Genomic DNA, 57,671 nt, shown 5'->3' with positions numbered 1-57,671 from the left:
CAAATAGGCGATACCCGCCTTGGTCACGCGCAGTTGGGTGTGCTCGTCATCACTGGCCGAAGCCAGCAACTGACGAACCGCGTCGAGGGTCAACCCGTCAGGAGCGTTCAAATCGATCTGCACGGCGGGGGCCTCTTCAGAAAGTCAAAAAGCAAGTGTCGCACAGCCCTTCCCTGATGCCTAAGTCGCAGTGCAAAACCCCAGGCAAAAATGGTTAACTCACCCTACAGACCTCCCAACTCGCGAGCCCGACCATGAGCACCGTCAGCATCGAAGCCACCATCAATGCCAAATGGTCGGAGGGCCACAGCTCCTACAGCCCTGGCAGCCCCGAAGAACTGGCAATCATCGGTATAGAACTGTTGGTCAAGGAGCTGGGAACGAAGGCGGCCCTGAACTTTATCCAGCAAGCGTTCGAACGATACCCCAGCAGCATTGAAGCAGTGGATTGAAACACACCCGCAGGCCTTGACCTGCGAGTGTTCGGCAAGACCGATTACTTCAGACGCGCCAAGCGCTCGGTCAGCAGGTCAAAAAAGCCCTGAGCGTCGCCATCCTGCACCCAGTAGGCATTTTTGGGTGCCTTCAGGCCGTCGTACCAGTCAACGATGGTCTGGCCAAAGGTCGGCCCTTCACGGCTGTCCACCACGACGTTGACCGAACGCCCGGTAAACAACTCTGGCTTGAGCAGGTAGGCAACCACCGTGGCATCGTGCACCGGCCCACCCGTCATGCCGTAGTGCTCCATATCACCTTTGACGTATTCGTTGAGAATGTCGCCGACGATCTTGCTGGCCTTGTTGTCCACGGCAGCGATCTGCTTCAGGCGTGCTTCGCTGGTGAGGATCTTGTGGGTCACATCCAGCGGCAGGTAAGTGAGCTTCACACCGCTCTTGAGCACCACTTCTGCGGCCTGTGGGTCAGCGTACAGGTTGAACTCGGCCACCGGGGTGATGTTGCCGCCATTGAAGTGCGCACCGCCCATGATCACCACTTCCTTGATGCCCTGGACAATTTCGGGCTCCTGTATCAATGCCAGGGCCAGGTTGGTCTGCGGGCCAAGCATGGCAATGGTGATGCTATGGGGCTTGGCAGCCTTGAGGGTGTCGATCAGGTAGTTGACGGCGTTGCCCTTGGCCAGACCCTTCTTCGGCTCATACACCTCGACACCCGACAGGCCTTCCTTGCCATGGATGTTTTCCGCGTAGATGGGCGTGCGCATCATCGGCTTCGGCGCGCCGGCATACACCGGCACGTCTTCGCGCCCCGCCCATTCCCGGGCCAGGCGAGCGTTGCGCGATGTCTTGTCCAGACGCACGTTGCCAGCGACGGTGGTCAACGCGCGGATATTCAGCTCTTCGGGGGAAGCCAGGGCAAACAACAGGGCAACCACATCGTCGGCCCCCGGATCAGTGTCGATGATCAGGTCGATTTTTTCCGCCGCCTGGGCGCTCGTAGCAGTGATCAGCGACAAAAGCAGCAGACTCCGGAACAGTTGACGCATTTTCTGAGCATAGCGGTGCATGGCGCATTCCTTGTGCAGGGTTGAGAAGGTTAGAACGTTACTCCGGCAATCAACACGATGTTGCAATACGGGGAGCATTCTCCCGTGCGAATAATCGCCCGAGCTTGCTTGCTGACCGCCTTGAATTGTTCATGGCTGACCAGCTCCCGCGCCCCCAGCGCGCCATCGGCATGCAGTGCCTCCAATGTCGCCAGGGCCGCAGGTTGTTTATCGAAAATCTCTTCAGCGAGTACGTGGCTTTCCACCTGCATTTCGCTGAGCAGCACTTTCAGGGTGCTGACAAAATCCGGGATGCCGTGGGTCAGGGCCAGGTCGATCAACTCGACCTGTGGAGGCACCGGCAAACCCGCATCACCGATGACCACCTTGTCGCCATGGCCAAGGGAAGCGATCAGTCGCGACAGCGCGATATTCAACAACGGCGTCTTTTTCATGATTTGAAAGCCTGTACTTCCAGCAAGGTGGGAATGGAGGGCTGCGCCCCCGCACGGGTGACCGACAACGCGGCGGCGACCTGACCAAAACGAATCGCCTCGACCTCGCTTTTGCCGTCAGCCAAGGCTGCGGCGAAGCCGCCGACAAAAGTGTCTCCGGCCGCCGTGGTGTCCACCGCCTTGACCAACGGCGCCGGGAAGTGCTGGAAACTCGCGCCGTTGGCGAACATCAGACCCTGGGCGCCCAGGGTCACGATCACCTTGCCGGCACCGGCGGCAAGCAATTGCGTCGCGGCCGCTTCGGCGGTTTCCAGAGAGTCCACCGCCAGCCCGCTCAGCACGGCAGCTTCGCTCTCATTGGGAATCAGATAGTCGATACAGGCGTACCAGTCGGCCGGCAAGGGTCGGGAGGCCGGCGCCGGGTTCAAGATGACGGTCTTGCCCAGTTCCCGGCCGCGCTTGAGTGCATGCCCGACGGTCGCGTCCGGCACCTCGAGCTGGCAGATAATGACGTCGGCGCCGCGCAGCACCTCATCGAACCGGTCCAGGACATCAGGGGTAAGCACGCCGTTGGCCCCGGCGACGATCACGATCGCATTCTGGCTGTTGTCGTCGACAACGATCAGCGCAACTCCACTGGAGCCGGCCACGACACTGACCGACTGGCAATCGATGCCCTCGGCCAGCAGCGCCCCGCGCAATTGCTGGCCATAGGCATCACTGCCCACGCAACCGACCATGGACACCTTCGCTCCCAGGCGCGCCGCGGCCACAGCCTGATTGGCGCCCTTCCCGCCCGGGATGGTGCAGAACGATTCACCAATCAGCGTTTCACCGCCCCTGGGCAGACGCGGTGCACGGGTCACCAGGTCCATGTTCAGGCTGCCTACTACCACTACTTTTGCTGGCATACGTCTTCACTCATCAATTCGGTTCAGCGGTATTGGGCGAATGTACCTGACAGCGGTGCAGTCGACTCTCGCAAGACAATGCTGGGTGTCACGATGCGCTGATCGGTGGCCAGCCCCGGCGTTGCGATCCGCCGCAACAGCACTTCAGCGGCCATCTCACCGAGCTGCAGGATCGACTGCCCCACCGTGGTCAGCGCCGGATAGACATAACGGCTCATCTGAATGTCATCGAAACCAATGACCGACAGTTCACTGGGCACGCGCACGTTGCGCTCGGCGGCGGCGCGCAGCACACCGATTCCGATCATGTCGTTGGCCGCAAAAATCGCACTGGGCGGCCGTTGTTCGAGCAGCCTGGCCGCCGCCTGATAACCACCGGTGCTGGTGAAATCGCTTTCGAGCATGCGTTCGACGGGCAGCTCGACCCCGGCTTCTTTCAGGGCGCGGCAGTAACCGGCCAGACGCATCTGCGCCACGCTGGTGTCCGCCGGGCCACCGATAAAGGCGATATCACGGTGGCCAAGCTCCAGCAGGTGCTGGGTGGCGAGGTAGGCGCCGTGCTCATGATCGATGCGCACCAGGTCCGCGTCGACACCGTCGAGCCCACGGTCGACGATGACCATGGGCGTACGCACGCTGGTCAGCCCCTGGGCGAGACCGGCATCGCCGCCGGCGGAAGCGACGATCAGACCGTCGATGCGTTTTTCCAGCAGCACCCGCAGATAACTGCGCTGCTTGTCCGGGTTGTCGTCGGAGTTGCACAGGATCACGCAGTAGCCGTTGCGCTCACAGTAATCCTCGATCCCCCGGGCCAGTTCGGCAAAGTAGGGATTGAGGCTGTTGGGCACCAGCAAGCCAATGGTTGCAGTGGTCTTGGCCTTGAGCGAGCGGGCCACCGCGCTGGGCACGTAGTCGAGCTGCTCGATGGCGGCCTCGACCTTGCGCCGCACCTCTTCGCTGACCGGTCGCGTCTTGTTCACTACGTGGGAGACGGTCGTGTAGGAAATTCCCGCGAGCGCCGCCACATCCTTGATCGTCGCCATGGTTCAGGCCCGCCGACTGGCGCGCTGACTGCGGTAAGTGTCGAGCACCACCGCAACCACAATCACCGCGCCGGTAATGATGCGCTTGGTCGGTTCGGTGGCGCCAATCTGCGCCAGGCCCGCGGCCAGCACGGAGATGATCAGCACGCCAAAGAAGGTGCTGATGACCGAACCGCGCCCGCCCATCAGGCTCGTGCCGCCGATGACCACAGCAGCGATGACCTGCAGCTCGAGCCCCGAACCGGCGTTCGGGTCGGCCGCTTCCAGACGGGAAATCTGGAACAGCGCGGCCAGACCGGCCAACAACCCCATCAGGCTGAACACCAGAATCTTGTAAGGTTTTGGATTGATACCCGCCAATCGCACGGCTTCTTCATTGGTGCCGATACCGATCAGATAACGGCCAAACACGGTGCGGGTCAGCACAGCCTGGGCGATGAAGATCACCAGCAAGGCAATGATGAATGACGGTGAAATACCGAAGGCGATCGGATTGGACAGCCAGGCGAAGGAATCCCCGATGTAGGCCGTCCGCGAGCCGGTCATCTGATACGCCAGGCCTCGGGCCATTTCCAGCACGCCGAGGGAAACGATGAACGACGGGATCCGCCACGCCACGGTAATCGAACCGGTAACGGTGCCGGCCAGGGCCGCCACGGCCATGCCCAGCAACGCCGCCGGCCCGACGCTCCAGCCCCAGCCCAGCACCGCCACGCTCACCGTCGATGCGGCCAGGGCCAGCACCGACCCGACCGACAGATCGATACCGCCGATGATCAGGATGAAGGTCATGCCGACCGCCAGCACCATGAGGTCTGGAATCTGGTTGGCCAGGGTGCTGAAGGTGTCATACGAAAGAAAATGGCTGCTCAGGACCGAGAACAACCCGATCATCGCCAACAAGGCCCCGGCCAGTCCCAGGTAGGTGCCCAGGCCATAGAAGTTGCCACTCGGTTTGCCGACGGCCGATACGGTTTTCATGAGAAGTCCCTAGGCGCTGCTTCGTTGAGCAACGCATCACGTTTCTGATAGCCGGCGAATGCGGCGGCAAGCAAGTCATCCTGGGTCCAGCTGTCGCGCTCGAAGGTGTCAATCAGGCGGCCGGCGGACAGCACGCCGATCCGGTCACAGATCAGCATCAATTCCCGCAGGTCGCTGGACACCACAACCAACGCCTTGCCCTGGCGCGTCAGCTCACCGAGCAGCGCATAGATGTCGAATTTGGCGCCGACGTCGATGCCTCGGGTCGGCTCGTCGAACAGCAATACCGAGCAATCGCGTTCCAGCCAGCGGCCGATCACCACCTTCTGTTGATTGCCGCCCGACAGTTCGGACACCAACTGTGTCGGACTGGAGCTGCGGATTCGCATGGCATCGATCTGTCGCTGCGCCAACGCGAACTCTTCGCTGCCATTGACGAAGCCGCCGCTGGAGATTTCCGGCATGTTGCCCAGGGCAATGTTGGCGGCGATGGATTGAGTCAGTAGCAGGCCTTCGCCCTTGCGGTCCTCGGTGATCAGCGCGATGCCGTGGGCCACCGCATCGGACGGCGAGCGAATGCTGACGACATTGGCCGGCGAACCCAGCGCCACCGTGCCGCTGTCGGCCGCATCGGCGCCGAAGATCAACCGCAGCAGCTCGGTGCGCCCTGCCCCGATCAACCCGGAAATACCGAATATCTCGCCGCTGCGCACCTCGAAGGACACATCGCGGACCTTGTCCGAACGGCTCAAGCCGTTGACGGTCAACGCCGGCGCGCCGATCTGGCGCGGGCCCAGGTCGATGTGCTCGCCCAGCTCCCGCCCGACCATCAGCGTCACCAACTGCTCGCTGTTGTAGTTGGCCATCGGCTCGACGCAGACCAGGTTGCCGTCGCGCAGTACCGCAATGCGCTGAGCCACCCGAGCCAGTTCTTCGAGGCGATGGGAAATATAAATGATCGACACGCCCCGCGCCTGCAGACGAGTGATCTGCTCGAAGAGCATCTCCACCTCACGAGCGGTCAGCATCGCAGTCGGCTCGTCGAGAATCAGCACATGGCAATCGCCGATCAGGTTGCGGGCGATTTCGACCATCTGTTGGTGACCGATGCCCAACTCACTGACCAGTGTGTCAGGGTCGATTGCATCGAGCCCCACCTGGGCCATGGCCTCGACCGCCGCTTTGCGCAGTTGCTTGCGACTGATCCAGCCGCCACGACTGGGCAGGTTGTGGAGGAACAGGTTTTCGGCCACGGAAAGTGTCGGCAGCAGGTTGAGCTCCTGCATGACCATGCGCACGCCCAGCTCTTCAGCCTGGGTACGACTGCCGGGACGATAATCCTGCCCCTGGAATTGCATCTGCCCGGTGGTCGGCGTCACCAGCCCGCCGATGATCTTGGACAGGGTGCTCTTGCCGGCGCCATTTTCGCCGGTCAGCGCCAGCACTTCGCCGCGCATCAACGTCAGGTCGATGTCGCTCAGTACCGGTTGGGCATAGGTCTTGCCGATGCCGCTGACCGAAAGGACAGCGTTCGGGTCGCGAACGGACATAAAAAACTCTCCAATACGCTCGCCAACAAGGGCGAGCGTCGTTGTGTCGCCAGGATAACTACTGGGTCACCAGCTCGACCGGAGTTTCGATAACGCCGTTAGTGCCGCTGTCGACGGCTTCGCCCTTGAGGATCTTCAGGGCCGTCTCGATGCCGAAAACAGCCTGTTTGGCGGCGAACTGGTCGGCAGTCGCCAGGACGCGACCGTCCTTGAGCATGGGCTTGATGGCGTTGATGTTGTCATAACCGACCACTTTTACCTTGCCCGCCTTGCCCGCAGCGCGGATGGCCGATACCGCGCCGACCGCCATGCTGTCGTTACCGGCCAGCAGTGCCTTGATGTTCGGGTATTCGCTGAGCATCGAGGCGGCAACCTGATTGCCCTTGTTGATTTCCCAGTCGCCCGATTGCAGGGAAACGACCTTGATCTGCGCCGCTTCCATTGCATCCTTGAAGCCGGCGGTGCGTGCCTGGGCATTGGTGGTGGTGGACACGCCTTCAATGATGCCGACCTCATCACCAGCCTTGAGCTGCTTGGCCAGGTACTCACCCACCAGGCGCGCGCCCTTGCGGTTGTCCGGGCCTACGAACGGCACAGTGATGTTTTTGCTTTTGACCACGTCCGGATCGAGCTGGTTGTCGATGTTGATCACGGTGATGCCGGCGTCGACGGCTTTCTTGATCACCGGCACCATGGCCTTGGAGTCGGCTGGTGCGATGATGAGGGCATCGACCTTGGACACGATCATCTGCTCGACAATGCGGATCTGGTTGGCGGTGTCGGTTTCATCCTTGATCCCGTTGGAGATCAGGTCGAAATCGGCGGAGTGTTCCTTCTGATAGGCCTTGGCGCCATCTTCCATGGTCAGGAAGAACTCGTTGGCCAGGGATTTCATGACCAGGGCAACCTTGGGTTTTTCCGGGGTCTGGGCAAATGCCGAAGAGAAAGGCAGCGCAGCGGATGCGGCCGCGAGCATGGCGACGGCGAGAAGGCGTCCAGCGAATGGCAACTTCATGGGTTCACTCCGATTTTATGATTATTTTGAGCAAAATCGTTGCACGGGAAGTCGTTCCACAGGCCGTCGCCAAGCATCAACGAAGGCTGCGCAAACGTTTGCGTGAAGGGAACTATGGTAAAGCTTCCGGGTTTTGTCAACGTGCGGATTTCACCGCAAGGCTGGGGATCAGACGGTCGTGTTGACCAGGGCACCCGAACCGGAGCCCTTGGCCAGCTCTGTGATCAGATGGCCAGTGACTTCCAGCAATGCACCGCTGGTGTCGGCAATCTGACCTTGTATCGCCATGACCGCAGTGGTTTTGGCTTCGGGTGTCGGATAGACCTGCTTCTGCGCAGCAGACAACTGCTGTTGCTGTTCTCTGAGCTGCTGTTGCAGCTCTTGCATGCGTTTGAGCAACACCTGCACGGCAATGCTCTGGGTGCTCCCGCTCTTTTCGGTCTTGCCTTCGGACGCAGGGCTCATGCTCGTACGAACCTGGCCTGGCGCCTGCGTTTGACCAAGGGTCTCATCGGCTGCCTCAGCGCTCGCTTGGCTCAAGGCCTTGAGCGTGGCCGCGGACTGGCCGCCGATGGTGACGGCAGCTGCATTTGGAAAGCCGACGGAAAACGACATAACAAAACTCCATGGATAAGATTCCTACGAAGGCCATCGACTGCTTGAGCGGCTTCTTTAGCTTAATTTTTCCTACACCAAAACGGAAAAAGCGTTGTCAGAGGATTTTCTTGAATTTTAAGCAGTTGCGTAAATGCCTACGGTTAAATACTGTACGCACGTACAGCTCAATAAGGATAATCCTGTGGCAACGCCGTCCGCTGCAACTACCCCCTTAGATTCCTATACTCGCCTCGGCCTGCGGGTCTCGAAAATCATCAACTCCCCCACCGCACAAAAAGCCAAGGCGGCCCTGCTCTTCCGGCTTCCCGAGGAGCCGGTGGATGAGTGGGAGCGCCTGCTGGAAGAAATCGACGAGAACGACAATGTGACCCTCGCCTATCGCGACGATGGCGGTGTGCAGGTGTTCTGGGTTGTGCCGAAGGAAGATTGAGCCTGATGAGTGTTCGTTGTTTTGCTTTATTGCTTGCGATTGTCGCCATGGGCGCGCAGGCCGATGCGCCCCGCACGTTCAGCGAGGCCAAGAAAGTCGCCTGGAAACTCTATGCCCCCCAATCCACCGAGTTCTACTGTGGCTGCAAATACTCAGGCAATCGCGTGAACCTGGCAGCCTGCGGTTATGTGCCGCGCAAAAACGCCAATCGCGCCGCGCGTATCGAGTGGGAGCATATCGTCCCGGCGTGGCAGATCGGTCATCAGCGTCAATGCTGGCAACAAGGCGGGCGGAAGAATTGCACCCGCCACGACCCGGTCTATCAACGGGCCGAGGCCGATCTTCATAACCTGGTGCCCAGCATCGGGGAAGTGAACGGCGACCGCAGCAACTTCAGCTTTGGCTGGCTGCCGGCGCAGACGGGCCAGTACGGCTCATGCCTGACCCAGGTGGATTTCAAGGCCAAGAAAGTCATGCCCCGCCCTTCCATCCGCGGAATGATCGCCCGGACGTATTTCTACATGAGCAAACAATACGGCCTGCGCCTTTCGAAACAGGACCGGCGCCTGTACGAAGCCTGGGACAAGACCTACCCGGTACAGAGCTGGGAGCGCCAGCGCAACCAGAGCGTGGCGTGCGTGATGGGGCGTGGCAACGAGTTCGTGGGCCCGGTGAATTTGAAGGCCTGCGGCTGATCTCGCATGGGTGAACAGCGCCAATCAACTGTGGGAGCTTGCTTGCTCGCGATAGGGGCATGCCCGTCAACGTCAACGTTGGCTGAGCCACTGCTATCGCGAGCAGGCTCGCTCCCACAGGTGTTGTGGCTTACCTGACTGTTCTGCTCTGCGGGGTTTATTGAGCGCTCGGGTAATCCACCACCAGCGACTCGATGTTGCGCTTTTTCGCTCGAACCAGGGCGGCGTTCAATTGCTCCTGCTTCGCCTCGGCTTCAGCCTTTGAATTGAAAGGCCCGACCAGGACCCGGTCCTTGCCATTGTCTTTCACCACACTCGATACAAAACTGTGCTCGATGAGCCAGGCGGTCAGGTCGCTGACCGCTTGCGGGATTTCGCCCCGGACCTCGACGCCCCATTGCGGCGCAGCGGCGGCGCTCGGTGCAGTGGTTGCCGCCACCTTTGGCTTCGGTGTGTCGACGTCACGCCCTTCACCGCATCCTGCCAGCGCCAATACCGCGATTACCCAAGCCAATTTGCGCACAACGTTTTACCCCGGAAGACATGGAGTGGGGATTTTAACACTCAAGCCCGTCAATAACGCCGTAAACAGCGCTCAAAACACGAGAAACCTGCACGGCGTCTCTGTATAGTCGCACCCTGGGAATTAATGCTGCGTCTGCGCGTCAGAAAGAGGCACCCACATTGTGACACTTGGCACTAATCTATAAGCAGTACCGACATCTGCACTGCCTGAATCAGGTGCCCTATAAAGCAATCAAGGAGAACACCATGCTGATACTCACCCGCAAAGTCGGTGAAAGCATAAACATTGGTGACGACATCACGATCACCATTCTGGGCGTTAGCGGCCAACAAGTCCGTATCGGCATCAACGCTCCGAAAAACGTTGCGGTGCATCGCGAAGAGATTTATCAGCGCATTCAGGCGGGCCTTACCGCCCCTGACAAGCCGCAAACGCCCTGAGCCCTGTAGCAGTCCGTAGCCAGCCCTTCTGCATCGTCGCAAGGCTGGCTAAAGATTCATGCCGACTGTCCCTCATCATCCCCGCTTCATCTCGCCTTTGATTTTTTCGTTCATCCCGTCAAACCGATACTAATGACATGGCTCATAGCATGGCTGTCAGACGTTTCGTTTTAATGGCGATGAAGCAGGTATTCGTGACGGCTCAACCCAGCCCCACGCCGCGAGCCATTCCTGTGGCAGCGACCACCATCAGCACCAGCAACAAAGCTTCAATGTGACTGATCCGCGCAAACCGGCCGGCTTTCGAAGGATCGATCGCACGCCCTTTGCCCTGTGCCATCCGCCATTTGATCAGCGCGATCATCGGCGCGATTTCAAGCAACAGGATCAGCACGAACAACGTCATCTTCAGGTGAAACAGCGGTTGGTGCAGGTAATAGTCCGTGCCTTTTTCAAACTCACCAAAAGCACGCATCCCGCCGGTCACCAGCAGGACCACCGCCGATAGCCCCCACAGGTTGTCCGCCATCAAGACATTTCGAACCGCGTCCGTCCCGCCCGCCAGACGTCGCAACGCCGTGCCCCGGGTAAGTACCGCCCAGAACCCCAGGGCGAAAGCCAGAAGATGAATTGCCGCAAGAGACCAATGAGCCAACATGGAAGATTCCTGTCAGAGGATGTCGAATCGACCTGACAGTACTAGCTCATAACAGGATGATTGCCAGGATAGGCATACAAAAAACTGTGGGAGCGAGCCTGCTCGCGATGGCGGTGTATCAGCCAACAACAATGTTGTCTGACACTCCGTCATCGCGAGCAGGCTCGCTCCCACAGGGGTATTGCGTAAGGACTCAGTCAGCCAAACGCCAGGTCGTCCCGCCCTTGCCGTCTTCCAGCACCACGCCCATGGCGGTGAGCTGGTCGCGGATGCGGTCGGATTCTGCCCAGTCCTTGTTGGCCCGCGCAGTCAGGCGCGCCTGGATCAACGCTTCGACCTCGGCGGCGTCCACGCGACCTTCGGCACCGGCCTGAAGGAAATCATCCGCCTCGAGCTGCAACACACCCAGGACGCCGGCCAGTTCTTTCAGACGCGCCGCCAGGCCCGCCGCCGCGTTGAGATCACTCTCCCGCAAACGATTGATCTCGCGCACCATCTCGAACAGCACCGCGCAGGCTTCCGGCGTGCCGAAGTCGTCGTTCATCACTTCAGTGAAACGCGCGACAAAGGCTTCGCCACCGGCGGCCGGGACCTTCGGCAGGCCCTTCAACGCATGGTAGAACCGCTCCAGGGCGCCCTTGGCGTCCTTGAGGTTGTCTTCCGAATAGTTGATGGCGCTGCGATAGTGACTGGACACCAGCAGGTAACGCACGACTTCCGGGTGGTACTTGTCGAGCACGTCGCGGATGGTGAAGAAGTTGTTCAAGGACTTGGACATCTTCTCGCCGTTGATCCGGATCATGCCGCAATGCATCCACGCATTGGCGTAGGTCTTGCCGGTGGCCGCTTCGCTCTGGGCGATTTCGTTTTCGTGGTGCGGGAATTCCAGGTCGCTGCCGCCGCCATGAATGTCGAAGGTCTCGCCCAGGCAGCAGGTCGACATCACCGAGCATTCGATGTGCCAGCCCGGACGCCCGGCGCCCCACGGCGACTCCCAGCTCGGCTCACCCGGCTTGGCGGCTTTCCACAGCACGAAGTCCAGCGGGTCCTGTTTCGACTCGTCGACTTCGATGCGCGCGCCGATGCGCAGGTCTTCGATTTTCTTGCGCGACAGCTTGCCGTAGCCCATGAACTTGGCGACGCGGTAGTACACGTCGCCATTGCCCGGTGCGTAGGCATAACCCTTGTCGATCAAGGTCTGGATCATCGCCAGCATGCCTGGGATGTGGTCCGTGGCACGGGGTTCCAGGTCGGGCTTGAGGATATTGAGGCGCGCCTCGTCCTCGTGCATGGCCTTGATCATGCGCTCGGTCAGCGCATCGTAAGGCTCGCCGTTTTCCCGGGCACGGTTGATGATCTTGTCTTCGATGTCGGTAATGTTGCGCACGTAGGTCAGGTCATAACCGCTGAAACGCAACCAGCGGGTCACCAGGTCGAACGCAACCATGCTGCGACCATGGCCGATGTGGCAGTAGTCGTACACGGTCATCCCGCAGACGTACATGCGGACCTTGTTACCGTCCAGCGGCTTGAAGACTTCTTTGCTCTTGGTGAGCGTGTTGTAGATCGTAAGCACAGGGTTTCCCTTAAGACTTGATCACTGACCCCAGGAATCGCGCAAGGTCACGGTACGGTTGAATACCGGAGCACCGGGTTTCGAGTCCTTGATATCCGCGCAGAAGTAACCTTCGCGCTCGAACTGGAAACGGTCTTCCGGCTGTGCGTTGCCCAACGAAGGCTCGGCACGACAACCAGTGAGTACTTGCAGGGAGTCAGGGTTGATGTTGTCCAGGAAGCTGGCGCTGTCCTCGGCCTTTTCAGGGTTCGGCGAACGGAACAGGCGATCGTACAAGCGCACTTCGCACTCGACGCTGGCAGCGGCCGGCACCCAGTGGATCACGCCCTTGACCTTGCGACCTTCCGGGTTCTTGCCCAGGGTCTCGGGATCGTACGAGCAATGCAGTTCGACGATGTTGCCGTCGGCGTCCTTGATCGCTTCGTCGGCGCGAATCACGTAGCTGCCGCGCAGGCGCACTTCACCGGCAGGCTCCAGACGCTTGTAGCCTTTTGGCGGCTCTTCCATGAAGTCTTCACGGTCGATGTAGATTTCCCGCGCGAACGGCAGGACGCGCACGCCCATGTCTTCTTTCGGGTGGCAAGGCAGTTCGAGGTTCTCGACTTTGTCTTGCGGGTAGTTGGTGATCACCACTTTCAACGGACGCAGCACGCACATGGCGCGTGGGGCGCTGTGGTCCAGGTCGTCGCGGATGCTGAATTCCAGCATGCCGAAGTCCACCACGCCGTCTGAACGGTTGGTGCCGACCATCTCGCAGAAGTTGCGGATCGATTTTGGCGTGTAGCCACGACGACGGAAGCCCGACAGCGTCGACATGCGCGGGTCATCCCAGCCGTTGACGTGCTTTTCGTCCACCAGTTGCTTGAGCTTGCGCTTGCTGGTGATGGTGTAGTTCAGGTTCAGGCGGCTGAATTCGTACTGGCGCGGCTGAGCCGGCACCGGCAGGTGCTCCAGGAACCACTCGTACAAAGGACGATGGCTTTCGAACTCCAGGGTGCAGATCGAGTGGGTGATGCCTTCGATGGCGTCCGACTGACCGTGGGTGAAGTCATAGTTGGGGTAGATGCACCATTTGTCGCCGGTCTGGTGGTGATGGGCGTGACGGATGCGGTACATGATCGGGTCGCGCAGGTTCATGTTCGGCGAGGCCATGTCGATCTTGGCACGCAGCACCCGTGCGCCGTCCGGGAACTCGCCGCCGCGCATGCGGGCGAACAGGTCCAGGTTCTCCTCGACGCTGCGATCACGGAACGGGCTGTTCTTGCCCGGCTCGGTCAGGCTGCCACGGTATTCCTTGGCCTGCTCGGGGGTCAGGTCGCACACGTAGGCCTTGCCGGCCTTGATCAGCTCCACCGCCCAGTCGTGCAACTGGTCGAAATACTGCGAGGCATAACGCACCTCACCGGCCCATTCAAAACCCAGCCATTTAACGTCGCTTTCGATCGCGTCGATGTACTCCTGGTCTTCCTTGGCCGGGTTGGTGTCGTCGAAACGCAAGTGCGTGACGCCGCCAAACTCCTGGGCCAGGCCGAAGTTCACGCAAATCGACTTGGCGTGACCGATGTGCAGGTAGCCGTTGGGCTCCGGCGGAAAACGGGTGACGATCTGCGTGTGCTTACCCGAATCCAGGTCCGCCTGGATGATCGGGCGCAGGAAATTGACCGGCACGGCCGGGCCGGTCTTGGAATTCGAGGTAGGGTCGACAGTGGGCTTGCTCATAGGATCCTTGAACGTACAAGTGCGCGGCCGGGTGCGGCCTGATAAATCAAAGCCCGTATCATAGCCGATGCTGTCAAGCACCTGACAGGCCAGGTCGGTAAACGATTGAATTTAATCGACGACCCGATGAAAAACAGCCTCGAAAAACCCGCTCGGCGCGCTAAACTGCCCAGCCTGGCCGATTACAGTCAGACCGGTTGCGGGCAGCAAAGCCCCGAAACCCACGAATTCCTTGAAAGAGTAGCGATCATGACTCAAGTCAAACTGACCACCAACCACGGCGACATCGTCCTGGAACTGAACGCCGAGAAGGCACCGATCACCGTTGCCAACTTCGTTGAATACGTCAAGGCCGGCCACTACGAAAACACCGTTTTCCACCGTGTCATCGGCAACTTCATGATCCAGGGCGGCGGTTTCGAGCCAGGCATGAAAGAAAAGAAAGACAAGCGCCCAAGCATCCAGAACGAAGCCGACAACGGTCTGGCGAACGAGAAGTACAGCGTCGCCATGGCCCGCACCATGGAACCGCATTCGGCTTCCGCGCAGTTCTTCATCAACGTGGCCGACAACAGCTTCCTGAACCACAGCAGCAAGACCACCCAGGGCTGGGGTTACGCGGTGTTCGGCAAAGTGGTTGAAGGCACCGACGTGGTCGACAAGATCAAAGGCGTTTCCACCACGTCCAAGGCCGGCCACCAGGACGTGCCAGCAGAAGACGTGATCATCGAGAAAGCCGAGATCATTGAGTGATACTGCTGATTTCAGATTTGCATCTGGAAGAGGAGCGCCCGGACATTACCCGGGCGTTTCTGGATTTGATCGCCACACGCGCCCGCTCGGCGCAAGCGTTGTACATCCTGGGCGACTTTTTTGAAGCCTGGATCGGCGACGACGCCATGACGCCGTTCCAGCGTTCCATCTGCCAGGCCCTGCGCGAATTGAGCGACAGCGGCACGGCCATTTTCCTGATGCACGGCAATCGTGACTTCATGCTCGGGCAAGCCTTCTGCAAAGCGGCCGGCTGCACCCTGCTCAAGGACCCCAGTGTCGTGCAGTTCAACGGCGAGCCGGTGCTGCTGATGCACGGCGACAGCCTCTGCACCCGCGACGAAGGCTACATGAAGTTGCGGCGCTGGCTGCGCAACCCGGTGACGCTGTTCATCCTGCGTCACCTGCCATTGGCCAGTCGCCAGAAACTGGCGCGCAAACTGCGCAGCGAAAGCCGCACGCAGACGCGGATGAAAGCCAATGACATCGTCGACGTCACGCCCGAAGAGATCCCGCGGATCATGCAGGAATACGGCGTGAAGACCCTGATCCACGGCCACACCCACCGCCCCGCCATCCACAAGCTGCAACTGGGCGAACACGCCGCCCGGCGCATTGTGCTGGGGGATTGGGACAAGCAAGGCTGGGCGTTGCAGGTGGATGAACAGGGATTTGCCTTGGCGCCGTTTGGTTTTGGCAATGCGCAGTTGGCGTTGCCAAGCAACTGAAGAACGCAGATATCCCTTGTGGGAGCAAAGCTTGCTCGCGATGCAGGCGACACGGTTCCACTGCAAGACCGTGTCATCGTTCATCGCGAGCAAGCTTTGCTCCCACAGGCTCGCTCCCACATTGGATTGCATTTCACCTCTGAATCAATGCCCCGCCGACGCAGGCCCCGCCTTCGCCGCAAACGGCGGTTTCGCCAGCCACACCAACACGATCAACCCCATGAACGCCCAACCCAGCAGCGTGAAGTAATCCACGGTGGAGAGCATGTACGCCTGGCTGTTGAGGATCTGGTCGAGCTGGGCATAAGCCGGTGTGCTCGCGCCACCGAGATGGTTAAGCGCCTCGCGGGTGGCCGGCTCATAAGTGCTGATGCTTTCGCTCAGGTAGGCATGGTGCTGGTCGGCCCGACGTATCCAGATCCAGGTGGTCAGCGATGCGGCAAAGCTGCCGCCCAGGGTGCGCAGGAACGTCGCCAGTCCCGCACCATCCGCGATCTGTTGTGGCGGCAGGTCCGACATCAGGATGCTCAAGGTCGGCATGAAGAACAGCGCCACGCCGATCCCCATGAACAACTGCACTAGGGCAATGTGCTGGAAATCCACTTCGTTGGTGAACCCGGCGCGCATGAAGCAGCTCAGGCCGATGGCCAGAAACGCCAGCCCGGCCAACAGGCGCAGGTCGAACTTGTGGGCGTATTTGCCAACGAAGGGCGACATCAATACCGGCAGGATGCCAATGGGCGCCACCGCCAGCCCGGCCCAGGTGGCGGTGTAGCCCATCTGGGTCTGCAACCACTGCGGCAGGATCAGGTTGATGCCGAAGAACCCGGCGTAGCCCCCCACCAGCACAATGGTGCCGATGCGAAAGTTGCGGTAGGCGAACAGCCGCAGATTGACCACCGGATGGCGGTCGGTCATTTCCCAGATCACAAACACGGCCAGGGCAATGACCGAGATCAGCGCTCCGATAATGATGAAGTTCGACTCGAACCAATCCAGGTCGTTGCCTTTGTCGAGGATCACCTGCAGCGCACCGACACCGATGATCAGCGTGATCAAGCCCACGTAATCCATTGGCTGGTGGCTGGTGACCACCGGCCGCGCCTTCAGTTGCTGGCGCACCACCATCACGGCAAAGATCCCGATGGGCACGTTGATGAAGAAGATCCACGGCCAGCTGTAGCTGTCGGTGATCCAGCCGCCGAGGATCGGCCCGGCAATCGGCGCCACCACCGTGACCATCGCCAGCAACGCCAGGGCCATGCCGCGCCTGGCCGGCGGATACACGGCAATCAGCAAGGTCTGGGTCATGGGGTACAAAGGCCCGGCCACCAGCCCCTGAAGGACACGAAAGCCAATCAGCTCCGGCATCGAAGTCGAGATACCGCACAGAAACGAGGCGAGCACGAACAGCAGGGTTGCCCACAAGAACAGCTTCACCTCACCAAACCGACGGCTGAGCCAGCCGGTCAGCGGCAGCGCGATGGCGTTGCTCACCGCGAACGAGGTGATGACCCAAGTGCCCTGCTCCGAACTGACACCCAGGTTGCCGGAAATGGTCGGCAAAGCGACGTTGGCAATGGTGGTGTCGAGCACTTGCATGAACGTCGCCAACGACAGCCCGATGGTGCTGAGCAACAGGCTGGGCGGCGTGAAGGACGCGTTATTGCTCATTGCGAAATCCTATGAAGCGAAACGGACATGACAAAGTCGCGCAAAAGTCCCGGTTGAAATGGGGGACAAAACTGTGGGAGCGAGCCTGCTCGCGATGGCGGTTTGTCAGTCGCCATCAACCCTGGCTGATCCACCGCTATCGCGAGCAGGCTCGCTCCCACAGGTTCAGGTCATTACCCAAGTCGCCAGGCATGGCTACCTCAGCGCTGCGCGGTCTTGCTGGCAGCGGCACTGTTTTCATGGATCAACCGGCTGATCATCGCGTCGGCGTCGACCAGTTGCCGGTCATAGACCTGGGTGCTGAAAGAGGCTTGTTTCGGTGGTTGCTGGGCCAGCACCGGACCACTCTGGTCGCGCAGGTTGACGTCGACCTGGGTCGACAGGCCGACCCGCAGCGGATGCTTGGCCAGTTCCTGGGCGTTGATATGAATACGCACCGGCACCCGCTGCACGATCTTGATCCAGTTGCCGGTGGCGTTCTGCGCTGGCAACAAGGCAAACGCGCTGCCGGTGCCCGCACCGAGGCTGTCGACGGTGCCGCTGTACTTCACGTCGCTGCCATAGAGGTCGGTTTCGATGTCCACCGGCTGGCCGATGCGCATGTCCCGCAGCTGGGTTTCCTTGAAGTTGGCGTCAATCCATAACTGATCCAGCGGAATCACCGCCATCAGCGCCGTGCCCGGCTGCACCCGCTGGCCCAACTGCACCGTGCGCTTGGCGACGTATCCGGTGACCGGCGCGATCAAGGTGCTGCGGGCGTTGGTCAGGTAGGCCTGACGCAATTGCGCGGCGGCCGATTGCACGTCTGGATGGGACGCCACCACGGTGTCATCCACCAAGGCACTGGAGGTCTTGAGTTGCTGTCTGGCGTTGGCCAACGCATTCTGCGCCGAGGTCAAATCGTCACGGGCGTGGGACAGTTCCTCCCGGGAAATCGCCCCGCCGGCCGCCAGGTTCTTGCGTCGGTTGTAGTTCTCCTGGGCCTTCTGTACTTCGGCCTCCTGGGCTTTGACCTGGGCGCGCATGCCATCGACGTTGCTGTACAAGCCACGCACCTGGCGCACGGTACGGGCCAGATTGGCCTGGGCACTTTGCAGCCCGACCTCGGCGTCGTTCGGGTCGAACTGCACCAGCACCTGGCCTTCACGCACCAGGTCACCGTCGTCGGCACCGATGCTCACCACGGTGCCGGTGACCTGCGGCGTGATTTCCACCACGTTGCCGTTCACATAGGCATCGTCGGTGCTCTCACTCCAGCGGCCATACAGTTCGTGCCAGGCCCAGACGCCCAGGCCACCCAGGACGACAATCAGTGCCAGCCCCAGCAGCATCAGCTTGCGCTTGCGCGGGTTGCTGCTGTCCTGGGCAGTTTCAGAGGGTTGGGTAGTTTCGGCAGTAGCCATGACAAGTACCTCGAATCAGTTGTGCGACGTGGTGGAGGCCGGCGCGGCCGAAGCCAGGGTGTCGGCCTCGAAGCCACCGCCCAGGGCCTGCATCAGTTGGATCGACAGGTCGATCTGCTCGGCATTCAGGTTCGCCAGTTGGCGCTGGGCCTGGAGCAATTGCTGCTCGATGCTCAGCACATCCAGGTAATTTCCGATGCCGGAGCCATAGCGCTGGACCACGGTGTCGTAAGAGTTCTGCGCGATATCGGTAGCGTGTTGCTGCGCGGCGATCTGCCGAGCGATGTCGCGCAACTGGTTGATGGTGTCGCTGACATCTCCAAGGGCCTTGACCAGGCTCTTGTTGTACTGCGCCACCGCCATGTCGTAATCGGCATCCCGGGCATCCAGGTCCGCCCGCAGTCGCCCACCGTCGAAGATCGGCAGCGACACCGTCGGCGCTACGTTGAAGAAGCGGCTGGCCGAACCGAACATCGCGTCTCCCAACAATGACTGCACCCCCGCCGCCGCGCTCAGGTTGAGGTTGGGGTAGAACTGAGTCTTGCCGGCTTCAATGTCCTTGCCCGCCGCCTCGACTCGCCAACGACCGGCGACCAGATCCGGACGACGGCCCAGCAATTCGGCTGGCAGGTTCGACGGCAGGGCAACGGCGCTGGCTTGCAGCACGTGAGGGCGAGCAATTTCATTGCCGCGGTCCGGCCCCTTGCCCAACAGCACCGCCAAGGCGATTTTTGCGCTTTGCAGGCGTTTTTCTGCGTCGATCCGGCTCGCATCGGCGCTGGCTTCCAGGCTTTCGGTCTGCTGGAACTGATATTCGCTGTCGATCCCGGCGCTGAGGCGGCGCTTGCCCAGATCGAGCATTTGCCGGGTGCGCTTGAGGTCCTCGGACGCCAGGTCATAAATGATATGGGCCTGCCCCAGATCGCTGTAGGCCCTCGCCACGTCAGCGGCGAGCGTCAGGCGGGCGGCCTGCCGGTCGATCTCGGCGGCACGGGCCTCGCCCAGGGCCGCTTCCCAGGCCGCACGCTGGCCGCCCCAGAGGTCGAAGTTGTAATTGAAATCCACGCCCAGCGAACGCAGGGTGCTGTACGCCCCGCCCTGCCCTTGCGGGTCCTGGTCACGGGCCAGGCGCGAACGGCTGACACTGGCGCTGGCGTCCAGGGTCGGCATGCGCGCCGCATTGGCGGCGTAGGCAGCGGCACTGGCCTGATGCACCCGGGCGCTGGCGATCTGCATGTCCGGGCTGTCGCGCAACGCTTCGTGGATCAGACCGTCGAGTTGTGGGTCGCCGAGGCTTTTCCACCAATCGCTTTTCGGCCAGGAAGCGGGCGACAGCGTGACGCCGTTGAGAGATTGCCCGGCCTTGAGGTTTTGAGCCTCAAGGCGGACGCCTTCGGTGTTCAGGCCGCTGTAACTGGCACAACCGGCCAGGCTCATGGCCAGCAACACCAGGCTGATGCGGGTACGCAAGGTTTTACGACTCATTTGTCCCCCAACCGCAACACGGTGATGGGATCACCGGCGGCAAGCAGAATTTTCTTGAGGATTTGTTCGAGGATTTGCAACTCCTCGCGGCTGATGGCGCCCGCCAACTGGTTCATGGCATCGGCGCCGATAACAGGCAGACGATCGGCCAGGGCCTGGCCGGCGTCGGTCAGCACCAGTCGCACCAGCCGCCGGTCATCCGCCGAGCGCTGGCGGATCAGAAAACCTTTCTGCTCCAGACGATCGACCATTCGCGTCATCGAGCCGCTGTCCAGGGACAGGTACCGACACAGCTCGACCGGCGTATCGATGCCGTGCTGGGCCATGATGATCAACACCTTGAACTGCGCGGCGGTGATGCCGACGGGTTCCATGTGGGTATCGATGATTCGGTCCTTGAGCAGCGCGGCACGACCGAGCAGCATGCCGAGGTGGCAATTGTGGAAATCGTCCGGGGTGAAGTGTTTCATCTGACCACCTTTTACTGCCTAGGCAGTGAATGTATGTCGAGATGTTACTGCCTAGGCAGCAAATGTCAAACAAATAGTTAGCTTGCTATGCACAACCCGACAAACGCAGATAAAAAATGTGGGAGCGAGCCTGCTCGCGATAGCGTCGTTACAGTCAACATTGAGTCGGCTGATACATCGCTATCGCGAGCAGGCTCGCTCCCACAGGGGTGGCGCGAAGGCTTAGAAATCGCGCTTGTAGAAGATATCCAGGGAGCTGGCGACGCCGCTGGCGGCTTCCAGGTACACCCGCTTGCTGAGTTTGTAGCGCAGGGCGATGGTGTTGGCCGGTTCGAACACGCCGACGCCGTAACGCAGGCTGAGTTTTTCCGTCAGATTGCCGCTGGCCACGACGCTGGTGGCATCGCCGCTGCCCTGGGTGTCGAGCTGGAAATCCTCGATCCCTAAATTGTTGGCAAGGCTGGTGGTCACCCCCGCACTGCCCATCAGCCCCAGGCCCAGTGCCGCCTGGGCGAGCATGTTGTTGTCCTCGCCCGTGGTGCTCAGCGGCCGGCCGAGTACCAGATAAGACAACGCCTGCTCCTGGCTCATGGCCGGTTCAGAGAAGATTTGCGTGGTCGGCTGTTCGGCGCTGCCGCTCAAACGAATGCCGGCGATCACGTCGTCGGTCTGGCGAATCGCTTCGATATCCAGGTAAGGCTGGTCGATGGGCCCGGCGAACAACAGCCGCGCCCGACGCACCGTCAGCCGTTGCCCATAGGCCCGGTAGCGACCGTCGTTGAGCCAGAGTTCACCGCGAGTGTCCATGTTGTCGCCGATGTGCACCTGGCCTTTTACGTTGGCCGTCAGGCCGAAGCCCGAAAACGCGAGCTTTTCCTGGCCCACGATCACATCGATGTCCATCGCCATGGCCATCGGTGTCTTGCCCTCCTCGGTCTGGTGGCCGACGATCACCGTATCATCCGACACCTTGACGGTAGACGGCGGCAGTTCGCGCACGGTGATTTCGCCTTTGGGCACCAGGACCTTGCCGGCGATGGAAAGCCGCTCGCCCTGCAACGTGATGGTCAGGTCCGGCGCCACCTCCAGCACCGCGTAAGGTTCGACGGTGACCGGCAATTGCGAACCCTTGAGCGCCAGGTCCATGCTCAGGGCTTCGCCCCAGCCGATGTCCCCGGTCAGGCTGCCTCGGCCGACTTTGCCACTTTTCCAGTCACCGTTGAGGCGCACCGTTTCACCGGCAATCGTTGCGCGCATCTGCAAGTCTTCGAGGCTGACCGGCAGTTCCGGGCCGGACACTTCGCCATCGCTGATCAACAGGTTGCCGTTGACCTGGGGCGCCAACAAACCGCCCGACAGCGTGCCGCTGCCATTCAAGTGACCGGTGAGGGTTTCCACCATTGGCAGGAATGGCCGCGCCACGGACAAGTCCAGGCCGCTCAGGCGGAACGAGCCGCTCAGCGGTTTGCTGGCCGGCAACGGGTTGATCTGTGCCTGGAGCATCAGTTCGCCCAGCTTGGCCCCAACGAAATTCAGGTTGGTTTCGATCCGCTTGGGCGTCAGGCGACTGTCGAGGGTCAAGGTCTGGTAGGGGAAGTCCAGCCATTGCTCATCGTCGCGGTCCTTGTCCCGGATCCGCAAAGTGCCGCCGCTGGCGTCCACCAGAATGCGCCCGTTCGGGCCGCTGGCCGGCAGGTCCAGTTGCAGGTCGGCGTTGAGTCGGCCCTGCCAGGCAAAATCCTTGGGCATCCACTGGGCCAGGCTTTCGATGGGGAATTGCTTGAGGTGATAGCGCAGCTTCGGCTCCGGCATCAGGCGCTGATCCTCACCACACAGGCTGGCCTCGCCGGAACGCCAACAGTGGGCCCCCAGGTTGAGCGTGCCATTGGCCAGGCGCTCCAGCTTGGCCGGGGCTTGCAGCCGCCAGGCCTGGCCGCCGGCCTGCACATTGCCAGTGCTGAGACGCCCGCGCCAGTTGCCTTGGTCGAGCACGCCATCGAGCGCCAGGGCCGTTTCCAGCTGTGGCCCTTGCAGGTCGAGGGTCAGTTTTTGCTGCCTGATGTCGCCCTGCCCGCTCACCATCAGGACACCGAGCGACGTATCGCCCGCCCGAATGCCGCTGGCCTTGAGGTCAACCTTGCCCCGCTGCGCGCTGTCGAGGGTCGCATCCAGGTTCAGGCTTTGCAGGCGGTTGTCCTGCACCGCCAGTTGCGTGCCTTGCAGGTCGAGCTTGCCTTGGGGGGCCTTGAGTGTCCCGGCCACGTTGAGGCGACCGACCAGTTGGCCGCGCAATTGCGGCCAGAGTTGGGCCAGGCGCGAGAGTTTGATATCGATCTGACCGCTGAGTTTTTCTTGCAGGCTGCCCGTGCCGTTGATGCGGTTGTCACCCAGGCGAATGTCCAGCGCGCTGAGGTTCCACTGCTCGCCAACACCGTTGGCCTTGGCTTGGAACAGCGCCGGTTGGCCGCGCAACTTGCCCTTGAGGTCCAGGTCCGCATCAAGCTCCAGGCGGTCATTTTTCATCGAACCTTTGCTGCGCAACGGCCCGGCCAGGGTGCCGGGCAGCTCCCCCAGCCAGTACGCCGGGTTGATGGCCGACAGTTCCAGCGCCGTGTCCCAGGCGATGCCGTCGGCAAACTCAAGGTTCAGATGGCCTTCGGCCTTGCCCTGCCCGGCGGCGAGTTTGAGTTCCGGCAAATGGATCGTCGTCAGGTCGCCGCTGAATGGGCTGTCCAGGCTGAACGCTCCGGCGGGGCCGTCCAGTGCGGCCTGGAAATTGCCCAGGTATTTGCCATCGGTGTACGACACTTCACCGTTGAAACTGCGCAGCGTCACTTGTGGCTCGTCAATCAGCGGATAGAGGCGATGCCAGGGGAAGTCCAGCCAGGCGATTTTCGCCTCGGCGCTCAGGCCTTCGCGCCAGTCCAGCTGGCCGGTGAGCTTGAGGTATTGCTGATCACTGGCGTTGAGGTCCAGGCCGGCGATCTGCGCACCGTTGGCGTCCACTTTGCCTTGCAGCAGCAAGGCCACCGGGCCTTTTCCGGCGGGCAACGTTGCCTTGCCAAGCAACTGGTAGCCGCTGTTCAGATCGCCTTCGCCCGTCAGCTCCAGTTGATTGAGCATCAGGGTATCCGGCAGATCGGCGCCGGCCCTGAAGCCGTCGGCGGTGATGCGTACCTTGGCCGGCAGGTTGTCCGCCAGCGGTTGCAGCTCACCGACCAACCGGCCTTGCAGATAACCACTGCTGTCGGCGTTGAGATTGAGGGTTTTGAGCAGATTGCCATCGATGTTCAGGTCCAGCGTCCAAGGCGTGGCGCCTGGCGCCGGCAAGGTCAACTGGCCCTGGGCCTTCAGCGGCCAGTCGCCGCCGGGTTGCAGCAAACCGGACAGCTTCAGGCTCAGCTCGTCGCGCTGCAGTTGCACCGAGTCGATCTGCAGACCCTGGGCGGTCCAATGCGCGGCCAGTTGCAAGCCCTTGAGCTGTTCGCTGCCATTGAACAACAGGCTGCCGACCTGCACGTCGCCCAGTTCGAGGGCAAGCGGCAGGTTCAGGTCCGGCAAGGTGATCGGACCGCTGCTCGGCTCGTCAGTGGACGGAGGAAATTGCAGGCTGACCTTGCCGGCCTTGAGCTGATCGATGCACAGGGTCATGCGCGCCAGGCATAGCGGCGACCAGGCGAAAATCACCTGATCGAGTTCCACTCGGCTGCTGTCCTGCTGCCACAACAGGTGGTCGGCACTCCACTGGCCGCCCAACCGTCCCTGAAAATTATCCGTGCTCAAACCCGGCACAACGCCAAGCGCCCAACGGCTGCCCCATTGCGTGCCGAGCACGATGCCCAGGGTCAGCAAGACCACCAGCAGCAACGTGCCGAGCGCCAGCAGCGCTATTTTCAAACCACGATTCACAACTCGGGCCCCATGGAAAAGTGCAAGCGAATGCCGCCATCGTCATCCAGCGCATGGGCGAGGTCGAGGCGGATCGGCCCCACCGGCGACACCCAGCGCACACCGACGCCGACACCCGTCTTGAGGCTCGGCAGCTCAAGGCTGTTAAAGGAGTTGCCTTGGTCGACGAAGGTCGCCACCCGCCATTTTTGCGCAATCGAATACTGATACTCGAGGCTGCCGGCGACCATGTAGCGACCACCGATGCGATCCCCTTCGGAGTTTTCCGGTGACAGGCTCTGATAATCGTAACCGCGCACGCTCTGGTCGCCACCGGCGAAGAAGCGCAGGGATGGCGGGATGGATTTGTAGCCATTGGTGGCACTGCCACCGACCTGGGCACGGGCCAGCAGACGATGCTTGTCGAACACAGTAGTCAGGCCCTTGACCATGGCCGTGCCATATAAAAGATTGTTGTCCGACCCAAGCCCTTCCTTGGCGACCTTGGTGTCGAACTGAATGCGATAGCCGTTGCGCGGATCGATGCGGTTGTCACTGCGCAGGTAGGAATAGCTCACGCCCGGCATCAGCAAGGTGCTCAGGCCCGAATCGTCGCCGAGCCGATACTCCTCACGCTGCCACTTGAGCGACACCACCCGTTGCCAGCCACTGGGCAACTTGCTGTGCCATTCGGGGCCCACGGTCAGCAGCTTGCTGAGGCTATCGGTGCCGGACAGCTCTTCATATTGATAGCCACCGGCGTAGCGCATCTTGTCGGTCAACGGCGGGTCCAGGGGTACGTCGTACCACAGGCCAACGTTCTGCCGGGGCGCCGACACTTCGGCTTCCCAGCCATAACTGTGGCCCTGGGGATTGACCCAGTGGCGCGTCCAATTGGCCTTGGCCCGCGGGCCGACGTCGGTGGAGAACCCCAGGCCCAGGCCCATGGTGCGCGGCTTGCGGGTCTCGAGCTTGACCGCCACCGGGATCACGTTATCCGTGGCGGCGGTAGGTGCCGCGTCCACCCGCACGCCTTCGAAATATCCGCTCGATTGCAGGGCCTGGTTGAGTTCTGCGATGAGTTCCGAGTCGTACGCCTCGCCCGCCTTGAACGGCACCATGCGCTGCAACAACTCTTCATCAAAGGGCGTGTCACCCTCGAAACTCACCGGGCCCAGGGCGTAGCGCGGGCCGCTGTCGTAGACCAGCTCGATGTCGGCCACGCCGGCCTGGGGGTCCACCAACAGCTTCTGGCTGACAAATCGCCCGCTGAAAAACCCATAGCGCGAGGCCTGGTTCTGGATGATCCGTTTGGCGTCTTCATAGCGCCCATGATTAAGCACCGCGCCAGGTTTGAGCGCGGCGTTGTCCGGTACACGAAAAGCCTTGAGGGAAGCGGCCGGGCCATCGATGCGCACGGTGACATTGCGCAGGTGCACGGGCTCGCCAGGGTCGATGGTCAGGATCAGGCGCGGGGTCTTGCCGCCCTCGACCTCGCTGTCGATCTGCGGCTGGTAGTAACCCAGCGCCTGGGCGGCTTTGCGCGCCTGTTCCTCGGCACCACGACTGAAGCGCAACAAAGCCTCTTCGTCACGATCGCCCACGCCGCCGATATAGCCTTCTACGTTAGCCTTGAGCTGGTCGTTGGACGGCTTGACCCGTACAGCCAATTCACTTTGTGCCAGTGCCGCGCAGCTGAGGGACAGCAAGAGCGCACCACTGGTCATTCGTCCTGGGAAATTCATGGCGCGGATGCTATCACGAGCTTGGAAGCCTGATAGAGCCGGACATGTCTCAAAAGTTTCCCCGGATTACGCCGTCGCGCTCTGCAATACCTGCGGGTTGGCGTGAAAGAAGACATGTTCGCGGACGGGTCCTACCGCAATCTCGCCGATTTCCTCATAACCCTGACGTTTATAGAACTCCAGGTAACGTGGGTTGCCGGTGTCCAGCACCACGCCTTGGGAGTTCTCGTCCACCGCACACCAGTTATGCACCGCCGTCAGTAACTGTTCGCCGAAGTGTTGGCCTTGGAACTGTGGATGCACCCCCAGCAGTGGCAATACATGGACAGAATCCGACGGCAGGCAAGCCGTCACTGCGGCATGGTAGTCCAGGTAACGCCGGGTGCAGCGAAAGCCGGTGCTCAACACCATACGCAGGCGCCAGGCCCAGCTTTCAGTGATACCCAGGCGGCGCTGCGGGGGAGCAATCAGTGCGATGCCGATCAGGCGGTCGTTGACCAGCAAGCCGATGGCCGGCAGATCCTGGAGAAAATGCTGTTTGACCAACTCACGCACCGTGGCCCGTACCCGATGTTCATAACCGGGCCGCTCGGATTCGAACAGGAAGCTGAAGGTCGGTTCATGACGATAGGCCTGGTAGAGCAATGAACGTGCCTCGCGGGAATAACCGCTGTCGAGCATATGGATGTCGGCGATGGCGGTGGCGGTTTCTGGCATGACGGTCAATCTCCTGGGCGAGGCTCGGTGAGGCCCCGCTCTTATTGAGTACGAACCCGATTAGGCTCTGATCGTTCCTACATGCACAGGACATTAGCAGCGCATTTGTCCTACTGCCACGCTGGCCGTGCTCCTACATGTCAGCTAGCATCGCAGTTTTGCCAGGACAGCCGACCATGAAGATCGTCTCCTTCAACATCAACGGGCTGCGCGCCCGCCCCCATCAGCTGGCGGCGCTGATCGAGAAGCACCAGCCAGACGTGATCGGCCTGCAGGAAACCAAGGTCCACGACGAGCAGTTCCCCCTGGCCGAGGTGCAGGCCCTGGGTTATCACGTGCATTACCATGGGCAGAAGGGCCACTACGGCGTCGCCCTGCTCTCCCGCCAGGCTCCACTGACGTTGCACAAAGGCTTCGAGAGCGACGAGGAAGACGCCCAGCGGCGTTTCATCTGGGGCACCTTCGCCGATGCCAACGGCGTGCCGGTGACCATCATGAACGGTTACTTCCCCCAAGGCGAAAGCCGCGACCACCCGACCAAGTTCCCGGCCAAGGAGCGTTTCTACAACGACCTGCAGCAACTTCTGGAAAGCCGTTTCAGCAACGACCAGCCCGTAGTGGTGATGGGCGACGTGAACATTTCCCCGGAAGACAGCGACATCGGCATCGGCCCGGACAACATGAAACGCTGGCTGAAAACCGGCAAATGCAGCTTCCTGCCGGAAGAGCGCGAGTGGATGGCACGCCTGAAGAACTGGGGCCTGGTGGACAGCTTCCGGCACCTGAACCCGGACGTCACCGACCGCTTCAGCTGGTTCGACTACCGCAGCCGCGGTTTCGAAGACGAGCCCAAGCGTGGCCTGCGCATCGACCTGATCCTCACCTCCCATGGGCTGCTGCCACGGGTCAAGGATGCCGGGGTGGATTATGAACTGCGCGGCATGGAGAAACCTTCGGACCATGCGCCGATCTGGCTGCAGTTGAGCTAAATCCAGGGCATACACAAACCTTGTGGGAGCGAGCCTGCTCGCGATAACGGCGGCACATTCAAAATCAATGTGGCAGTTGCACCGCTATCGCGAGCAGGCTCGCTCCCACAAGGGATCTTCGGCGAACTGCGGCTGACAAGTCGCACGCCTGTCACTTTTCAGTAACCTGACTGACTTAATCTTCCGGCACTTCCTCAGGTTCAGAAGGTGTCGGCATGCGGCTGCGCGTTGTTTTTTTCATGGGCCTCTGGCTGCCGCTCACGGCATGGGCCAGCGGCCTGCCGATTCCCGAACACGGCCCCGCGCTGCGCCTGCAAGGCTCGAACACCATCGGCGCTACGCTGGGGCCGGCGCTGGTCAAGGCGCTGATGGTGGATCAGGGGCTGCTCAAGGTCCGTACCGAAATCACCGACCGTGAGAACGAGCAGCGTATCGTCGGCCAGGCCGCCGATGGTCGGCGGGTGGAAATCGACATTGCCGCCCATGGCTCCAGCACTGGGTTTTCCGCCCTCAAGCACGCCAGCGCCGAACTGGCGGCCTCTTCGCGACCGATCAAGGACAGCGAGTTAAAGGAGCTGGCACATCTGGGGGACCTGAAAAACCCCAGCGCCGAACAGGTCATCGCCATCGATGGCCTGGCGATCATTCTTCATCCACAAAACCCGCTGCGCCAGCTCGACACCCGGCAACTGGCGAAGATATTCAGCGGCGAAGTAAACACCTGGGAATCGGTGGGCGGCGCCGGCGGCCCGATTCATCTCTACGCCCGGGATGAGCAGTCCGGCACCTACGACACCTTCAAGGAACTGGTGCTCAACCGACAAGGAAAACGCCTGGCCCCTTCTGCCCGGCGCTTCGAATCCAGCGAACAGCTTTCCGACGCTGTCAGCCAGGATCCGCAAGGCATCGGTTTCATCGGTTTGCCCTACGTGCGCCAGGCCAAGGCGCTGGCGATTGTCGACGGCGACTCCCAGCCCATGATGCCGCTGACCCACCTGATCGCCACCGAAGACTACCCATTGTCGCGCAGACTGTTCTTTTACCTGCCTCCGCAAGAAACCAACCCGTGGGCCGAGGCACTGGTTGAGTTCACCCAAAGCGAAAAGGGCCAGGCCATCGTCGCGGCCAACGGGTTCATCGCGCAAACCGTCCAGGCCATGGCCGTCACCCCCAATGCGCTGATGCCTGAGGGCTATCAGGCCCTGAGCCGCCATGCCCAACGGCTGTCGGTCAACTTCCGCTTCGAAGAAGGCAGCGCCAGCCTCGACAACAAGGCCCAGCAGGACCTGGGGCGTGTGCTCGCCTATATAAAGCAGCACGACAAGCTCGACCGCCGAGTGACGCTGGTTGGGTTTGGCGACGCCAAGGACGACCCGGCGCGCGCCGACCTTCTGTCCCGGTTGCGGGCCATGGCGGTGCGGCGCGAATTGGTCAAACACGGCGTGGCGCTGCGCGAAGTACGCGGCTTCGGCGCCCTGATGCCGGTGGCGGCCAACAGCGAGGATGAAGGCCGGGTCAGGAATCGGCGGGTGGAGGTTTGGGTTTACTGACACCGAAAAGCCAAATGTTTATCCCGCCAGCCACGGCGTAGGACCTGACCACCTCGCCTTGCGCCGTTGCCTACAACTACGCCAGAATCCGCCGGCTTGTGCGCTTTGGGGTCGGGCTTTATCGTTTTCCGGTCGCTGACGAATCAGCGATCGGGTTTGGTAGCCCGGTTAAAACTAAGGCGCACAGCTCCGGCAGACACACGCCGCCGATAACTTTCGTCGGCAGGTTTGTTATGGCGGCTGTGCGTGGGGCGCCCTTGTGGCGCGCTGGGTTTGCCTTGGTACCCGGTCTACCAACCTGCGTATAGCCGCCACCTAATGTTTGGTAGCAATAGGTGCGGCTCCATTAACCAAGGAGTTTCATCTATGTTCAAACCAACACCTAATCCGCCAGACACCGATCCAACCACGCTTAACGCCAAAGAATTCGGCAAAGCCGCCGACCGCGCCCTCGACTTCTACCTCAAGCCCAAACCCACCAAGCCCGAGCCTGCTCCAAGCCAAGTCTTCACCGTCGTCAACGGCATCGACACCGAAGCCCTGCTCGCCAACCTCAGCGAAACCCTGGCCTCGGCCAATGCCATGGTCAGCGACCTGGCCTTCGATCTGGAAGGTTCCCGGCGCCACGTCGCCCTGGGCATTCAGCAACTGATCGAACTGGGCGGCTTGCTGGCGAACCGAGCGCTGGATAACGTCGACCCACGCTAGCCGCTACCACACACTCCCACTATGGAAGCGAGCTTGCTCGCGAAGGCGGTGTGTCAGTCAGCACTTGGTTGGCAGGCTGATCGCCTTCGTGAGCAAACCCGCTCCAATTGCATCGCGAATTCATTTCCAACATAAGCAACTATTAAGTCCAGCAAGAGTTCTTCAGGCAGACCCGCTCCACGACAACACTTATCGCACTTGTTTACACATAACTTCTTGCCAACTTTTATTCCAGAATCCATAGTCCGGCGCCTCACACAAAACCAAGTACGAGCAGTTCGCCATGAAGTTCACCACTATCACCACCGCAGCCGCCATGCAAAAAATGAAGAACTTCATTATTGCCTGCCCTACGGAAAAACTGACTTACGCAAAAAAACGCTTTCAGCAGCTTGGATATCATTCCGCCTTGGAGATGGCTGACGAAGACATTCTCAGCGTATTAAAATCCAATGAAAACAACATGCAGGCTTTTATCCAACAATACGAGGCCGTTAAAGACACACCCCTTATCGATCCGCCCCTTGACACTCGACTTCTTAGCTTGAGCAACAGTTTTATCAACACTGCCGTGCCCCCGGCGATAGAGTTGATTCTCGCCACCCTTGACGACAAAACACCCTCACCAGCCTGCATCTCCCAGCACATCAGCACGCATATAGGTGAGCTATTCAACGACCGGGAGCATCTGCGAGAAAAGCTCCGCTTGATATTGTCACTGATCCAGCAACCAATGCTCCAATCAGAAATCATCTACACAGACCTGAACACTTTCCGTCATGTTTACCAGCCCATTACATCCCCTGACGCAACAGAGTCTGAAGAAACCTACGGCCTGGCCTTCCTGGATCTCATGGGAGTTGAATTATGCATCCTGATTAATCAGCCCTGCCTTGAGTTGAACGCACGGCATACACCTAAGATTGCAGGATTCCAGAACGAGTTTTATCTATACACCCTACTGCATGAGCTGACGCATTTACTGATTGGATCGAATGACGACTCCTACAATACGCCCACCGAGGAAACAGAAGACATCAACCTCTATTCCACTGCCAACCTCAAACCACACGAAATCGACAACGCGGATAACTATTGCACCTTAATATTCATCACACTCGCCCTTATGCATAAGCGGGGGTGCCTGGACCTCACTCAATTTTAAGAAAGTCACTCCACCACGCGGGTGCCACCGACCGAGCGAAGATGCCCTTGCGCCGATAGGAACCGATGTCAGCCGCGCTACCTCCAGCGTGAAACGCACCTGCGGCACGTTGCCGGAGTGGCGGTTGACGCAGTACTGACAGTCGTAAAAACGAAAATTAATCGGCAACAACAAATGGGGAAAAATTTATTCAACTCTGGCCCAACCGACTGGCGCATCCCCATCCTCGCCATCCCATTCCTGTTAAACTGCGCTCCCATCGCATTCGTCACCTCAGATCCTCATGCCCTCCCACACAGCATCACCCCAAGCCCTCTCCCGTCGGTTCAGCGTTGCGCCGATGATGGATTGGACATACATCTCTCCACAGCTCCAATAAGCACAGGGCATCCAACATATCGAATTGTGCTCTGTAGCAAATTTCAAGCAACTACCATCACCTGCCAGGCATTCCAACACTATTTATTAACTATTATTTTTGCAGCTCGGCTAAGACCTTTTCGAGTGTAGCCGGAATAAAATTCTCGCCTAATGAATATGCCATTTTTTCTGCAATCTCCCGCAGAAAGTCACCTTCCCTGCTATTAAACCTCTTCAGACACTCATAGTGGTAAACAATCTTATCTTTAAGCATGTGACCATTGCACAAGTAGTATTCGCTATCACCTTTAAACACTCGACCAGACACATACTCTACATCCACATCTCGTCTTGATTCGCGCCCCATCACCTTTAAAATAAATGCATCTATTGTTCGCTGCAAAAGTCCTACATTAGATTGCCACTCGTGCAAAACAACGCACTTACCACAAAACATCTCAAACTTATATCTTTTAGGCCAATTTGCGTGCAACAGATAGACAATACACAATGGATCCAGCATTACATTCTCTAATGTGTAGGCATAATCACTTGCGTGCACCGCAACATTTTCTGTTGGCTTGTTCCTCCTATCCCAGTCAACAATCCCTCTTACCGTCCTACTGCCTTTTGCACACAGACTATCAACTATGCCTTTAACCGGACCGTACCCTCCCCCGCCATTCACATACTCGTAAAACTCTGAAAATCTTCCGTCATCTTTCGTTATTTCTATATCGAAAAAAGTTCGCAAACCAGCACGCAACAAGTCTTCAGGAGCCTTGCCTCCCGCCGGTATAAAAGAAAGCGAGATTTTAGGATCAATCAGACTAGACCTCGTCTTTAAACTCGAGAAAATACTTTGATAGACATCGGCATCATTTTTATTCTCTACAAAAACCTCACGACGATTGTTGGGATCAATAGAAATCTGTGTCACACCATCTAGCAGCACCGATATAGCATGATCTTTATCTTCTAGATCCAGCTTATTGTCACCAACCACATATAGACTTTCATGAGGCGACAACGCTACTGTCGTTGGAGAGTGAGTAGTAAATATGATATACGAGCCAAACTTGTCAGCAATCGTTTCCAACACGGCATACATTTCTGACACCATGCTCGGATGAAGAAACGCATCAGGCTCATCAAGCAGTATTAGCTTTGGTGGAATGGCATTCACCTTATCCCTGAAGTGACTATTGTAAAGCGATAAAACCATCCACAAAATAGTCTTCTCACCCGAAGACAAATCACGTATCGAAACAGCTAACCCAGACGAAACCTCTATAAGACTTACAACATACTCATAGACACGCGCATTCTCATCTGGAAATTTAATTTTAAATTTACCTTTAAACAGCCTACCAATGATCTCATCAATAACTATCCAAGGCTTTTCACCACAAACTCTTAGATATTCTTCTGGAGTGTAACCAGCCACCCCCTCCCCAATCCCATGAAGATACACTTGAAATTTGTTAGCATTAATACCTCTCAAATAATTGTTACACACCTTAGAAAAATCGACACTCCCAAAGAGCTGTTTCTCCGACTCAAAAAAGAACAGTCGCAAATCGACAGATGTCAACGCGGACACTGGTTTCTCGAGCTTCTTGGAGAGCATTTCACAAAGCCACTCAATGTCATGATGGCTTGCACCACCAATTCGCCTCTGCCTCGTCACGGCAGTGATTGCGAGACTACTACCAGGCGCATTAAATTTCTCTCTATTACCTTCAAAGTAATCAATAGTTTTATTTATGTAGTCTTCATAGTTTTCAATCACATCCCCCGCCCCAAAAGTGGGCTGAAAGGAATTCAATCCAACAAGTAGAATATCAGCACGCGCAAGGCTTTCTCCTTCTAGAACCACCACCGTTGCACCGTCTTCAATACTTTCAAGCAACCTCGTTTTTCCCGATCCATTTTTGCCCGTCAAGACGGTTACCGGATTTTTAAGTTCGACGTCACCAGCCAAATAAAAACCTTTATGAGGGGCTCGCGCTTGCATACTTAACATCATTAACCCTCGCCTATTGAATCTTTTGATTAGTTCTTTATCGGGACTACTTGATCGAGACTAGACTACTTTCCTAAAAATGCTATAACACAAAAAAATTCTAATGACTGGTTTGACAAATCTGAACAGCGTTTGCTCCTACTTACACTCCACTGTCCATAGCTGATCAAGCTTAGTCGTATAGCTCTTGCTCATCATCTCGCGACGCATCCCCCAGTCTGGATTGACGGGTACGCTGGCTGGCCTCAGCGTCCCTCTGCCCCAACGCCCATTGATCTGGTCCAACACAGTCATCAACATCGTGGCGTTAGCAGCTTGAGAGGTTGCAAATAGATCGTCGGTGAACTCCCCTGTCTGGCAGAGATTCATCAGCAGCACCTCAGCCTTACTGTATTTGAAGCCCTGGCGGTACAGCCGGTCGAGTGCCGCTATCGCCGCCTTCGTCAGCAGTCGCACATCATCGGTGGGATACGGCAGATCAATCAACACGCCATTGGCGTACTTCGCCTCCTCCGGGTTGAACATGCCGGTGCGGATGCTGACGCGGATCGTCTTGCACAGCGACTTCTGCACCCGAAGCTTTTCCGAGGCTCGCATCATGTAGGTGGCCACCGCTTCCTTGATCGGTGCCAGCTCCGTCAGCCGTTTACCAAACATCCGGCTACAGCAAATTTCCTGCTTCGGCGGATCCGGCTCATCCAGCTCCAGGCACGGCGTGCCGGCAAGTTCGCGGGCCGTCTTTTCAATCACCACGCTGAATTTCTTGCGTAGCGTCCAAGGGTCGGCCTTCGCCAGATCCATCGCGGTCTTGATGCCCATGGCGTCCAGGTGAAGTTTCATCTTGCGACCGACTCCCCAGACTTCGGACACGTCGGTGTTGCGCAGCACCCAGTCGCGCTTGAACGGGTCGCAGATATCGACCACGCCGCCGGTTTGCACTTGGAGCCGCTTAGCCGTGTGATTCGCCAGCTTTGCCAGGGTTTTCGTGTGAGCGATCCCTACCCCAACCGGGATGCCGGTGCAGCGCAGCACCTGGCTGCGGATCTTCCGCCCGAGGGCATCCCGGCTGTCGATGCCGGTCAGATCCGCGAAGGCTTCGTCAATCTAAAGGAAAGAAGAACAGCCATGGACATGACTTCAGCTCAGACATTCCGCTACTCAATCTCTGATGTCGGATGTCCATAGAAAGAACCTCTTTTCCAGGAAATTGGGGCTTGAAGTCCATACCTGCGCAATTGCACCCATTTGACCAGTCAATTGCATTGGTACTGACCACCGCGTGCATCCGACTTGGCCAGTGGGCAGCAGAGACGCAACAGGCAGAAACCGGCCAGGAGCTGCCATTCGTCCAAGTTTCTCGTGCCCCGAAAAACGGGGACAGTGCTCGATAGGAGTACTTAACAGGGCCGCCTACTGTCGTCTCACCGGAAAGACGTCAGCCGAGCTTTCTGCAATAGCAGTAGAGGAACTTCTGCACCGTCCCAAACGGCGTATGGTGGTTTTCCTCAGCCTTCCCCAGCAGCTCAAACTGCGCGCCAAACTCATCGTACAGGGTGTCGGCGCTGTATCGTCTGACAGGCAAACCGCTGCACTGCTCCGGGCCGTCCTCGGCGAAGGTGCCCACGACCACAAAGCCGCCAGGCTTGACCGCACGCCCCACAGCGTTGAGATAACGCGCTCTGTCTGCGGCATCGGTTAGAAAATGGAACACAGCGCGGTCATGCCAGAGCGCGAAGCGGTGCTCGGGAAAGTCCACCTGGGTGATATCTGCCTCCAGCCAATGTACGGCGCTGGCGGCGCCTCCCAGTCGATGACGCGCCACATCGAGCGCGGCGGCCGAAATATCGAGCACGGTCAGGTCGCTGTAATGCGCTGCCAACAAGTCGTCCACCAAGGTCGAAGCACCGCCGCCGACATCGATGATCGCAGCATCCGCAGCGATACCTGTTTGACGAATCAGCGCGAGGGAGCTGTCTGCATGTGGCTGGTACCAGCTCACCGCGTCGGCTGCCTTGTGGGTGTACACGGACTCCCAGTGGGACTTGTCTTGCATCGCTTAGCCGTGGTGTCGCAACTCTTCGATGATGGCCAGCCCGAAAATGGGAGCCTCAGCGGCGTGGTGCAGGATGTGCAGGCGTATCAACCCGCCATAGAGGTCTTTGTCGGTCACTCGCCGCCTCTCACAGGGCAATGCTCAACAACCCGCCCAGGATACCGCTGCCGAGCACGACCAGCCACGGCGGCAGCTTCCAGAACATCAACGCCACCAGTGCCACGAGGGCCAGGCCAAAGTCTTTCGGGCCATGAATCGCACTGGTCCATACCGGCTGGTAGAGAGCGGCCAGCAGCAGGCCGACCACGGCCGCATTGATGCCCAGCAGTGCAGCCTGCGTGCGCAGGTTACGGCGCAGGTGTTCCCAGAACGGCAAGGCCCCCACCACAAGCAGGAAAGACGGCGCAAAGATCGCCAGAAGGCAGATCAGGCCGCCAAGCCAGCCAGTGGGTGCTTGGTTCATCGAGGCGCCGAGAAAGGCTGCGAAGGTGAACAGCGGACCCGGCACGGCCTGCGCCGCGCCATAGCCCGCAAGGAATGCGTCGTTGTCGACCCAGTCTGTTGGTACGACCTCAGCTTGCAACAGCGGCAGTACGACATGCCCGCCACCGAATACCAGCGAACCGGAGCGGTAGAAGGCATCCACCATCGCCAATGTCTGGTTCGGGAACACAGCTGTCAGCAACGGCAGCCCCAGCAGCAGGGCAAAGAACAGGGCCAGCCAGAACAAGCCAACGCGACGTCGCACGCTGATCGGTAGTGGATCATGGGCCTCGCCCTGCTGTGGTTTGAACAGCAGCAGGCCGACGATGGCGGCAAGGATGATGACACTCACTTGCCCCCAGGCAGAGGGTACGAGCAGCACGAAGCAGGTCGCCGCCGCCATGATGGAAATACGCGGTGCATCAGGACACAGATTGCGCGCCATGCCCCAGACCGCCTGGGCGACCACCGCCACGGCCACCACCTTCAAACCGTGCAGCACGCCAGCAGGCATGGCATCACCATAACTGGCGATGCCGAGTGCGAAGAAGATCAGGGCAATTGCGGAAGGCAAGGTGAAGCCCAGCCACGCGGCCAGCGCGCCGCGATAGCCAGAGCGCGACAGACCGAGCGCGATACCGACCTGGCTGCTGGCCGGCCCTGGCAGAAACTGGCAAAGGGCAACCAGATCCGCATAGCTGCGCTCGCTCAACCATTGTCGGCGCACCACGAACTCATCGCGGAAATAGCCCAGGTGAGCGATTGGGCCGCCGAAGGAGGTCAGCCCTAGGCGAAGGAATATCAGAAATACAGCCCAGGGGCGGCGGTCGGTCTTGAGGGGATCGGTCATGGTCGTTGGGTCAAGAGTGACAAGATGAGCCAACAATAATCGAAAATCGTTAACGAAATACGACCATTGAAATCAGTGCTGCCAACTGCGCATGGCCTGTACTCCTCCACCTACAAGACACAGAAATATTTCCAGCGGTTGCCCCCCATTTGTCTGCCGAGCCCTGAACAGTCGGAACCATTTTCTGTGGTTGAGAAGCAGTAAAAAGCCGTCACCAGCTGCCTGTCGGAACAGGCAGCAAATGAGGGAAATTGGCCCGCGCCTTCGGGCGCGCTCCCCGGCACCGACCTAGCGCAACAGAAGCAACGGAGTGGTAGTAGTGCGCAGCATGTGGGCAGTGGTGCTCCCCACCAGGAATTGCCGGATTCGAGAATGCCCGTAGGCGCCCATCACGAGCAGATCAACACCGTGCTCTTCTTGGTAGGCATGCAGTGCGGGCTCAACCTCCCCAGTTCGGATGGCCGTATGTACCTTGTGCCCTGCCGAGGCCAGTATTGAACAGGCCGCCTCCATCTGCGCCGAGTTCTCCATCGTCTCGGTTCCGACCATCACCAGATGGATAGGCAGTCCTTTCAGCAAAGGGCTTGCAGCCAGCATTTCTACTCCCTTGCGCGTGGTGGCGCCGCCATCGAAGGCCAGCATCGCGCTTTCCGGCTGCTTGAAGCGGGTCGGCGTCACCAGTAAAGGGCGGCGCATGATGCGAATGACACTTTCCAACTGGCTGCCGACGTGCAGTTCGGCACCGTCACTGGACTCGCCCTGGCGACCGATCACCAGCAGGCGGATGTCATTTCCAAGCTCGCGCAGGCTTTCCAGAAGATCGCCATGGCGCTGCCTGGTTTCTGGCGAACTCACGCCGTCGGCGATGGCCCGCTCCTTCGCGGCAGCGAGCATGACGAGGCCTTGTTCCAGAGCCAGCTTGTTGCGTTGCTCGTCCAACGCGGCGAGTTCATCCAGCAGATGCTCTCGACTGCCCAAACCGATGTTGCCGCTCAAATCGGCGGACACCGGATACTGGCGTTGATCCAATACGTGCAGGAAGGTGAGCGGGGCATTCAGGCGCTGGCTGGCCCAGGCCGCATAGTCGCAAACAGCAGGGGCGCAGGCGGAGCCGTCAATGCAAGCGGTAACGTAGGTCATCGTTGTTCTCCCTGTCAGTGGCCCATGAGTTGGTCGATGGCATCGGGTTTGTCGTGCACACCAAAACGGTCGACGATAGTGGCGCTGGCCTCATTCAGACCCAGCACCTCGACCTCGGTGCCTTCGCGGCGCAGCTTGACCACCACCTTGTCCAGAGCAGCGACGGCAGTGATATCCCAGAAGTGAGCGCGACTCAGGTCGATGGTCACCTTGCTAATCGCTTCCTTGAAATCGAACGCCGCAACGAACTTGTCGGCCGAGCTGAAGAACACTTGGCCAATCACCTTATAAATTCGATGATCAGCGGCTTCATTCAACTCTGAGCTGATCGCCATGTAATGACCGACCTTGTTGGCGAAGAACATCGCAGCCAGCAGAACCCCAACCAGAACGCCATAGGCGAGGTTGTGGGTGAAGACCACCACGACCACGGTTGCCACCATCACGATGTTGGTGGAAAGCGGGAATTTGCGCAGATTGCGCAGCGAGTCCCAGCTGAAGGTACCGATGGACACCATGATCATCACCGCCACCAGCGCGGCCATGGGAATCTGGCTGACCCAGTCGCTGAGAAACACCACCATCAATAGCAGCACGACGCCCGCGATCAAGGTGGACAGGCGGGTTCGGCCACCGGATTTCACGTTGATCACCGACTGTCCGATCATGGCGCAACCGGCCATGCCGCCCATGAGGCCCGAAGCGATGTTGGCCACGCCTTGGCCTTTGCACTCGCGGTTCTTGTCGCTGGTGGTATCGGTCAGGTCATCGACGATGGTCGCGGTCATCATCGACTCCAGCAGACCAACCACAGCCAGTGCTGCCGAGTAAGGGAAGATGATCGCCAGGGTCTCGAAGGTCAGTGGCACGTCAGGCCACAGGAAGATGGGGAGCGTATCCGGCAGTTGGCCCATGTCGCCGACGGTGCGGATATCCAGCCCGAGATAGATGGCAACTGCGGTCAAGACCAGGATGCACACCAACGGTGAGGGAATCACCTTGCCGAGCTTGGGTACATAGGGAAACAGGTAGATGATACCGAGGCCCGCAGCCGTCATGGCGTAAACGTGCCAGGTGACATTGGTCAGTTCAGGTAGCTGTGCCATGAAGATCAGAATCGCCAGCGCGTTGACAAATCCGGTCACCACCGAACGAGACACGAAGCGCATCAACGAGCCGAGCTTCAGGTACCCGGCGGCGATCTGAAGCACGCCACACAGCAGCGTGGCTGCCAGCAGGTACTCCAGGCCATGGTTCTTGACCAGGGTCACCATCAGCAGCGCCATTGCCCCGGTCGCCGCCGAAATCATGCCGGGTCGACCGCCAACGAAAGCGATCACAACGGCGATACAGAACGACGCATACAGGCCGACCTTGGGATCGACACCCGCGATGATGGAAAAGGCGATGGCCTCCGGAATCAGCGCAAGCGCTACGACGAGACCGGCGAGCACATCGCCTCTCAGGTTCGAAAACCAATTCTGTTTGATTGTCTGCAACATCAGTAAATCCAAGGCAATGGACGCGACAGCACGATGCCAGGACGGCGTGCAGGAAGCGTCAGGTTCAAGTTGTAGGAGTCACGTGGCGCCGTGTGGAACGGCAGATTTGCTACAGGCGCAGCAAGACGAATCAGTCGGTAAGCCGAGCTGACTCAGGGAGGGGGCTATGCGTTATGGCGGCGTAGGCAGCCAGGCAGAGATTTTCGAGACGATCATGCTGTCAGGTATTGAGCAGTCAGAGCAGGAAAGAGCGCAGACCATATCACGGTGAGCCCAGTCTTGCGACACTAGGGCAAAAGTTAGAGCCTGAAAATTGCGCTATGGCGATAACTGCTCTTGGCTGTTCTCTGACGGTCGTGACAGTGACACGCCCTGGTCAAGTTGAACGCAATCCGTGGTCAACGCCAACCCAAATTGGTGGTCAAGAGGAGTGCAATTTCGCACATACCTGAGGACTGCTCACCACATCGCTTGCGTCGGTAGTAGCTTCCGCACTTTCCCCGTCTCTCACCGCTAAACAGCGCTTTCCGGTAGCGGACTTTAGAGCGGCTTGATACTGGTCAGCATGCAGAAATTCTGCCCGTGTAGCGTCACGACCGGACAAGCCACTAGGGTGGCGGTCAGGGAAGGCAGGCAAACGGAACACGGCGAAGCACCTCGAAGGCGCTGGCCACTTGCCATCCAACTGGGCGCGGCCTTTAATCGGCGGATCTGGAAAGGAGACGGATATGCCATTGTTGGACGAGATTATTGGGTGGGCCGGCGGACTCAGACCCTGGCAGCAGGAAGCACTGCGCCGGATATTTGCCCGGGCCGAACTAACCCAAGATGACATCGAGACCATTCTGCGAATGGTTCGCGAGCAAGAACGGGAAGACGCAACCACGGGGGGAGCACGGCCATTCACGTTGGACGACGTACCAGGCGCCGGAAGTGGCGCAACCGTGCGGTTGGTGGGTGTCTCGGGGCTAGACCAGGTAAACGGCTTCCCGTCCGGTCGTGCCTTTGACCTCGCACCGGAGGGCATGACCATTTTCTTTGGTCATAACGGCGCCGGCAAATCCGGCTACGCCCGCGTCTTCAAGAATGCCTGCAACGCTCGGCATCGGGTGGAGGTCCTGCCCGACGCTTTTGGGGCGGCAACCCCAGCTAGACCGCCATCAGCAGATTTCGCCATTTTGGTGGATGGCACTCCGGAAACCGCACGTTGGGTCCAGAACGGGCCGGCCCATTTGCATTTGAGTTCGGTCTCGGTCTACGACGCGGCCTGTGCCAATGACTACATCGACGCGGAAGGGACCCCTGCATTTCAGCCCTACGGACTCACTCATCTGACGCGCCTGGTCCTACTTCAGCGTGATTTACAGGCACGGATTGGGACCGAACGCAATGCCTTGGCTCTGGATACCCGGCAATTCGAACCGCTGAAGGGTGACACCGAAGTCGGCCGCTACATCGCCAAATTAGGTGGGGACTCGGACCGCGCCGTGCTTGCTCGATTAGGGACGGTCGGTGACGATGAACTCCGGCGACTGGAGTTTCTGAAGCGGACATTACTGGAAAGCGATCCTGTGCCGCAGGCGCTGGCCTTGGAACGTTTGGCGACACGCTTGGACCAGGCGCAGCGTCGAGCCGAGGAAGTCCAGCGCTGGGTGAATGATCGTGCCATAGCACGGGCAAAGGAACTGATTACAACGGAAAAAACCGCGCATCTCGCCATGCAACTGGCGCAAGCGCGTCTTCAGGATCGAGACACACTGAACGCCATGGAGTTGCCGGTAACGTCCTCACCCACCGCCACGCTGCTGGAAGGCACAGGAGCTGAACTCTGGCAAACGATGTACCGAGCCGCTGAGGCTTTCTCTCAGCAGACGGCATACCCTGAACATCCCTTCCCGCACCTGGAACCGGACGCTTACTGCGTACTCTGCCAGCAACCTTATTCAACGGATGCCTCGGAGCGCATGCGGCGTTTCGCGGCATTTGTCGCCGACAGCGCCACGGCGGATGCGCAAGCCGCCACGCTTGCGCGCATGAACGCTCTAGGGAAGGTGCAGGCTGTCGATCTAAACGTTCTGGATGTGCCAACACGGGCTGACGTGGAGGAGCGACTGCCCGACCTACACGCTGCCATCACCGCAGCGGCATCGGTCTGGACCGCCCGGCATACTTGGGTTAGCCAAGCCCTGCAAACTGGAAACTGGTCCCCCGAGTCAGAACCGCTTCCTATCGAAGCAAACCTCGATAGTCTCTTCGCCGCCAAAGCTGCTTCGCTCCGAGTCGACGCCAATACCCTGCGGACCTCTGCCGATCCCGCTGTACGCTTGGCGCTGACCCAAGAACTGGCAGAGCTAGAAGCCCGACAACGCCTCGCCAACCAGCTTGGCGCGGTGGAGCGCTTTGTTCAGGACAGTCAGGTCCATGCCACATTGAGCCGCTGCCATGCCGCCCTCAACCCAGCGGCAGTGTCACGCAAACTGACGTCCCTGGCGGCGACGCATGTGACCGAGGCTCTGGCCGCTTCCATGAATGCTGAGTTGAAAGCCCTGGGCTATAAGCGACGGGTGCAACCCGACCTGAGCGGGCGCACAGAGCTGGGGGTGACCAAGGTCACGCTGCGCCTGCAGGAAATCACGGCGAAAGCCTCCAAGGTGCTGTCAGAGGGCGAGCAGCGCGCGTTGGGGATGGCTATGTTCCTCGCCGAGCTCGAATCCCTGCCACATACTTCGACCGTTATTTTCGACGATCCGTCTACGTCGCTGGATCACGTATATCGTCGGGCCATAGCTCGGCGTTTGGTAGCGCTGGCTGAGACCCGCCAAGTGCTGGTGTTCACCCATGATGCGGTGTTCCTGACCGAGCTCGCGATGGCGCTTCAGCGTGCTGATCGCTCGGCCAGCTACAAGACCATCGGTTGGGACGAGTCGCCGGGACTAGTGAGCGAGGGGCTGACGTGGGCGACGATGGACACCAAGGCCCGCCTGGCCGATCTCGAAAGTCGTGCGAAAGCGCTGAACGTTCCGGTCGGCAGCGACCCGGATGATGAGCTTGAGCGGCAAATTGCATCGGGATACTCAAGCCTCCGAGGCACTGTCGAGCGCGCCATCCGCGAGGTTTTTTTGAACAATACCGTCCAGCCGTTCAGCGATGTGGTGAGCGTAGAAGCATTTGGTGCTGTCATTGGCCACCCCGCAGAGGAGTGGGAGCAGTTGCTGGCAGTGTATGCGCGGGCCTGCGAAGCTACCGAGGCCCACGACACCCCAGGCGAGCGCCAACTACCGCTTCCCGCGCGCGAGGAGTTGCTCGGCGATATCGCCCAGGTCCTGGAATTAATCAAAAACGCGACTAAACGCCGAACTGCCTACGAGAATCTACGCCGGGAGCGGACCGCGCAACGCAAGAAGCTCTTCGGCGGCTAGCCCGACGTTTCATGCCGGGCTGGTCGGGCATGGCTGTGTTTCTTTCGAATATTGCGAGCTCTCCGTTTCAAAGTTTTTTGTGGCCTCGCGGATTAAGAGGAAGCACATTGGAGGCCGGCAGTTGGCGCTCCAAGTCCGCAATACGGTCGTACAGCTCAAGAATGGTGGCGTCGGCCTCACCGAGTAGGCTGGCTAGGTGGTCACGCTGCTGCGTGATTTCCTCGATCCGTTCTCGAAGTCCACGATTTTTTCTGCGGGCTAATAAGCTGACTTGGCGCACTGATGGCGGACGTTGCTCAGCGTGTCCTTCCACGTACTTTTGGATCTCAGCGATCAGTAGGGGGAAACGAGCTTTTTTCAGTGCAGAGGGGTCGCTGCCGGCTTCCTTGGCAACGTTGTTCTGACTTACGGGCGTCCCCTTCGGCAGTCGTTCGGGCTTGTTGCTCTTCAGCCGCTCGAACGCTGCGCGATACTGCTCGCCGGCACTCATTCGCTTAGCCGGGTCAGCGGATTCAGGTTTGCCGGATGACATGGCGATAATTCTCCACACTACGTTTCTGGGCTTCCAACGAAGTCCTTAGCGGACTATCTACCTCGGCAGCGGCCAGGCGCTCATCCAATACCGCCTCCAACACTTCGACTTCGTCGAGTTGCTCGGGGTCATAGAGAACGTCCGCACATGGTTTGGTTTCTCCGGGGGAATCGCCCCCTCCGCAGCGAGCGATATTGTCGATGCCCCCATAGGGACAGGGGGTACGGCTCGTGCAGATGCCCAGCAAAATCGGTCGATGAGTGACCGTCCCCTTCTTAGCCAGATTGATCGCTTTCTTAGCATCAGAGGCTGAGATCAGGCGGACAATCTCAGATTTTCGCTTCTCGCCGTGGGGGCTGACGAATCGATTGCTCGTCAGCTGTTGCAGCTGCCTACCCAAAGTTTCGTACATGGTGCGGACGTAGTAGGTATGGGCCTTCTCTTCCAGCCGTACCCTGGAATGGTTTTGCCCGTAGTAGAGACTCATCGCTCTGGCGACGTGCTTTAGCTGAAACTGCAATGAAGCGTCGCTGACCAGCCCGGATGCCTGCATATTCACTGCGCCGGTTCGTCGGAGTTGATGCCAGGCCAACGGCCAGATTTTGCCGACCGCAAACTCGTCGGTCAGCGTCGGCGTCACCAACCGAGCCAATGCGAAATCTTCCGGCGTAATGCGCAATTGCTCAGGGTCGAACAGCTTGTCGAACCACTGAAGCACATGGGCATAGCTCGGAATCGATGGCCGAATCGTGCGGTTGATCTTGGTGAACTTCGTTCCCCACGGTTCAAGGCAATAATCAAGCAGATAGCGCTTGGCCGGATCATCCGGCACCGAGGCCTCGCCGGGGGGAGAATCGCATTCTGCGCGGAGGTCTGCGACCACACGCATGGCTTCAACTGCCACCTGAGCTGACGGGGACGTCACCCAAAGTGCCTCAGAATCCGACATCGTCTTGGTCGTTCGTCCGCGCAATACATGGATGTCGCCAAACTGCGGATCACGTTCTATGTGCAAGCAATCGGCGCGCAGGTTCCAAGCCTCTTCGACTCGCATGAGGCTGAAATTCAGCAGATAGCACAGTCCAGATCGGCTCACGAGGTTGAGGTAGCGACTCAGAGTTTGAATGCGAATTTCGTCGTCGCTCACTCCCAGCCAGCGACGAAATAGTTCCACCATGCCAAACCGATGCGCTGTGTCGATGAATGGGCCGTAGTACTGCCGCCCAGTCCACTTTCCGTTTGATCCATCCGACGGCCACTGAAACGGATAGAACGATTGTGGCCTGCGTTGTCCTTGGAGACTGGCAGAGTTGTGCCGATAGGCAGCCAGACAGAAGCGGAAGCACTCCTCGACTTGGCCTCGATGCGCCAAAAAGTCATCCAGGCATTCACGCAAGCGTGTGATTTGATAGTGCCAAATGCGGGGCGGGATATAGGGGGTCTGGAGCTTCTGGTGGTCGGGCATGGCCGCTGCGAGGCGTGCCAACCCTGCGCGATCCAACAAGGTGAACCCCAGCGCATCCCGCCGCTCATACAGTTCGTGCAGCAATGCCAAAAACTCACCGGACCGGGAAGCCTGGAGCACCTCCGGGAGAAGGTCGGCAACGCGCGGAAAATGACTCAGTTCGGATGCGAGAATGCCTTCTTGAGTGCACAAGACGAACAGCCGACGCATCTGGTCGAAGCGCGTTTTCAGGCCTCGGTATCCACGGGCTCCATTGGGGCCGTATAGCCACCAGCCGATTACGGTCCGCAATAAATCGGCGTTCGCAGGATCGATCGCGGCGACATATTTCTTAGCTGGGCCATCGCCGAAATTGAGAGTGAGCCGTTTTCCCGCCCACGCGTCGAGCCGCCAAATGGCATCGCCCCAACGGCTCACCACCTGGCCAGCGGCATCTATGATGACCGGCCAATCACGCTGCGGTGGCCAGCACGGCGGACGGTAGTTCGGCGCATCAGGAATCGCTAGGGGCGAGTCGATGCCGAGGCCAAGTTCGGAAAGAATATTTTTCGTCATGCTGATCTTTGTCGCAGTTCTGCCAATTGGATGAAGCCATCCCAGGCCGGGTGGTAGTCACCTTCACTTATGCGCGCTCTGGCTTCTTCGACCCAAAGCCTGCGGACCTCGCTACTTTCTTCGAAGAAGCGCAGTTTGGCCGTCAGCCGATCGATCACCAGCAGGGCCGGATGCTCTGTCGTCAGGTGCTTACCCGAACTGGGTGGGCGGTAGCGTGCCAGTTCAAGCGATTTGAGGTGGCGCAAGCTACCGAGAGACCACACATGATCCTCACTTTCGATATCCCGGTGCTGGGTACAGAACAGGCAACCGGCAGCATTGATGCAGTCGGGTCGCGGACCATTCTTCGGCATCGTGCCCACTGGTTCAGGTGTGGCCGATACACATCTACCAGGAGCAGGAGGTGAAAGGGACGGATCGGTTTGCTGATGGAAGCGCGTAATTTCCACCATAGCGATCTGCGGGTGCGGGTCGGCATATACGCGTATCAGCGTTTGCACCGTATGCTGGGCCAACTCCGCAACCTGTTGGGGATTCTGGGACTCCCGAAGCAACCAGTTGATGCGCGTCCCGCGCAGTTTTCGCGGTCTCACAAGCGGTATGCCAAGCTCGCGGCAGATGCGCGTAACGTTCGTGAACTGCGTCGCCTCTTCTAGGATTCGTCCCCCGCTACGTATAAGCGGAAAGAGCAAACCATCCGGCTCATTGGGAAACCATTCGGAACGCCATTCGAGATAGCGCTCGAACCACTCTCGATAACTGGCAAAAATCTCGAATAGCACTTCTCCTTCCCGTCGATTTTTGTAGGTACGTATCTGGTAGCCGTCTAAGTGGCTGGTGTAATGAAACTGCTCAACCCGCAGGGTATGTGCTTGCTGGAGGTTCAGACCGGTCTGGGCGATGAACATCAGCAATTCACTCTCGATCCGTAAATTGACGATGGGGAAACGGGTCCGCAGTGTCCGATCTGCATCGTGGGCGGCACGCGCCGCCAGGGATGCTTCGATTTGCGCTTGGTTTTGCGGCCTGGTACGGCGGGCCGCTACTTTCTCGGGGCTCTGCAATCCCGACCATAGTTCCAGCACTTGGCCGGTGCGTAACGAAATACACACTGGGAGGGGGGCCATTGTCCCCCTCCAGGTCAATGCCTCGCATACGTCAGCTAGAAGGTGTCCGAATGCGAAGGTGTTTTGCAGACTCTGCTTGTCCGCTTTGCTCGTATGTACCTTGCCTTTGCCGCGCGGCTTGCGAATACGTGTGCTCTTGCTCAGGCTTGCTTGGCGGTCCAGTGCTCGGTCCAGCATCGTCGCCGTGAGCCTGGTGAGATCGTACAGGGACCCATCGCTGAAATTACGTTCGACTCGATGACGCTGGAGCAAGTGATCGGTCCAACGAATGAACGTGTCGGCCGCCGTCTCGAGACTGAGATTCACGTTTTCTGAATCGATCCAGGCAAAGAATCGACGCAATGCACTGATCTTGTTCTGCACCGAGAAGCGACTTCCGCCACCAGCAAGGTCGTCAGTCATGTGCTCATGCAGCCGCGTCACCAGCTCGAAACGTTCCGGCAAGGGACTGCCGAGTTCGCTCTGCGCGATCTGGCGGCCCACATGCTTCACCTTTGCTGCTGCACCTCCGCGAAACAGCAGCGGCCGGAGGTCCCAGGGCGTTTCAGTGGCCCCATACTCAAGCATCGGGAAAGTGAGGTCGAATTCGGAACTATCCATCGTACCGCGCCCCAGCGCCGATCCCGCTAAATGCCGCCATGAAGCTATTTGAGAGGGCTTGTTTGATCGGCAGTGCCTGTACGAATCGGATGTATTTGAAGGTGGTGGCTTCAGAGTTAGGCCCGTGAAGCAACGCGTCGCTGACCGTCGCAATTACAATAGCGACATCGGCACAAGCCGATAGCGCCAGACGTGCCAATTCGGTACCGAAGGTGCAGCGCGACTGATGGAAGCGGAATTTACGGAGCACCTGTAGTTCTGCTTTGACGCCCCGTTTTCGAAACTCGGACATCTCAACATTCACAGCAGATGACTGATCGGTGCCGCGCCTGCCATAGGCGTTACCAAAGCGGGTCAAGAACAGCAAGTCACGATTCTCGGGCGAGGCTTTCGCCTCTCGTTCCATCCTCCGCCAGCCTTTGGCATATTCCAGCAATTCATCACGCAACGCTTCGGGTATCCAGACCTGGCCAGTCACACCGAATTTCGTGTGCACTGGCGGAGCTGCGCCTGGACCAACTGCAAGGCGTAGAAGCCCTTCAGCGGAAGGGTCGGGGGCGGCGCGCTCCAGAGATTGAATCTTGAGATCACAGATGCTGCCGAGCCGCATCCCGGTAAAAAATCCAAGGGCCAACATGAGGTAGAGCTCGGGCGTGGCGTTCTCTGCGGCGAAATCCAGAATTGCATCGCGATCGGTCTCCGAGACTGGCAACAGCCCATCTTCAAGCGTTTGGCCTGGGCGCTTACGGTTCGGGATGCTGAGGTCGGTGGTGGTTCCGCTGATCGTTCGCTCGAACCCCACCCGGTCGAAGTATTTAACGACGTAGGGCTTTTCCCGCCACAGCTGGACGTGTGGAGAAAGAAGCTCCCTATGCCTTACCCACCGATAGAACATGATGCAATTGCGCATGTACTCAGACGCCGTGGATGGGCTGATCTGGCCGGCATCGCGCATCTTGATCAACGCCCCTCGGTATAGCACCAGGCAGCGGTCAGCTTTGCGAGCGGGAAACTCGAACCACTGCAAATCACGAGATTCAAGAAATTTAGCGTAATTGAGAAGGCCATTCATGTTACTGGCAACGGTCTTAAGAGAAGCGTCACCAGTCGTTGCTCGCTCCACTGCCCACAGGTTTGCCTCCCTCCAAGGTGCATAGTCTGCCCAAAAGATTTGGGGCAAGCCCTCAATGGATGGCCGGCTGCTACTGGGGGAGTATGCGACGGCGTTCTCTCTGCGCACGAGGTAATGGGGCACGAAATGAATGCGCTCTAGCGTCGCCATTCAACGCCCCTGGGACGCTTAACAATGTCCATAGATAGAACTCAATAGCTTAGGCGTCCGCACTATACAACATACTCTTATCGATGCTGTAGACCTCGACGGCAGGCACCATTGATTCAATGAGGGTCATCACGCGCTCGCTCATATCTCCATAGAGCGCGTAGTTCGACGAGAACGGGACGATGCCGTGCTTATGCAGCTTATGCTTGATTTGGAAATACGGCTCGCCCATCTTCACATAGGGCTTGGCGTCGTAGCTGCGGGCGATCACGCAGCCGTCGTTGTTGCTCAGCACCACGATGGGCACGCGGGCCAGGTCGGGTCGAAACACGCGCTCGCAACTGGCATAGAAGCTGTTGCAGTCGATCAGGGCGAAAACTGGTTGGGGTTTAGACATGGCTGCGCACGCTGCATGTGATGACGCCCCAGATCACCAGCTCGTCGCCCTCAAGCACGTACCTCGGTGGATACTTTGGGTTCTCCGAAAGGAGAATCACCTCCCTACCGCGAATGCAAAGCCGCTTGCATATGGGCTCGTTGTTCAGCAGCGCTACGACGATGTGACCGTGCGCAGGCTCCAAAGCGCGGTCCACCACCGCGAGATCACCTTCAAAAATACCGGCGCCTTGCATGCTCTCCCCAGCGATTGAGACCAGGTAGACATGCGGGGCGCGAATGTTCAGAACCTCATCCAATGAGATGTGCGCTTCGATGTGGTCCGCCGCCGGAGATGGAAACCCGGCGGGCACTCGAAACGAACATAAGGGCAGCTTCAAGCCACCCTCGGCAACAGGGCCTAGAATTGAAAAGCTCATGACGCACGTTCCAAAATACTGTACGAACATACAGTTAACTTTGTACAAGATTGGCGGTCAATTTGTATAGGAAAAATCTGACAGGCGGGACAACCCATGTGTGGGAGATTCGTGCAGTACGAGGGGATGGCGGTGTTTATGGAGGAGCTAGGGCCACAGCTCCCGCTATTCAGCTGTTTCGATGCAGTGCCGATCGACCGGTACAACATCGCCCCGATGACTAGCGTACAAATTCTCCACACCAGCGACGCCGCCGTTCACATCACCTATCAAGTGTGCTGGCCGCCAGCCTGGGCGAAGGAGAATGCCCAGATTCCATCAATGCGAGGGCCGAAACGGTCGCGAGGTGAAATCAGAGACCCAATCTAATGCTTCCTATCACCGAGCCCCCGATTGCTCTGACAACCATTGAAACTTAACCCCTCCTAGGCATCCCGCATCGTTCAGTAAATAATTCCACCCGGGCCTCAAAAACTGGGCTATGTTTGCAACAAGGCGTCAGGCATTAAAAGAAGAGTCTCATACCATAATATAATTCCCGCAAACCAAACGACCTGGAAATTTGAAGCATGAAAAAATCCACTGCAATTAGCCGTAGAGTCAAATCTTGCTGGGAACATATTTCAAAAGAAGAATATGAAGAAGCTCTTATAGATTTTTTCCCTGCACTGGATAAAACCTCTCAATTAAGATATCCGAAAATCAAAACCGTCGGCGCAAGGATCGAAGCTTTTTTGTCGGATGAAGAAGGTCTCATATCGGCACTCGCCACAGAAAACTTTATTATTAACTGTAAATTCGGCGAATACACATTCCCCAAAGCGATTTATAAACTAGGCAGAAACCCTATATCTCATGAAGGTGAGTTAGACGCCAGACTAACATTTGACAATATGGACGGCATACGGATCAGCGGCGACACTTGGAACTTGCCTCCCACTTATATTTCGGCACTCGCAATAAGTGTAATGATAGCACCAGAAAACCTAAATGAATCTATCAATACACCTACATCAATTAGTCTTTACGGAAACACCTTTCCAATCAATACGCTATGGGGAGCTAGACATTTGGTAAGGGATCTAATATGCACTCACTTCAGAAACCCTGACTTATTCAACCATCGAAAATAAAGATAGCATTAGAAGAAACCAAGCAACTATAGCGAAACAGTTGATATTCCTCGGCTTAGCTCAGGCAGCGGCTATCCAGCTATGTAGAAGTTTTTGACGTTCCACCAATCTCATAGCGCTGGAAACGCACGACCTCCTCTCCAAGCCAATGATTTAGCTGTGTCATCCGCGTCTGAATTGGCTCAAGTTCGTTGGCCGCATAAATCTCAGCCGCCTCCCTGATTGATCCAAACCCACCCGCGTTCTGCGGCACGATGCCCATCAACTGTGGCGGAATGCGCAGGCTCGCCAGCACGTCATCACGGGTCTGATTCTTGATCGAGTTGAATTCGTCTTTGGCCGCTACCTCGCTGACAGGGATTAGCTGAATCCCATCCTTCTTGCCCGTGGGCGAGTAGACAAACAGGTTTCGAAAATTCCCCGGCCCCTTCGAATCCTTCAATGCCTTGCGCAATGCATCGATGTCCGCCTCGGTCTGGGCCGCGTCGGTCATGTACAGGATGAAACCGGCATGACTGCCGTTCTCGTAATACTTGCGCCGGAACAGCGTCGCCGACTCGTTGAGAAGCGCCGATTGCAACGCACTGATCCACTCCGGCAGCCCATAAATCTCCTGGTGCAAATCCGCTTCGCGCAGATGAAAAATGCTCCCCGGCTCAAACGCGTGCTCGTTCTTCCAGCCCTGCACCTGGTAGAACTGCCCCTCCGGCCCAACCCGCATGTACTTCGCCAACGACGGCACCAGTTGCCTGGTGTTGCCCAGCACCGAACGGCGCTTTTCCAGATAGCCATTGCCCAGGCACAGAAAATCCAGGGCGAACTGTTCAAAAGCCGCCCGGGACAACATCGGATGCGGGATAAAAGTCTTGCTCAACAGGTTGCGCTTGAACATCAACCCCGAATGCAAATGCACGCTCGCGCCCACTGACCGGGCCAGGCCGTTGAGCGACAAAGGCGGCTCATACCACCGCCCGTTGAACCAGCACTCCAGATAGTCGAACACCTCCCGACCACCCAACACCGGCGTCGGATCACCGAAGCTGAACACCTGGGTACCCGCACTGGCGGCGTCGAGGGTAGCCGGCAGTAGCTCTTGGCTGGCAAGTTGTTCGGTCATGTGAAAATCTCCATTCGCCCGGTATTGGCAGCGGTCTGCCCTTCGAGCGGTTCGTTCTGCAATGCATGGAAGAGCGCCCAGGCCAAGTCGGCATGGCCGGTGTTGTCGTTGCGGCCGGCGGTGTAGGTGAACTGGCGACCGCCTGCGGTGATGGTTTTGCGAATAGCCATGAGCGACTGGGCCATGTCGGTCCAGCCGGCGTCGAACTCCAGCCGGCCCTTGTGGATCACGTCGTAGGCCTTCAGCACTAGGCGGGTTTTCACCTCGGGCGAGTAGCTAAAGGTGGTCACAGCCGGGAAGAACTGGCGCACCAGCTGCGCAACGCCACTGCCCAGGCCGGTGACATCGATACCGATGTAGGTGACCCAGTAGCGGTCGCACACGCCCTTGATGGCGGCGGCCTGGGCGGCGAAGTCCATGCCGCGAAATTGGTGGCGCTCGAGCACGCGGAACTTGCCACCCGGCACCAGGGGCGGCGCGACCACCACCAGGCCGGAACAATCGCCCGTCTCGGCCGGGTCATAGCCGACCCATACCTGACGGTCGCCGAACGGCCGCATGGCGAACGGTTTGTAGTCCTCGGCCCACTCTACCCAGCTATCGACCATGCAGGACTGCAACACCGACAGCGGGAAGATGCTCGCGCCGTCATCGACGAACTCGCACATCAGCAGATTGGCAAAGGCCTCCGGGCTGTATTCACGGCGCAACTCTTCAATGTCGAACAAATCGCAGCCGCCGCGCTCGGCGTCGAGGATCGTGACGATCTGTCGCCACAGCCGATCCTCACAGAACCGGCCCTGCTGGAGTGCGCCGTGGGTCACGTCCACTTTGGTGTGCTGCGCGGCCGGCTTGCCCTTGTTGAATCGTTCCCCCGTCCAGAAGGTGTACGCCTCGTGAGCCATGCTCGACGGCGTGGAGAAATAGGTTTTGCGCCACTTCTTGTGCATCGCCATGCCCGAGGCGACCTTGTTCAACTCCTCGAACTTGAACGTCCAGAAGAATTCGTCGAAGTAGAAATTGCCGTGGTAGCCCTGGGCGGTGCGGGCGTTGGTCCCGAGGAAAAACAGCTCGGCGCCGTTGGGCAGCACAATCGGGTCACCGGTCAGTTCGACGCCGATGACTTCCCGGGCGAAGGCCTGAATGTAGCCACGGAACAGGTAGGCCTGGTTCTTCGAAGCCGACAGGAAAATCTGGTTGCGACCGGTGTCTAGGGCGTCGATAAACGCCTCGCGGGCGAAATAGTACGTGGCGCCGATCTGCCGACTCTTGAGAATGACGCGGGTGCGCTGGTTGCCGGCCCGGTACCAGTCTTTTTGGTAGTCGAAACAGCCGTCGATGAACGCCTCGCGCAGCAGCTCGATCTGGTCTTCGCTGATGTCGTTCTTCGGTGACTTTTTCTTCGGCCCCTCGTTGCGCTTGGCGAGGTTCGGGTTGAGGTCGGTTTCGGTACCACCGCTCTGGAATCGCTGAATGCGGGCCTGGCGCTCAAGCTGCCGATGCAGCAGATCGATCTCCTTGAAATCGCCGCCGGTCTTGTTGTCCTTGAGGATCAACTGCACCAAACGCGCTTCTAGGGCGCCGCCGATGCGCTCCACGTTGTCGGCCCGGTCCCACTCGTCGCGGGCCTTCCAGCTGTGTAGCGTTTTTTCTTTTTCGCCCGTAGCCTCGGCAATCTCGCAGATGCGCCAACCCATCCAGTACAGGAACTTGGATTGGCGTCGCGGATCGATAGGCAGCAGGGTGGTCGTCGTCATGGCCGAGATGCTGCCGCCCATGGCGACGACTCAATAGCGCCGCCCCTTGTACCCTCCCCGTCTACAGTCCCGTCTCGTTGCCGCCGCTCGCGCCCGTGACGACCATGCCCCTCATTGCAACGCACTGCTCAACCCAGCAGGCGCCCCACGCATTGAGGATTCCCGGCATGAAGAAGTTTCGCAGCAACTGGTTCCGCGTCGCCGTCGAGGGCGCCACTTCGGACAAGCGCACCATCAAACGCAGCTGGCTGGAACAGGCCGCCAAGAACTTCAACCCGTCCACCTACGGCGCCCGTATCTGGCTGGAACATTTCCGCAGCCTGCTGCCCGACAGCCCGTTCAAAGCCTATGGCGACGTGCTGGCAGTGAAAACCGAAGAGGTAGACATCAACGGCCAGAAAAAACTGGCCCTGTTCGCCCAGGTTGAGCCCACCCCCGAGCTGATCGCCATGAACAAGGCGAAACAGAAGATATACACCTCCATCGAAATCGACGACAGCTTTGCCGATACCGGCGAGGCCTACATCGTCGGCCTGGCCGTGACCGACTCGCCTGCCAGCTTGGGTACCGACGTCCTGGCGTTCTCGGCCCAAAAACCCGACGCCAGTCCGTTCAAGGACCGCCACTACTCGGCGACCTCGATGTTTACCGAGGCGCTGGAAACCGAGTTGAAGTTCGAGGAAATCGAAGAGAAGCCAAGCATCGGTGCCCAGCTGTTCAGCAAGGTGCAAGCGCTGCTGACCGGCAAACAGGCCAAGGACGACACCGAGTTTGCCCAGATTGGCGAAGCGGTCGAAGCCATCGCCGAACACGTTAAGGATCTGCCCGACCAACTGGCTGCTGAAAAGCAATTTTCGGCGGGGCTGAAAACCCGGCTCGACCAGGTCAGCACGGAACTAACAGAGCTGAAAACCAAGCTCTCCACCACCCAGGACCACAGTCAGAAACCACGTCCGCCTGTAACCGGCGGCAATGACCTGGTCGTGACCGACTGCTGACAGTCAGCCCAACCACAGCCCCCGAATCATGAAGGACGATCAACATGCGTAACGACACCCGAGTACTGTTCAACGCCTACCTGCAACAACTGGCGCAATTGCATGGGGTGACTGACGTCACCACCAAATTCACCGCCGACCCAAGTGTCGCCCAGACCTTGGAAACCCGTATTCAGGAATCCAGCACCTTCCTCAGCGCCATCAACGTCTATGGCGTACAGGAACAATCGGGTGAAAAAATTGGCATCGGCATCGACGGCACCATTGCCAGCACCACCGACACCACCGTCAAAGACCGCGAGCCCCGTGACCCGAGCGGCCTGGACGACCGTGGGTACACCTGCACCCAAACTAACTTCGACACCGGCCTGCGCTATCAGAAGCTGGACCAGTGGGCCAAGTTCAAGGACTTCCAAGCACGCATCCGCGACGCCATCATCAAAGCCCAGGCCCTCAACAGGATCATGATTGGCTGGAACGGCATCAGCCGTGCCGCGACATCCAACCCGGTCACCAACCCGTTGTTGCAGGACGTCAACATCGGCTGGCTTCAGAAAATGCGCCTGGAGAACCCTGCCCGGGTTCTGGATGAGGTGGTGGACGGTAGCGGCAAAATCGAAATCGGCGCCGGCAAGGATTTCGAAAACATCGACGCCCTGGTCGTCAGCATGGTCAACGAGTTCATCGAGCCTTGGTATCAGGAGGACACCGAACTGGTAGTCATCTGCGGTCGCCAACTGCTGGCCGACAAGTACTTCCCGATCATCAACAAGGTCCAGGCGCCGACCGAAATGCTGGCGGCTGACATCGTCACCAGTCAAAAACGGCTCGGCAACCTGCCGGCGGTTCGCGTGCCGCACTTCCCGGCCAACGGCCTGCTGGTGACCCGCCTGGATAACCTGTCGCTGTACTGGCAGGCAGGTACCCGCCGCCGCACCGTTGTGGACAACGCCAAGCGCGACCGCATCGAGAACTACGAATCGGTGAACGAAAGCTACGTCATCGAAGACCTGGGCTGCGCGGCCATGGCCGAAAACATCACCCTGAACTGAGGCGGCGATCATGATCAACCCCTGCCGCCGCCACTTTGAACGTGTCACTGCCGCTATTGAGGCGGCAGCGACCGAACCCACCCAAACCATGGCCGGCGCTACAGCCTACGAACACCAGCTCAACCAACTGCTGCAAGACCGCCTGCGCCTGAAACAGGTCCAGTCCAACCAGGGCAAGGCCGAACTCAAGCGCCAGTTGCTGCCAAGCTATGAACCCTACGTGCAAGGTGTGCTGGAAGGCGGCCAGGGCGCGCAGGACGAGGTACTGACCACCGTCATGGTCTGGCGTTTCGATGCCGGCGACTTCACCGGTGGGCTCGACATCGCGACCTACGTACTGGAACACAAGATGGTCATGCCCGACCGCTTCGCCCGCACCTTGGGCTGCCTGGTCGCCGAGGAAGTCGCCACGGCAGCATTCAAGGCTCAGAAGGTTGGCGAACCGTTCGACCTGGCAATCCTGCACCGCACCGCCGAGCTTACCGACGCCGAAGACATGCCCGACCAGGCCCGCGCCAAGCTGTTTCTCGCCATGGGCCGCGCCACGCTGGAAGGCATCACCGAAGAGGCCCCAGGACAACCCGGCCAGCTCCAGGCAGGTGTGGATCTACTGAAAAAAGCCATCGCCCTGCATAACGCCTGCGGTGGCAAGAAAGATCTGGAGCGGGCCGAACGCCTGCTCAACAAACTTGCCGGCCCTGCCGGCTAACCGAGCGTCCCCACGCACCCCGCCGGCTCGGGGCGGATCGGCCAGGCCGCTCCTCCTGAACGTGAAGCCCCGACCACCGGCGACCTAATTCTGAGTGCTGTTCCATGAGCGGATTCGTAGCCAGCGGCCCCGTCGCCAGCGGCCACATCAACACCGACGTCTTCTGGCCCTCGATTGATCTCGACGAGCTGCGAGCCACCCTGCGGATCGATGCCAGCGTCACCGCGCCACGTTTGGAAACCGCCGCCGTTGCCGCCGCCATCAGCGTCAACCGCGAGCTGAGCGGATGGCGCGCCATCCAGCAGGCCGCAGGCCATGCCGAACTGGTAGACGTTCCCGGCGAAAAAATCAACGACGTATCTGTCCTGGTGCACCTCTACCGCCGCGCCATCGAAGCCGCCACCGGCGCCGAAGTGTGTGAGCGCTACCGCTCCTACGACACCACCAACAGCGGCAACCAGAACGCCGAAGATCTCACGCCAAACATTGACGACTACCGCCGGGACTTGCGCTGGACTGTGCGTGACTTCCTTGGCATCAACCGCACCACCGTGGAGCTGATCTGATGCCCGTCACCGTCCGTGCCTTTCAAAACGACACCGTTGACGCCCTGTGCTGGCGTCACTACGGCCGCACGGCCGGCGTAACCGAAGCGGTACTCGAAGCCAACCCCGGCCTGGCCGACTTCGGGCCGATCCTGCCCCAAGGCTTGGCCGTGCAGATGCCCGAAGCCCAGACGACCGCGCCACAGCGGCAAATGGTGAACCTATGGGACTGATCAACCTGCAACGAGCCCACGAACCCACCAACCCTGGATTACGGAATGAAGCGCATGCCTGAACGTCCCGACACCTGGGCCTGGCTCGCCGCCTGGCTCGAACAAAACTGGCCTGCCCTTTACGCGGGGATCCTGGCTCTGACCATCGCCGCCCTACGGATCATGTATGGCGGTGGCACCTTGCGGCGGATGGCAGTCGAGGCCCCCCTTTGTGGTGCCCTGGCACTGGCCGCCAGTCATGGCCTGGCGCTGCTCGGCATCCCCGTCTCAACCGCACCGTTCTTCGGTGGGGTAATCGGTTTGCTTGGGGTTGAGGGGACTCGCGCCGCTGCCAAGAAATTTTTCACTCGCAAGGTAGAACAGCTATGACGACGCTTCGCCACGGCGACCGCTCGCAAGCGGTGCGCATCCTGCAAAAGAACCTGAACGACCACGGCGCCGGGCTGGTGGTGGACGGCGACTATGGTGACTCCACTGAAGCGGCCGTAAGGACATATCAGTTGA

At 59.2% G+C, this 57,671-nt stretch carries 51 protein-coding genes and 3 pseudogenes (2 of these 54 cut by a window edge); 19 read left to right on the top strand and 35 right to left on the bottom strand.

All coding sequences use genetic code 11. The features are described 5' to 3' along the window. Positions 1–123 carry the start of a hypothetical protein gene (locus MKS85_RS18475; protein ID WP_139050680.1) on the bottom strand. 183 nt of this gene lie to the left of the window's left edge, so the window shows 123 of its 306 coding nt (coding positions 1–123); the start codon lies at positions 121–123; the stop codon falls past the left edge of the window. Between the two features lie 131 nt (positions 124–254). Between MKS85_RS18475 and MKS85_RS18470 the strand changes: the two genes are divergently transcribed. Next, positions 255–452 carry a hypothetical protein gene (locus MKS85_RS18470; protein WP_047229327.1) on the top strand — a complete coding sequence of 66 codons (198 nt, stop codon included), beginning with the start codon at positions 255–257 and terminating at the stop codon, positions 450–452. 44 nt (positions 453–496) lie between these two features. Here MKS85_RS18470 and MKS85_RS18465 read toward each other — a convergent pair whose 3' ends face one another. The 8 genes from MKS85_RS18465 to MKS85_RS18430 form a co-directional block, all read right to left on the bottom strand. After that, a complete protein-coding gene (locus MKS85_RS18465) occupies positions 497–1,525 on the bottom strand; it encodes a nucleoside hydrolase (RefSeq protein ID WP_076385524.1) in 1,029 nt (342 codons plus the stop codon). A 29-nt stretch (positions 1,526–1,554) separates the two neighbouring features. After that, positions 1,555–1,959, bottom strand: a complete 405-nt coding sequence (gene rbsD / locus MKS85_RS18460; protein WP_281459385.1) for a D-ribose pyranase — start codon at positions 1,957–1,959, stop codon at positions 1,555–1,557. Then, positions 1,956–2,870 (bottom strand): ribokinase, encoded by a 915-nt coding sequence (gene rbsK, locus MKS85_RS18455; RefSeq protein ID WP_281459386.1) that lies wholly within the window; start codon positions 2,868–2,870, stop codon positions 1,956–1,958. Before rbsK ends, rbsD begins: the two co-directional genes overlap by 4 nt. 23 nt (positions 2,871–2,893) lie before the next feature. Then, on the bottom strand, positions 2,894–3,913 hold the full coding sequence (locus MKS85_RS18450) for a LacI family DNA-binding transcriptional regulator (RefSeq protein WP_047229323.1): 1,020 nt from the start codon (positions 3,911–3,913) through the stop codon (positions 2,894–2,896). 3 nt (positions 3,914–3,916) lie between these two features. Then, a complete protein-coding gene (locus MKS85_RS18445) occupies positions 3,917–4,894 on the bottom strand; it encodes an ABC transporter permease (protein ID WP_310663091.1) in 978 nt (325 codons plus the stop codon). Next, positions 4,891–6,444 carry a sugar ABC transporter ATP-binding protein gene (locus MKS85_RS18440; protein ID WP_139050683.1) on the bottom strand — a complete coding sequence of 518 codons (1,554 nt, stop codon included), beginning with the start codon at positions 6,442–6,444 and terminating at the stop codon, positions 4,891–4,893. The genes MKS85_RS18445 and MKS85_RS18440 overlap by 4 nt, the downstream gene beginning before the upstream one ends. 58 nt (positions 6,445–6,502) lie before the next feature. Continuing rightward, positions 6,503–7,459, bottom strand: coding sequence for a sugar ABC transporter substrate-binding protein (locus MKS85_RS18435; RefSeq protein WP_047229320.1), 957 nt, complete (start codon positions 7,457–7,459; stop codon positions 6,503–6,505). A gap of 168 nt (positions 7,460–7,627) precedes the next feature. After that, complete coding sequence (locus MKS85_RS18430; protein WP_047229319.1) at positions 7,628–8,074, bottom strand: hypothetical protein; 447 nt, start codon at positions 8,072–8,074, stop codon at positions 7,628–7,630. A gap of 133 nt (positions 8,075–8,207) precedes the next feature. Between MKS85_RS18430 and MKS85_RS18425 the strand changes: the two genes are divergently transcribed. Together MKS85_RS18425 and MKS85_RS18420 are read left to right on the top strand one after the other, a co-directional pair. Further along, positions 8,208–8,507, top strand: a complete 300-nt coding sequence (locus MKS85_RS18425; RefSeq protein ID WP_047229318.1) for a DUF1654 domain-containing protein — start codon at positions 8,208–8,210, stop codon at positions 8,505–8,507. 5 nt (positions 8,508–8,512) lie between these two features. Further along, complete coding sequence (locus MKS85_RS18420) at positions 8,513–9,202, top strand: endonuclease (RefSeq protein ID WP_047229317.1); 690 nt, start codon at positions 8,513–8,515, stop codon at positions 9,200–9,202. A gap of 157 nt (positions 9,203–9,359) precedes the next feature. Here the strand turns inward: MKS85_RS18420 and MKS85_RS18415 are convergent, their stop codons facing one another. Next, entirely contained in the window at positions 9,360–9,725 is a 366-nt protein-coding gene (locus tag MKS85_RS18415; RefSeq protein WP_047229316.1) for an SPOR domain-containing protein, read from the bottom strand. Positions 9,726–9,973: 248 nt separating this feature from the next. Between MKS85_RS18415 and csrA the strand changes: the two genes are divergently transcribed. Continuing rightward, a complete protein-coding gene (gene csrA / locus MKS85_RS18410; protein ID WP_003179932.1) occupies positions 9,974–10,168 on the top strand; it encodes a carbon storage regulator CsrA in 195 nt (64 codons plus the stop codon). A gap of 202 nt (positions 10,169–10,370) precedes the next feature. On the opposite strand, the gene MKS85_RS18405 is transcribed toward csrA, so the two are convergent. From MKS85_RS18405 to MKS85_RS18395, 3 genes are all read right to left on the bottom strand, one after another. Next, positions 10,371–10,826, bottom strand: coding sequence for a DUF2214 family protein (locus MKS85_RS18405; RefSeq protein ID WP_310663090.1), 456 nt, complete (start codon positions 10,824–10,826; stop codon positions 10,371–10,373). Between the two features lie 193 nt (positions 10,827–11,019). Continuing rightward, positions 11,020–12,402, bottom strand: coding sequence for a cysteine--tRNA ligase (gene cysS, locus MKS85_RS18400; protein ID WP_047229314.1), 1,383 nt, complete (start codon positions 12,400–12,402; stop codon positions 11,020–11,022). A 21-nt stretch (positions 12,403–12,423) separates the two neighbouring features. Further along, the gene (locus MKS85_RS18395) at positions 12,424–14,121 is read right to left on the bottom strand and encodes a glutamine--tRNA ligase/YqeY domain fusion protein (protein WP_076385540.1); all 1,698 of its coding nucleotides are present in this window, start codon (positions 14,119–14,121) and stop codon (positions 12,424–12,426) included. A gap of 249 nt (positions 14,122–14,370) precedes the next feature. On the opposite strand from MKS85_RS18395, the gene MKS85_RS18390 reads away from it, so the two are divergent. Together MKS85_RS18390 and lpxH are read left to right on the top strand one after the other, a co-directional pair. After that, positions 14,371–14,874: a peptidylprolyl isomerase gene (locus MKS85_RS18390; RefSeq protein ID WP_047229369.1), complete on the top strand. Its 504-nt coding sequence runs from the start codon at positions 14,371–14,373 to the stop codon at positions 14,872–14,874. Next, positions 14,871–15,620: a UDP-2,3-diacylglucosamine diphosphatase gene (gene lpxH / locus MKS85_RS18385; protein WP_160892977.1), complete on the top strand. Its 750-nt coding sequence runs from the start codon at positions 14,871–14,873 to the stop codon at positions 15,618–15,620. The genes MKS85_RS18390 and lpxH overlap by 4 nt, the downstream gene beginning before the upstream one ends. A gap of 144 nt (positions 15,621–15,764) precedes the next feature. Here lpxH and MKS85_RS18380 read toward each other — a convergent pair whose 3' ends face one another. The 7 genes from MKS85_RS18380 to MKS85_RS18350 form a co-directional block, all read right to left on the bottom strand. Further along, positions 15,765–17,294 (bottom strand): DHA2 family efflux MFS transporter permease subunit, encoded by a 1,530-nt coding sequence (locus tag MKS85_RS18380; RefSeq protein WP_107322885.1) that lies wholly within the window; start codon positions 17,292–17,294, stop codon positions 15,765–15,767. 200 nt (positions 17,295–17,494) lie between these two features. Then, on the bottom strand, positions 17,495–18,697 hold the full coding sequence (locus MKS85_RS18375; protein ID WP_047229310.1) for an efflux RND transporter periplasmic adaptor subunit: 1,203 nt from the start codon (positions 18,695–18,697) through the stop codon (positions 17,495–17,497). 15 nt (positions 18,698–18,712) lie between these two features. Beyond that, on the bottom strand, positions 18,713–20,182 hold the full coding sequence (locus MKS85_RS18370; protein WP_173407132.1) for an efflux transporter outer membrane subunit: 1,470 nt from the start codon (positions 20,180–20,182) through the stop codon (positions 18,713–18,715). Next, positions 20,179–20,652, bottom strand: coding sequence for a MarR family transcriptional regulator (locus MKS85_RS18365; protein ID WP_310663089.1), 474 nt, complete (start codon positions 20,650–20,652; stop codon positions 20,179–20,181). The genes MKS85_RS18370 and MKS85_RS18365 overlap by 4 nt, the downstream gene beginning before the upstream one ends. 222 nt (positions 20,653–20,874) lie before the next feature. Continuing rightward, the gene (locus tag MKS85_RS18360) at positions 20,875–24,561 is read right to left on the bottom strand and encodes a translocation/assembly module TamB domain-containing protein (protein WP_310663088.1); all 3,687 of its coding nucleotides are present in this window, start codon (positions 24,559–24,561) and stop codon (positions 20,875–20,877) included. Next, positions 24,558–26,285, bottom strand: coding sequence for an autotransporter assembly complex family protein (locus MKS85_RS18355; RefSeq protein WP_173407134.1), 1,728 nt, complete (start codon positions 26,283–26,285; stop codon positions 24,558–24,560). The genes MKS85_RS18360 and MKS85_RS18355 overlap by 4 nt, the downstream gene beginning before the upstream one ends. 66 nt (positions 26,286–26,351) lie before the next feature. After that, positions 26,352–27,002 carry an N-acetyltransferase gene (locus tag MKS85_RS18350; RefSeq protein WP_173407135.1) on the bottom strand — a complete coding sequence of 217 codons (651 nt, stop codon included), beginning with the start codon at positions 27,000–27,002 and terminating at the stop codon, positions 26,352–26,354. A 176-nt stretch (positions 27,003–27,178) separates the two neighbouring features. On the opposite strand from MKS85_RS18350, the gene xthA reads away from it, so the two are divergent. The 4 genes from xthA to MKS85_RS18330 all read left to right on the top strand — a co-directional run bounded on the left by xthA (position 27,179) and on the right by MKS85_RS18330 (position 31,414). Beyond that, positions 27,179–27,991, top strand: coding sequence for an exodeoxyribonuclease III (gene xthA / locus MKS85_RS18345; protein ID WP_047229304.1), 813 nt, complete (start codon positions 27,179–27,181; stop codon positions 27,989–27,991). Positions 27,992–28,206: 215 nt separating this feature from the next. Next, entirely contained in the window at positions 28,207–29,541 is a 1,335-nt protein-coding gene (locus MKS85_RS18340; RefSeq protein WP_274091144.1) for a phosphate ABC transporter substrate-binding/OmpA family protein, read from the top strand. 366 nt (positions 29,542–29,907) lie between these two features. Beyond that, positions 29,908–30,249, top strand: a complete 342-nt coding sequence (locus MKS85_RS18335) for a DUF6124 family protein (protein WP_160892985.1) — start codon at positions 29,908–29,910, stop codon at positions 30,247–30,249. 283 nt (positions 30,250–30,532) lie between these two features. Further along, positions 30,533–31,414, top strand: a complete 882-nt coding sequence (locus tag MKS85_RS18330; protein WP_310663087.1) for a hypothetical protein — start codon at positions 30,533–30,535, stop codon at positions 31,412–31,414. Positions 31,415–31,886: 472 nt separating this feature from the next. Here the strand turns inward: MKS85_RS18330 and MKS85_RS18325 are convergent, their stop codons facing one another. The 7 genes and pseudogenes from MKS85_RS18325 to MKS85_RS18295 all read right to left on the bottom strand — a co-directional run bounded on the left by MKS85_RS18325 (position 31,887) and on the right by MKS85_RS18295 (position 39,828). Further along, positions 31,887–33,803 (bottom strand): ATP-binding protein, encoded by a 1,917-nt coding sequence (locus tag MKS85_RS18325; protein WP_310663086.1) that lies wholly within the window; start codon positions 33,801–33,803, stop codon positions 31,887–31,889. A gap of 135 nt (positions 33,804–33,938) precedes the next feature. Further along, positions 33,939–34,904, bottom strand: a pseudogene (locus tag MKS85_RS18320) (DUF4113 domain-containing protein); the annotation flags it as partial. Positions 34,905–35,235: 331 nt separating this feature from the next. Further along, the gene (locus MKS85_RS18315) at positions 35,236–35,853 is read right to left on the bottom strand and encodes a class I SAM-dependent methyltransferase (protein ID WP_025297811.1); all 618 of its coding nucleotides are present in this window, start codon (positions 35,851–35,853) and stop codon (positions 35,236–35,238) included. A 6-nt stretch (positions 35,854–35,859) separates the two neighbouring features. Next, positions 35,860–35,970, bottom strand: a pseudogene (locus MKS85_RS18310) (PadR family transcriptional regulator); the annotation flags it as partial. 10 nt (positions 35,971–35,980) lie between these two features. Further along, positions 35,981–37,186, bottom strand: coding sequence for a chromate efflux transporter (gene chrA / locus MKS85_RS18305; protein ID WP_025297810.1), 1,206 nt, complete (start codon positions 37,184–37,186; stop codon positions 35,981–35,983). A gap of 288 nt (positions 37,187–37,474) precedes the next feature. Next, entirely contained in the window at positions 37,475–38,326 is an 852-nt protein-coding gene (locus tag MKS85_RS18300) for a universal stress protein (protein ID WP_025297809.1), read from the bottom strand. Between the two features lie 14 nt (positions 38,327–38,340). After that, positions 38,341–39,828 carry a SulP family inorganic anion transporter gene (locus tag MKS85_RS18295; protein WP_003123389.1) on the bottom strand — a complete coding sequence of 496 codons (1,488 nt, stop codon included), beginning with the start codon at positions 39,826–39,828 and terminating at the stop codon, positions 38,341–38,343. 728 nt (positions 39,829–40,556) lie between these two features. On the opposite strand from MKS85_RS18295, the gene MKS85_RS18290 reads away from it, so the two are divergent. Continuing rightward, positions 40,557–43,247 carry an AAA family ATPase gene (locus MKS85_RS18290; RefSeq protein WP_025297808.1) on the top strand — a complete coding sequence of 897 codons (2,691 nt, stop codon included), beginning with the start codon at positions 40,557–40,559 and terminating at the stop codon, positions 43,245–43,247. Positions 43,248–43,314: 67 nt separating this feature from the next. On the opposite strand, the gene MKS85_RS18285 is transcribed toward MKS85_RS18290, so the two are convergent. The 6 genes and pseudogenes from MKS85_RS18285 to MKS85_RS18260 all read right to left on the bottom strand — a co-directional run bounded on the left by MKS85_RS18285 (position 43,315) and on the right by MKS85_RS18260 (position 49,623). Then, the gene (locus MKS85_RS18285; protein WP_050397053.1) at positions 43,315–43,779 is read right to left on the bottom strand and encodes a hypothetical protein; all 465 of its coding nucleotides are present in this window, start codon (positions 43,777–43,779) and stop codon (positions 43,315–43,317) included. After that, entirely contained in the window at positions 43,760–45,799 is a 2,040-nt protein-coding gene (locus MKS85_RS18280; RefSeq protein ID WP_025297807.1) for a hypothetical protein, read from the bottom strand. The genes MKS85_RS18285 and MKS85_RS18280 overlap by 20 nt, the downstream gene beginning before the upstream one ends. Then, on the bottom strand, positions 45,796–47,526 hold the full coding sequence (locus MKS85_RS18275; protein ID WP_025297806.1) for a site-specific integrase: 1,731 nt from the start codon (positions 47,524–47,526) through the stop codon (positions 45,796–45,798). Before MKS85_RS18275 ends, MKS85_RS18280 begins: the two co-directional genes overlap by 4 nt. Then, positions 47,519–48,808 carry a site-specific integrase gene (locus MKS85_RS18270; RefSeq protein WP_025297805.1) on the bottom strand — a complete coding sequence of 430 codons (1,290 nt, stop codon included), beginning with the start codon at positions 48,806–48,808 and terminating at the stop codon, positions 47,519–47,521. Before MKS85_RS18270 ends, MKS85_RS18275 begins: the two co-directional genes overlap by 8 nt. 73 nt (positions 48,809–48,881) lie before the next feature. Continuing rightward, positions 48,882–49,205: pseudogene (locus tag MKS85_RS18265) on the bottom strand (DNA polymerase V subunit UmuC); the annotation flags it as partial. Then, positions 49,198–49,623 (bottom strand): S24 family peptidase, encoded by a 426-nt coding sequence (locus MKS85_RS18260; protein ID WP_310663085.1) that lies wholly within the window; start codon positions 49,621–49,623, stop codon positions 49,198–49,200. The pseudogene MKS85_RS18265 and the gene MKS85_RS18260, both read right to left, overlap by 8 nt. 569 nt (positions 49,624–50,192) lie before the next feature. Between MKS85_RS18260 and MKS85_RS18255 the strand changes: the two genes are divergently transcribed. Then, complete coding sequence (locus MKS85_RS18255) at positions 50,193–50,756, top strand: hypothetical protein (RefSeq protein ID WP_310663084.1); 564 nt, start codon at positions 50,193–50,195, stop codon at positions 50,754–50,756. Positions 50,757–50,835: 79 nt separating this feature from the next. Here MKS85_RS18255 and MKS85_RS18250 read toward each other — a convergent pair whose 3' ends face one another. Further along, positions 50,836–51,873, bottom strand: coding sequence for a phage portal protein (locus MKS85_RS18250; RefSeq protein ID WP_310663083.1), 1,038 nt, complete (start codon positions 51,871–51,873; stop codon positions 50,836–50,838). Then, positions 51,870–53,630 (bottom strand): terminase ATPase subunit family protein, encoded by a 1,761-nt coding sequence (locus MKS85_RS18245; protein WP_310663112.1) that lies wholly within the window; start codon positions 53,628–53,630, stop codon positions 51,870–51,872. The genes MKS85_RS18250 and MKS85_RS18245 overlap by 4 nt, the downstream gene beginning before the upstream one ends. Positions 53,631–53,797: 167 nt before the next feature. Here MKS85_RS18245 and MKS85_RS18240 point away from each other — a divergent pair, with 167 nt between their 5' ends. From MKS85_RS18240 to MKS85_RS18210, 7 genes are all read left to right on the top strand, one after another. Then, positions 53,798–54,628: a GPO family capsid scaffolding protein gene (locus MKS85_RS18240; RefSeq protein WP_003199772.1), complete on the top strand. Its 831-nt coding sequence runs from the start codon at positions 53,798–53,800 to the stop codon at positions 54,626–54,628. 44 nt (positions 54,629–54,672) lie between these two features. Next, the gene (locus MKS85_RS18235; protein ID WP_310663082.1) at positions 54,673–55,680 is read left to right on the top strand and encodes a phage major capsid protein, P2 family; all 1,008 of its coding nucleotides are present in this window, start codon (positions 54,673–54,675) and stop codon (positions 55,678–55,680) included. Between the two features lie 10 nt (positions 55,681–55,690). After that, entirely contained in the window at positions 55,691–56,389 is a 699-nt protein-coding gene (locus tag MKS85_RS18230) for a terminase endonuclease subunit (protein WP_310663081.1), read from the top strand. Between the two features lie 104 nt (positions 56,390–56,493). Then, positions 56,494–56,955: a head completion/stabilization protein gene (locus MKS85_RS18225; RefSeq protein ID WP_310663080.1), complete on the top strand. Its 462-nt coding sequence runs from the start codon at positions 56,494–56,496 to the stop codon at positions 56,953–56,955. Continuing rightward, entirely contained in the window at positions 56,955–57,167 is a 213-nt protein-coding gene (locus MKS85_RS18220) for a tail protein X (RefSeq protein WP_310663079.1), read from the top strand. The genes MKS85_RS18225 and MKS85_RS18220 overlap by 1 nt, the downstream gene beginning before the upstream one ends. A gap of 45 nt (positions 57,168–57,212) precedes the next feature. Beyond that, positions 57,213–57,536: a phage holin, lambda family gene (locus tag MKS85_RS18215; protein ID WP_305468006.1), complete on the top strand. Its 324-nt coding sequence runs from the start codon at positions 57,213–57,215 to the stop codon at positions 57,534–57,536. Further along, positions 57,533–57,671, top strand: partial view of an N-acetylmuramidase family protein gene (locus tag MKS85_RS18210; protein ID WP_310663078.1) — the 5' end (the start) only. It continues 704 nt past the right edge of the window; 139 of the gene's 843 nt are visible here — the first part of the coding sequence; its start codon is at positions 57,533–57,535; its stop codon lies off the right edge, out of view. Before MKS85_RS18215 ends, MKS85_RS18210 begins: the two co-directional genes overlap by 4 nt.

The sequence above is a fragment of the Pseudomonas sp. JL2 genome (genome assembly GCF_031570495.1).
GTDB lineage: Bacteria > Pseudomonadota > Gammaproteobacteria > Pseudomonadales > Pseudomonadaceae > Aquipseudomonas > Aquipseudomonas rhizophila.
The sequence above is the reverse complement of the archived record's forward strand: the minus strand, read 5'-3'. Positions and strand labels throughout refer to the sequence as shown.

Excerpts from the sequence above, each read along its gene's own strand:
- MKS85_RS18355 (WP_173407134.1), bottom strand. The coding sequence starts at position 26,285 with ATGAATTTCCCAGGACGAATGACCAGTGGTGCGCTCTTGCTGTCCCTC.
- MKS85_RS18315 (WP_025297811.1), bottom strand. The coding sequence starts at position 35,853 with ATGCAAGACAAGTCCCACTGGGAGTCCGTGTACACCCACAAGGCAGCC.
- MKS85_RS18430 (WP_047229319.1), bottom strand. The coding sequence starts at position 8,074 with ATGTCGTTTTCCGTCGGCTTTCCAAATGCAGCTGCCGTCACCATCGGC.
- MKS85_RS18420 (WP_047229317.1), top strand. The coding sequence starts at position 8,513 with ATGAGTGTTCGTTGTTTTGCTTTATTGCTTGCGATTGTCGCCATGGGC.
- MKS85_RS18435 (WP_047229320.1), bottom strand. The coding sequence starts at position 7,459 with ATGAAGTTGCCATTCGCTGGACGCCTTCTCGCCGTCGCCATGCTCGCG.
- MKS85_RS18365 (WP_310663089.1), bottom strand. The coding sequence starts at position 20,652 with ATGAAACACTTCACCCCGGACGATTTCCACAATTGCCACCTCGGCATG.
- csrA (WP_003179932.1), top strand. The coding sequence starts at position 9,974 with ATGCTGATACTCACCCGCAAAGTCGGTGAAAGCATAAACATTGGTGAC.
- MKS85_RS18235 (WP_310663082.1), top strand. The coding sequence starts at position 54,673 with ATGCGTAACGACACCCGAGTACTGTTCAACGCCTACCTGCAACAACTG.
- MKS85_RS18240 (WP_003199772.1), top strand. The coding sequence starts at position 53,798 with ATGAAGAAGTTTCGCAGCAACTGGTTCCGCGTCGCCGTCGAGGGCGCC.
- rbsK (WP_281459386.1), bottom strand. The coding sequence starts at position 2,870 with ATGCCAGCAAAAGTAGTGGTAGTAGGCAGCCTGAACATGGACCTGGTG.
- MKS85_RS18445 (WP_310663091.1), bottom strand. The coding sequence starts at position 4,894 with ATGAAAACCGTATCGGCCGTCGGCAAACCGAGTGGCAACTTCTATGGC.
- MKS85_RS18440 (WP_139050683.1), bottom strand. The coding sequence starts at position 6,444 with ATGTCCGTTCGCGACCCGAACGCTGTCCTTTCGGTCAGCGGCATCGGC.
- MKS85_RS18380 (WP_107322885.1), bottom strand. The coding sequence starts at position 17,294 with ATGAGCAATAACGCGTCCTTCACGCCGCCCAGCCTGTTGCTCAGCACC.
- MKS85_RS18405 (WP_310663090.1), bottom strand. The coding sequence starts at position 10,826 with ATGTTGGCTCATTGGTCTCTTGCGGCAATTCATCTTCTGGCTTTCGCC.
- rbsD (WP_281459385.1), bottom strand. The coding sequence starts at position 1,959 with ATGAAAAAGACGCCGTTGTTGAATATCGCGCTGTCGCGACTGATCGCT.
- MKS85_RS18300 (WP_025297809.1), bottom strand. The coding sequence starts at position 38,326 with ATGACCTACGTTACCGCTTGCATTGACGGCTCCGCCTGCGCCCCTGCT.
- MKS85_RS18285 (WP_050397053.1), bottom strand. The coding sequence starts at position 43,779 with ATGTCATCCGGCAAACCTGAATCCGCTGACCCGGCTAAGCGAATGAGT.
- MKS85_RS18290 (WP_025297808.1), top strand. The coding sequence starts at position 40,557 with ATGCCATTGTTGGACGAGATTATTGGGTGGGCCGGCGGACTCAGACCC.
- chrA (WP_025297810.1), bottom strand. The coding sequence starts at position 37,186 with ATGACCGATCCCCTCAAGACCGACCGCCGCCCCTGGGCTGTATTTCTG.
- MKS85_RS18450 (WP_047229323.1), bottom strand. The coding sequence starts at position 3,913 with ATGGCGACGATCAAGGATGTGGCGGCGCTCGCGGGAATTTCCTACACG.
- MKS85_RS18370 (WP_173407132.1), bottom strand. The coding sequence starts at position 20,182 with ATGAGTCGTAAAACCTTGCGTACCCGCATCAGCCTGGTGTTGCTGGCC.
- MKS85_RS18425 (WP_047229318.1), top strand. The coding sequence starts at position 8,208 with ATGCCTACGGTTAAATACTGTACGCACGTACAGCTCAATAAGGATAAT.
- MKS85_RS18230 (WP_310663081.1), top strand. The coding sequence starts at position 55,691 with ATGATCAACCCCTGCCGCCGCCACTTTGAACGTGTCACTGCCGCTATT.
- MKS85_RS18275 (WP_025297806.1), bottom strand. The coding sequence starts at position 47,526 with ATGGATAGTTCCGAATTCGACCTCACTTTCCCGATGCTTGAGTATGGG.
- MKS85_RS18255 (WP_310663084.1), top strand. The coding sequence starts at position 50,193 with ATGAAAAAATCCACTGCAATTAGCCGTAGAGTCAAATCTTGCTGGGAA.
- MKS85_RS18395 (WP_076385540.1), bottom strand. The coding sequence starts at position 14,121 with ATGAGCAAGCCCACTGTCGACCCTACCTCGAATTCCAAGACCGGCCCG.
- MKS85_RS18270 (WP_025297805.1), bottom strand. The coding sequence starts at position 48,808 with ATGGCGACGCTAGAGCGCATTCATTTCGTGCCCCATTACCTCGTGCGC.
- MKS85_RS18220 (WP_310663079.1), top strand. The coding sequence starts at position 56,955 with ATGCCCGTCACCGTCCGTGCCTTTCAAAACGACACCGTTGACGCCCTG.
- MKS85_RS18470 (WP_047229327.1), top strand. The coding sequence starts at position 255 with ATGAGCACCGTCAGCATCGAAGCCACCATCAATGCCAAATGGTCGGAG.
- MKS85_RS18335 (WP_160892985.1), top strand. The coding sequence starts at position 29,908 with ATGTTCAAACCAACACCTAATCCGCCAGACACCGATCCAACCACGCTT.
- MKS85_RS18465 (WP_076385524.1), bottom strand. The coding sequence starts at position 1,525 with ATGCACCGCTATGCTCAGAAAATGCGTCAACTGTTCCGGAGTCTGCTG.
- MKS85_RS18280 (WP_025297807.1), bottom strand. The coding sequence starts at position 45,799 with ATGACGAAAAATATTCTTTCCGAACTTGGCCTCGGCATCGACTCGCCC.
- MKS85_RS18375 (WP_047229310.1), bottom strand. The coding sequence starts at position 18,697 with ATGGCTACTGCCGAAACTACCCAACCCTCTGAAACTGCCCAGGACAGC.
- MKS85_RS18295 (WP_003123389.1), bottom strand. The coding sequence starts at position 39,828 with ATGTTGCAGACAATCAAACAGAATTGGTTTTCGAACCTGAGAGGCGAT.
- MKS85_RS18325 (WP_310663086.1), bottom strand. The coding sequence starts at position 33,803 with ATGATGTTAAGTATGCAAGCGCGAGCCCCTCATAAAGGTTTTTATTTG.
- xthA (WP_047229304.1), top strand. The coding sequence starts at position 27,179 with ATGAAGATCGTCTCCTTCAACATCAACGGGCTGCGCGCCCGCCCCCAT.
- MKS85_RS18245 (WP_310663112.1), bottom strand. The coding sequence starts at position 53,630 with ATGACGACGACCACCCTGCTGCCTATCGATCCGCGACGCCAATCCAAG.
- MKS85_RS18260 (WP_310663085.1), bottom strand. The coding sequence starts at position 49,623 with ATGAGCTTTTCAATTCTAGGCCCTGTTGCCGAGGGTGGCTTGAAGCTG.
- MKS85_RS18250 (WP_310663083.1), bottom strand. The coding sequence starts at position 51,873 with ATGACCGAACAACTTGCCAGCCAAGAGCTACTGCCGGCTACCCTCGAC.
- MKS85_RS18390 (WP_047229369.1), top strand. The coding sequence starts at position 14,371 with ATGACTCAAGTCAAACTGACCACCAACCACGGCGACATCGTCCTGGAA.
- MKS85_RS18330 (WP_310663087.1), top strand. The coding sequence starts at position 30,533 with ATGAAGTTCACCACTATCACCACCGCAGCCGCCATGCAAAAAATGAAG.
- MKS85_RS18215 (WP_305468006.1), top strand. The coding sequence starts at position 57,213 with ATGAAGCGCATGCCTGAACGTCCCGACACCTGGGCCTGGCTCGCCGCC.
- MKS85_RS18340 (WP_274091144.1), top strand. The coding sequence starts at position 28,207 with ATGCGGCTGCGCGTTGTTTTTTTCATGGGCCTCTGGCTGCCGCTCACG.
- MKS85_RS18225 (WP_310663080.1), top strand. The coding sequence starts at position 56,494 with ATGAGCGGATTCGTAGCCAGCGGCCCCGTCGCCAGCGGCCACATCAAC.
- MKS85_RS18350 (WP_173407135.1), bottom strand. The coding sequence starts at position 27,002 with ATGCCAGAAACCGCCACCGCCATCGCCGACATCCATATGCTCGACAGC.